The organism is Microbacterium sp. NPDC057659, assembly GCF_042799915.1.
Classification (GTDB): Bacteria; Actinomycetota; Actinomycetes; order Actinomycetales; family Microbacteriaceae; genus Microbacterium.
The window spans coordinates 581,983-637,437 of record NZ_JBHVHU010000001.1; the positions used below are offsets into that span (position 1 = coordinate 581,983).

Here is a 55,455-nt window from a genome sequence, read left to right on the forward strand (position 1 = left end):
GCGACGAGCGCGTCGACGTAGGCGCGTCCCTCGGCGCGCCTGCCCGAGGACCATACCCGCGCCGTAACCTCGGCGAACAGCGGCAGGTTGTCGGCGGCCGTGCCGTCGGCGTGCAGCGCAGGCGCCGTCGGCGTCGCGGTCGACCGAGGCGTGGGCGACGTCACCGGCTCCGAGTCGCTCGGTGTGGGCACCGGGTCCGGTGCGCACGCTGTCGTCAGAAGGAGGCCAGCCGACAGGGTGATCGCGCCCAGGCGGCGTCGCGCGAAGGCTGACGATCGACGATGCACCCTCCGATTCTAGGAGGGGGCGTCTCCGGGTTCGGGTCCCGGAGACGCCCGGCTTCTTCGACCGCGCGCGTCCGGACGCGGATCACGTCGGGATGAGCTCCGGGAACGAGGATTCGGTCTCCTCGGATGTCTCCGTCGCGGGCACCGACCAGGACGCGTCGATGTCAGCTGCTCGGTCATCGGCGCCCGGTGCTTCCTCATCGGACTGCGGCGGAACACGGTCCACCGCATCCTGCGCCGCGGCCCGATGCGGTTTCACGAACGCGCTGGCGCCGTGCTTCAGGTTGTGTCCGATCGCATCCGCCTCGATCTCGACCGAGGTTCCGGACTTGCCGTTCGCCTCCCACCTGCGCACCTTGAGCCGCCCGGTGACGATCACGGGATCGCCCGTGTGCAGAGAGGCCCTCACGTTCTCGGCGAGCTGGCGGAACGCCGAGACGTCGTACCAGTTCGGGTCGCCCTCGTTCCAGGCACCCGTGCTGCGGTCGAGCCAGCGGTGCGGGGAGGCCAGCCGGAACCTGATCACGGCGTCACCGCGATTCGTCGTGTTGCGCAGCGGATCGCTGGCGACGTTGCCGATGATCGTCACTGTGTCGGACATGTCGTTCTCCTTCGTGAGCCCGGGTCGCAGCCCGGATCGCACCAGCGTGCCGGAGCGCACGAAGCGCGGACGCCGGAGTTCCCGTGACTGTGCGGAGTCCGCGGGATCGCGACGCTGTGCAGGACGAGTCGACGCGGCGTCAGTGCACGAACAGCAGGAGCGCAGCGACCGCGATGAACAGGGCGCCGAACACGAGGTTCAAGATGCGCTGACCTCGAGGAGTGGACGTGAAGCGGCGGAACGACTTGGCCGCCGCGGCGAAGAAGAACCACATCACGAGCACATCGACGACGATCACCGTCGCGATCAGGATCAGATACTGCGGCAGCGCGTCCTGCCCTGGGCGGATGAACTGCGGCACGAACGCGATGAAGAAGACGATCGCCTTCGGGTTGAGCAGGTTCACCCAGAAGCCGCGGCGGAACATCGACCAGCCGCCCTCGCGGGAGACCGGTACGACGACCCCCTCCTCCCCTGCCTGCGGCTTCGCGAGCATCAGCCGGATGCCGAGGAAGACCAGGTACGCGGCGCCGAGGTACCGGATCGTCTCGAAGAGGAACGGTGACTTCGCCACCAGCAGTCCGAGGCCGGCGGCGACGATGGCCACGTGCACGATCAGCGCGACCTGCTGACCGGCGACTCCCCAGAGCGAGCGCCGCCAGCCCTGGTTCAGGGCATTGGTCATGGTGTTGATCGCCCCCGCGCCCGGCGTGAGGCTGATCACGGTGCACGCGACCAGCAGAGAGAGCCAGGTCGTCCACGTCACCAGCACAGTGTAGGGAGCGACGGCATCCGTCGCACATCCTTCGTGGCGATGTCGGTGGCCGTCTCTATGTTCGAAGGTGAGAGGAGACGACATCATGATCACCGCCGAACGCCCCACCGGAGCCCCTGCACTCGCCCTGCCCTGGACCGCCCCGACCATCAGACACGGCCGCGAGAGCCTGCAGCGCGCGGGCGACCGGCTCTGGCGCGTGCTCGATGAGCGCGGCAGCATCCGCGGCCATCTCCGCGTCGTCGCCGACCCCCTCGGCATCCGCTATCGGGCCGAGCGTCTGCAGACGTCCACCGGCCTGTTCCTGCTGGTCGGCGAGTTCTGGGACGCTGACGACGCGGTCGCAGCGCTGCGGTTCTGAACGGTGCCCCCTGCAGGATTCGAACCTGCGACCAACGGATTAGAAAGCCGATGCTCTTCCTCTGAGCTAAGGGGGCGGGAACCCTCAGATTACCGTGTCGGGACCCGTCGATAAGATCGACGCATGGTTTCTGCGTCAGAGAACGACCGGCTCGTCTGGATCGACTGCGAGATGACCGGCCTCGACCTCGCTGTCGATGAGCTCGTCGAGATCGCTGTCGTCGTCACGGATTTCACCCTGAAACCCCTCGACCCCGGATTCAGCGTCGTGATCAGGCCCAGCGACGCCGCGCTCGATCACATGAACGACTTCGTGACCGAGATGCACCGGACCTCCGGGCTCATCGAGGAGATCCCGCAGGGAGTCTCTCTCGCCGAGGCGACCGCGCAGACCCTCGCGTACATCCGCCGGTTCGTGCCGCAGGAGCGCAAGGCTCCCCTGGCCGGCAACACGATCGGCACGGACCGCATGTTCCTCGCCAAGTACATGCCCGAGCTCGACCAGTACCTGCACTATCGCAACGTCGACGTGTCGAGCATCAAGGAACTGTCCCGCCGCTGGTACCCGCGGGTGTTCTTCAACGCCCCGGCGAAGGACGGCGGGCATCGCGCCCTCGCCGACATCCTGGAGTCCATCCGCGAGCTGCAGTACTACCGCGAAGCGGTGTTCGTGGACGAGCCCGGACCGTCCACCGACGAGGCTCGAGCCATCTCGGAGCGCACCGTGTCAGAGTTCACCCCGAACATGTAATACACTGGAGCGGTTGCCTGCTCCGGCCGGCACATGGTGGGTATAGCTCAGCTGGTAGAGCACCGCGTTGTGGTCGCGGGGGTCGCGGGTTCAAGCCCCGTTACTCACCCCAACAAGGAGCGGGATGCATATGCATCCCGCTCCTTTCGCATCTCCCGCAGTCATCGCGCCAGCGACACGCCGGATGTGCTGTGTTCGCCTGCATCCAGGCCGATAGGTTCGGTCTCGTGCGCCCGACAACAGCGTCGGGATGCGATTCACATGGGAGAACACAACATGTTCAAGAAGTCGACCTCCTGCGGCCTCGCCGCTGGTCTCGCCGTCGCTCTCGGTCTCAGCTTCGCGCCGGCCGCGATGGCGGACACCGCCAGCGCTGGCACCGGCACCGTCCAGATCGCCTCGGCGTCTCAGTTCGACGCTCTGAAGGCAGAGCTGCCCGCGGACTGGTCCGCGCGCGTCGCCGACGCGCGTGCGCGCTTCGGCCTCGACGACACCGCGTGGGCAGACCGGGCCGAGAGTGTGATCAACCCCGGCGACTACCAGTGCGCAGCCACTCCCATCGACGGATGGCTCACGGGCGAGCTCGCCGGTGTCGACCGGGCGGTCCTGAAGCAGATCGACCAGCTCGCCGGATTCGACCTCGCGACCTATGACGCGCTGATCTTCGGCTCGCAGGACAAGCGGAACGTCTTCGGTCTGGACGGCACCTACACGAACGAGCTCAACCGCACGATGGCCGGCCTGAAGAAGTTCTGGGACTTCGACGGCTCCGACATCCAGCTGATCCCGATGAAGGGCGACACCTACCGCTCGGTCGATCGCATGGTGCGGGTCTACACCGCTCTGTACGGCCTCGACGCCGCAACCGCTCGCGAGATCGCCGAGTACGTCCAGGAACTGATCTACAGCCAGCCCGGCCTGCGACAGGGCGACAACCCCTACTTCACGTTCAACGCGTTCGCATTCGACCCGGCCCCCGAGGACGTCGCGGAGTTCCCCGGCCTGACCAAGCGCATCGTCATGGGTGACGGCGTGCTCGCCGGTCTGCGCGGCGTGGGGCTGCAGGACAAGGCGGCGCCGCTCGGCGTCCTCGCGCACGAGTACGGCCACCAGGTGCAGTACGCCAACAACCTGTTCGAGTCGCCGCTGACCGGACCCGAGGCGACTCGTCGCACCGAGCTGATGGCCGACGCGTACGGCACCTATTACCTGGTGCACGCCCGCGGCGGGGCGCTGAACGCCGCTCGCACGCTCGACGTCGAGGCGTCGTTCTACAACGTCGGCGACTGCGCCTTCACCAACGACGGCCACCACGGCACCCCGAACCAGCGCCTGAAGAGCTCCACCTTCGGCGCCACGGTGGTCGCCGAGGCCGCCAACCAGGGCCACAAGCTCGGCGCCCTTGCCTTCGACGCCAAGTTCGAGGCCGTGCTCCCCGAGATCGTCGCTCCCGACGCTCACTGAGTCGCACCGGAGGCGGGTCGGACGCGCTGAGCGTCCGGCCCGCCTCCGCGTACGGCTCACGTAGAATCCCGCTGTGACCACCAGGGTGCTCGTCGTCGACGACGAACCACAGCTCGCGGACCTCATCGCCCGGCAGCTGTCGCGCGAAGGCTACGAGACGGCGTCGGCCATCGACGGCATCGCGGCCCTGACACTGGCCTCGGACCACGACTTCGACCTCGCGGTCGTCGATGTGAACCTCCCCGGGATGAACGGGTTCGAGCTCTGCCGGCGACTCCGTCAGCAGACCACGGGCCTGGGCATCCTCATGCTGACCGCCCGCGACGCGATCGACGATCGGGTGCGCGGTCTCGATGCCGGCGCCGATGACTACCTCATCAAGCCCTTCGACTTCGCCGAGCTGTACGCCAGGCTGCGCGCGCTCCGACGTCGCGAGAGCCTCGCGACCACCCGGCTGCAGTTCGGCGACCTCACCCTCAGCACCGACCGCGGCATCCTCACGGTCGCCGGACGCGACCACCCGCTCAGCCGACGCGAAGCCGACCTGCTCCGCGTCCTCGCTGAGCACCCTGGCAGCACCGTCTCGCGCCCGGATCTGCTGGCGGAGGTGTGGGGGTCGCCGCACTTCCAGTCCAACGTCGTGGACCAGTACGTGCGCTACGTGCGCAGGAAGCTCACTGCAGCCGGTTCCGCGATGCAGATCGAGACCGAGCGCGGCGTCGGCTTCCGGCTGACGGACCCCCGCCAGGTCGAGGCTCCGTGATGCTCTCGCGGCTGTCGGTGCGGGCGCGCATCACCATCGGCTCGACGCTGGTCGCCGTGCTGCTGCTCATCACCGCATCGATCGCGGTGTACGCGCAGATCACGGTGATCGTGGAGGCACGCGAAAAGGCCGTGCTGCACGCCATCACCGAGGTGTACCGCGGCGTGATCAAGGAGGACCCTCAGGAGCACTTCGAGAAGCCCGGGATCAAGCAGCATGTCGCAGTGGTGGACCCCTCCGGCACCATCCGCATGAACACGCTGCCGAAGAGCCTCCAGCATCGCCTGGACGAGATCATCGCGGACGGCTCCGGGCTGCACAGCATCCGCACGTCCAAGGAGACGTACTACGTCTACGTCGATCCGGTGAAGACCGCGGATGGCACCTGGTACGTGATCGCGACCCGCGACACGGACATCGGCGAGGACGTGCTCGGCGGCGTGGAGAAGCTGCTCCTGACCATCCTCGCCGTCGGCGCGCTGGTCTTCGCCCTCGGCTCCTGGTTCGTGTCCGGCGCCGCGCTGCGTCCCGTCGAGGAGCTCCGCCGCAGTGCGGCGTCCCTGGCGGTGCGCCGGCATGACGACCTGCTCCCGGTGGGTGACGCGAAGGATGAGCTCAACGCTCTCGCGCGGACGATGAACGATCTGCTCGAGCGCATGCGCTCCGCGAGCGAGCGCGAACGGCAGATGGTGTCGGACGCCAGCCATGAGCTGCGCAACCCGCTCGCCGTGCTGCAGTCGCAGCTCGCCCTCGTCGACGGCACGGATCCCGCCGCGGATGCCGCTGTGCTGGACGACGCCCGTGACACGCTGACACGACTCGTGCGCATCGCCGACTCCCTCCTGCAGCTGTCACGGATCGAGGCGGCGGATGCCGGCGGCACCGCCACCGTCGGCGAGCTGGCGACCGAGCTCACCGAGCGCGTCGACGGCATCCGCCTGCGCGCTGCGGAGGACGCGCGCGAGCGTGAGATCGACCTGGACTTCCGCATCGAGACCTCTGATGCGTCCGCGGTCGCACGCATCGCCGCATCCGACTTCGGGCGGGTGATCGACAACCTCGTGGACAACGCGCTCGGCGCAGCCGGCGATCACGACGTCCACGTGCTGCTGACCCTCACGCAGACGACGGATGTCCTGACGCTGCAGGTCGAGGACGACGCCGGCGGAGTCGAGCCCACGATCGCCGACCGCGCCTTCGAGCGCTTCGTGCGCGACCCGTCATCGTCCTACTCGGGCGGCGGGCTGGGGCTCGCGATCGTCGCGCGACTCGCGACGCTCGCCGGCGGCTCCGCCTCGCTCCAGGATCGTCCGGGGCTCGGGGCGACCGCGACGGTGCTGCTCCCCACGGCTTCATCCGGGGACGTGTCGGCGAACACCCACCAGCGATAGGCCGCGAACCGCACGAGGGAGCCGAGGATCAGGCCGATCACGTTGGCGGAGACGTTGTCATCGACGGTCGTGGTCAGCTGCAGTACGTAGTGCGAGAACGCCAGACACACCAGCGAGACTCCGCTGCCGACGAGGCTCGCGATGAGGAACTCGACGCCCTCACGGACGGTGTCGGCACGGCGATGCTCCCGGAAGGTCCACATCCGGTTCCCGACCCAGTTCACGGCGATCGCCGCGACCGTCGAGACGGTCTTCGCAGCGACCGGCCAGGCCGGGATGCCTGCCACCGGATGCAACAGGAGCAGGTTGAACAGCGCGACGTCCACGACGAATCCCACGCCGCCGACCACGCCGAACTTCAGCACCTGCACGGCCAGGCGCGTCAGCCGGGGTGCCGCACCGCGGGACAGCACTCCTTCAGACATGAGAGGGCTCCCTGACCGGAGCCGCCGGGATCCGGTCCCGGCCGAACCTGCGGGCCATCCCCCACCGGGTCACCTGCAGCAGGGCTTCCACGACGATCCGGCCCGACATCTTCGACTCGCCGTGCAGCCGGTCGTCGAACATGATCGGCACCTCGACCACGCGGCATCCGCTGCGCACGGCGCGATCGAGCATCTCGATCTGGAAGCAGTATCCGCGGCTGGTCACCTGTTCCGGGTGGATCGCGCGCAGTGCCTCGGCCCGGAACACACGGTAGCCGCCGGTGAGGTCCTTCTGATGCAGACCGAGCATCGCTCCGGCGTACACGCTGCCCGCGCGGGAGAGCAGGTAGCGGTGCAGAGACCAGCGCTGCACGTCGCCGCCGGCCACCCACCGGGAGCCGATCACCAGGTCGTGGCCGTCGAGTCCGGCGAGCAGCGCCGGCAGATCCTCCGGGCGGTGCGAGCCGTCGGCATCCGACTGCACGATCACCTCGAAGCCGAGCCGCACCGCCTCAGCGAAGCCTGCGATGTAGGCCGGACCGAGCCCCTGCTTCTCGCGGCGGTGCAGCACATGGATCTCCGGAATCCGCGCCGCCAGCAGATCGGCCAGGTCACCGGTGCCGTCGGGGGACGCGTCGTCGACGATGAGGACGTGCGCCTCGGATACCGCCTCGCGCAGGCGGGCGACCACCTCGGGGAGCGATTCGATCTCGTTGTACGTGGGCAGGACCACGATGGTGCTCTCGCTCATGACTGCTTTCCCTTCTGGAACTCGTAGACGACGGTGCGATGGATGTGCGTGCGCGCTGTCCGGGTGAAGCCCGCGGCCTGCAGGGCCGCGAGGTCGGCCTTCGACGACCCTGTGCTGCCGGACTCGAGCAGCCAGACCGTGTCGCTGCTCAGCCCGCGTGCCACGTCGGAGACGGTCGCGAGCCTGTCCCACAGACCGTTCGTGCGGTCATAGGCGGTGATCAGCTGCGGGTCGCGGAGTCCCGCGAAGTCGCCCGGGTACAGCCGGTATGCGAGACGCGGGGCGCGCGAGTTGCGAGAGGTGATGCCGAAGAGCACCGTGTCGCCGGGACGGGCGTGCTCCCCGACCTCCGCGGCGGCGGCGCGGAAGTCGGCACCGCCGTCCTTGGCGAACGGCGTGCGCTGCCGCACGAACTCGGGGACGACGGTCACCGCGGCGACGGCCGTGAGCACGATGACCGCGGCCGCCATGGCGTTCCTCGCCCCGATCCGGCGGGCGGCGTCCAGGACGGCCCAGACCCCCGCCGAGATCAGCAGCGCGACGGCTGCCAGGCTGAACGACAGGTACCTCGGGTTGTAGACCGGCGAGACGAGCAGGTCGAACAGGATCAGCGCGAAGGCGGGCAGCAGCAGCCAGGTCAGGACGGGCAGGAAGCCCTCGGCCCGTGTGTCGCCGCGCCTGGACGCACGAGCCAGCACCAGGGCGCCGAGGATGAGCAGCGGCCACATCACCAGCGCCACGGGCAGATGCCCGAACCAGGGCGTGACCACCACACCGGCCGGCGTGACGTAGCTGCGATGCGCGAGGAATGCGATCTGTCCCTTCTGGAACTGCGACACCACCACGATCGGAACAGAGAGTGGGGCCGCGATCGCGAGGCTTGTCAGCCAGCGCCGCACGACGCGGGCACTCGTCCGCTCCCGCCGGGTGCGCAGCGCGACGAAGTGCACCACAGGCATCATCAGCAGGTAGAGGAAGAACGTCCCCGACACGGCCACGGCGATTCCGTAGCCGATCCAGGCACGCCTCCGGGCGTCCCGGTCGACGAGCTGCACGAACAGGATCGTGAGCCACACGGCCGCCGCGGCGGCGATGGAGTAGCCGCGGGCCTCGATCGCGAGCAGACTCGCCCGCGGGATCACCGCGATCAGCAGACCCGCGAGGATCGCGGTGCGCTGATCGAACCAGCGCCGGCCGAGAACGACCACACCGGCCGCGAGGAACCCGATGCCGATCGTGCTGAGCGCCCTGGTCGACCACTCGCCGGTGCCGAACACGCCCACCCACAGGTGCAGCAGCGCGTAGTACATGCCGTGCACGGCATCCACGGTGGACAGCTCGGACGCGAGGCTCGACCACGGCCGCTGCGCCGACATGACGCTCGCCGCCTCGTCGCCCCAGTACGACGGGATACCGGCGCCGATGTAGGTCATCAGCGCGACACCGAGTCCGATCCACGGGGCGACGACACGCGGTCGCGCACGGGTCGCCCCCGCCGCTCGCTCCGCGGCGGTCGCCGCCGGATGCTCCAGAATCGCCATGCATCGACCATCCCGCTCGCGCTTCTCCGTGAGCAGGGAAACGGGCGCCGCCACCGTGAGAGTCCTCTCATAAGCTTGTTCCGATGGAGATGGATGCCGGTGCCTTCGAGGAGCTCGTCGTGGACGAGCTCGACCTGCTGCCCGACGAGATGGTCGAGGGACTGGACAACATCGTGTTCGTCGTCGAGGACGCGCCCGAGAACGGCGAGGATCTGTTCGGCCTGTACGACGGGCTGGCGCTCACGGAGCGAGGACAGTACGGGCTCGGAGAACTGCCGGATCGCATCATCGTGTACCGCCACGCGCATCTGGAGGCCTGTGAGACCGAGCAGGAGCTGCGCGACGAGGTGCACACCACGCTGGTGCACGAGATCGCGCACTTCTACGGCATCGACGACGAGCAGCTGCATGAGATGGGGTGGGCATGAGCACTCCGATCGCACTGCCCGACCTCGACCTGGATCAGGACCTCGTCGCCGCTCCCCTGGAGCCGTGGGAGCTCGTGGTGTGGGACGATCCGGTCAACCTGATGAGCTACGTCGTACGCGTGTTCCGGCGCTACTTCGGCTACTCCGACGAGCGCGCGACCGCGCTGATGCTCGCCGTGCACCACGAGGGACAGGCCGTCGTCGCGACGGGCCCGCGCGAGACCATGGAGGTGCACGCGCAGGCGATGCACGACTTCGGACTGTGGGCGACGGTACGGAAGGCGTCCCGATGAGCGAGCACACCGTCGTCCTGCCGCTGGCCGTGATCGAGGGACAGCACCTGATCGAGCTGCTCGACCAGTTCCTGCTGCTGGTCGATGCGCCGGAGCGGGATGCGGATGCCGCGCTGCAGAGGCTCACGCCGTCCGCCTACCCCGACGATGAGAAGGCCGCCGCGGACTACGCCGGCCTCACCCGCGGCGACCTGCTCGACCGCCGCGGCGCTGAGGCTGCGCTCGTGCGTGCCGATCTCGCGGCGTTCGAGAGCGAGCGAGGCCTGAGCCCCCGCGACGCGATGCGTCCCCGAGACGCGATCATCCCCGGTGACCACCTGGACGCGTGGCTTCGCACGCTGACCGCGCTGCGCCTGGTGCTCGCGTCCCGGATCGGCGTCGAGGACACCGATGTCCACGACCGGGACGATCCGCGCTACGGCGTGTACGACTGGCTGGGTTACCGGCTCGAGGGTCTCATCCAGGCGGCCGACGAACGGGATGCCCGGTTCTGAGGGCCCGTCCTCAGGGCACGGTCACGACGATCGACGCCAGTGAGGCAGGATCATGCGTGCGGATGTGCGCCTCCTCCTGCGCCGCCCAGCGGTCCCAGTACGGACGGAAACCGTCACCGTCACGTTCGAGTGCACGGTGCTTCCTGCCCTCCGCAGGGCCGTCGGACCAGACCCGCACGTCGGCGACCGCCGCGGCATCCCGCGTCAGCGCTCCGCACCCCTCGACGACGAGCCCGAGCGCCGGATCGACGGTGTGGCCCTCGGCTGTGGCGCCGCGCTCCCAGTCCCACCGCTGCCAGGTGCCGGTCTCGCCGCGCGCGTGCGGATACAGCACATTCTCGAACGCGATCCTTCCGCCCTCTGCGAGACCGTCCCACCCCGGGTAGAACGAATCAAGGGCGACCAGCTGCGCGGGGACCGCCAGCGGCCAGCTCTCGGCCACCCGGCGCGCCAGGGTGGATTTGCCCGCACCGCTGCGTCCGTCGATCACGACGACGGGGTTCGGCGAGCTCACGGCGCGCACGGCCGCGGTGATGCGGACGACGGCCTCGTCGAGGCGCTCCCCGAACGGGTCGCTACTTCTTGAGGGCACGGATGATGCGGGTGAGCGCGCGTCCTGCGATCCAGACGAAGGGGATGCCGACCGCCAGCAGCGTGATCAGGTTCGGCTCGAAGCGAAGCCCCTCCTCGCGGCGCACGTAGACGCCGAGCGGGATGGCGGTGCCACCGCCCGATCCACCCTCGATGCCTTCGCCGCTGCCACCGGCGAAGCCGGTCACTGCCAGAGCGACCGGCGTGATGCTCACACCGTCGACGTCGACGGGTTCTCCGTAGGCGCTCTTGACCCCGAATGAGGCGGCCTGCTTACCGAGTTCCACTGCGATGTTGGGCATGCCACCACGCTACTGGAAGCGCGGCCCGGTGTCGCGGGTCATTCCCGGCCGAAGGAACGCGGATTCGCTCCGTCGCGCATGTCGCCTCGGCCGACGTGGCGGGCGCGCGTGATCGTGCTGCTTCCGAACCGTGCGCGGGCGTCGTCCAGCGCATTCTCCAGCCGGCGTCGCTCGGCGTCGTCATCCCAGAGCGCGATTCCGGCGGATCCGGCACTCTGCAGCTTCTCGGCGCGCACACCGAGAAGCCGGATCGGATCACGGCGTTCGAGGGCGTCGAACAGTGCCACGGCGGTCTCGCCGATGCGCTGACCGACGTCCGTCGGCTCGGACAGCGACTGCGCACGGGTGATCGTGGTGAAATCCGCGAAGCGCACCTTGATCGCCACTGTGCGGGCCTCCCAGGACGCGGCGCGCAGGCGCACACCGACCCGGTCGGCGAGTCGCAGCAGTTCCGCACGCAGCACGTCGGCGTCGATGACGTCGACGTCGAAGGTCTCTTCGTGGCCGATGCTCTTCTCTACGCGCTCGGTCTCGACCTCACGGGCATCCTCTCCCCTGGCCAGCTGCCGCAGGCGGCCGCCGGCCGCGGGGCCCAGCGCGCGCTCCAGCATGCCGGGCGCGGCCTCGCGCACATCACGGATCGTGTGGATGCCGCGACGCTCCAGCGCCTCGGCGGCCTTCGGTCCGACGCCCCACATGGCTCCCGCAGGACGAGGGTCGAGGAACTCCTGGGTGCGCGCACCGGGAACGATGAGCAGGCCATCGGGCTTGGACAGCGTCGAGGCCATCTTCGCCACGTGCTTGGTCGCGGCGACCCCCACGCTGCAGTTGATGCCGACCTCATCTGCGACCCGACGCCGGATGAGGGTGGCGATCTCGCCTGGACTCCCCCACAGCCTGCGTACGCCGCGCACGTCGAGGAACGCCTCGTCGATCGACAGCGGCTCGACCAGGGGCGTGAACGACTCGAAGATCGCCATCACCTGCGCCGAGACCTCCTGATAGCGGCGGAAGTCCGGCATGACGATGCGCGCGGAGGGACAGAGCCGCAGCGCCTGCGACACCGGCATCGCCGAGCGGACCCCGAACCGGCGCGCCTCGTACGAAGCGCTGGAGACCACCGAGCGGCCGTCCGGCGCTCCGATGATCAGCGGCAGACCACGCAGCGACGGGTCGTCCAGCGTCGCGACGGACGCGTAGAACGCGTCCATGTCGACGTGCAGGATCCCGGTGCCGCTGTCGTCGGCCCCTGCGGGCGAGACGATGCGCCCCGATCCGTCACCCCGTCCCATGCATCCATTCTCGCGGAGCCCACGGACATCGACTTCCAAAATCTTGACCGATCGGTCAAACAGCGGCGTAGAGTGAGCCTCGACCCCCGATTCGGGAGCCATCTGACCTTGAGGAGGATGAGTTCAATGAAGAGGTGGACTCGCTGGCAGGACTGGGTGGCCGTGGCCGCCGGACTGTACGCGGCCCTGGCGAGCATCTGGACGACCCCGCGCACGGCGGCGTCGATGTCCATGATGATCGTGCTGGGCGTGCTGATGATCGCCGCAGGACTGTGGAGCATGGCGGCGCCGGGGATGGTGTCGATGGAATGGATCATCGCCGCCATCGGAGCGCTGCTGTTCATCTCCCCGTGGATCGGCGGCTTCGCCGGCGACGCGGGGCCGGCATGGACCTCGTGGATCTGCGGCTTCGTCGGTGCGGCGGCGGGCCTGTGGGCGCTCGTGCCCGCCGAGAAGGCGCACAAGGCGTCGCACGGTGGACATCGAGCAGCACACGCGTGACCTGCAGGGCGAACAGGACGGGGCGGCGGGCGACCACCGCCCCGCTCCCGTGGAAGGGGCGACCATGACCGACGACGGCGACCAGGCGACAGCGCGAACACGCATCCTCGATGCGGCGGAGTCGCTCTTCGCCCGTCACGGCTTCGACGGCTCCTCGACCGCACGGATCGCACGCGCCGCGGGAGTTCCGAAGGGGCTGCTGTTCTACTACTTCCCGACCAAGCAGGACGTGCTCGGGGCGCTTCTCGAGGAGCGGCTCGGTACGGACGCGCTCGATCCGGGGCCGCTCACGGTGCGGGGCGACCCCGTGCAGACGCTGCTGAACGTCGGCGACCATGTGATGCACGCTCGCGCGGCATCCGAGGTCCTGCGAGAGATCATCTGGCACGAGTCCCACACCCGACCCGAGGTCAGTGCAGCACTCTCCCGCTACCGGCATGCACTGCACGAACTGGTCGAGCGCGCGCTGCGCGCCAGCCTCCCCGGCAGAGCGGACGAGCATGCCCTGCGGGCGGCAGCGGATGCCTGGGCCGCAACCATCACGGCCCGGCCCCTGGAGGCGCGACCGGGCTCACGCCCGCATCTTCACGAGCCCGCGAGCCTGCGCGCGATCGCCCGGCTGCTCACGGCGGGCCTGCTGCTCACGCCGCCGCCCCCGGCGACGACATGACAGTGCCCGGAGCGTTCGACGCCCCGGGCACCATCGAGTCACTGCGCTCGCCGGGTCACTGAGCGGCGCGCTCCAGCACCAGCTCGCGCACGCGGGCAGCATCCGCCTGGCCCTTCATCGCCTTCATGACCGCACCGATGATCGCGCCGGCGGCCTGCACCTTGCCGTCCTTGATCTTCGCCATCACGTCGGGCTGCGCGGCCAGAGCGTCGTCGATCGCGGCGATCAGCGCGCCGTCGTCGGAGACGACGGCCAGGCCACGGGCATCCACGACCTCCTGCGGAGAACCCTCACCGGCGATGACGCCCTCGAGCACCTGACGCGCGAGCTTGTCGGTCAGCGTGCCGGCGTCGACCAGCTGCTGCAGCGCCGCGACGTTCTCGGGACTGACCAGCTCCGTGGCATCCTTCTCCTGCGCGTTCGCGAGGCGCGTGATCTCACCGGTCCACCACTTGCGGGCGGATGCCGGTGAGGCGCCTGCCGCGATGGTCGCCTCGACGACCTCGACCAGACCGCTGTTGCGCACGTCCTGGAACTCCAGGTCGGTGAAGCCCCACTCGGCCTTCAGCCGGCGCCGCCGCGCGACCGGCTGCTCGGGCAGAGCCGCACGCAGCTCCTCGACCAGCTCGCGGGGCGGGACGACGGGCAGCAGGTCCGGCTCCGGGAAGTAGCGGTAGTCGTCGGCGTCCGACTTCGGACGACCAGGCGAGGTGGTGCCGGTGTCCTCGTGCCAGTGCCGGGTCTCCTGCGTGATCGTGCCGCCGTCGGCGAGGATCGCCGCCTGACGCTGGATCTCGTACCGGACCGCGCGCTCCACCGAGCGCATCGAGTTGACGTTCTTCGTCTCGGTGCGCGTGCCGAGCTTCTCCTGGCCGCGCGGGCGCAGCGAGACGTTCGCGTCGCAGCGCAGGTTGCCTCGCTCGAGACGCGCCTCGGAGATGCCGAGGGCACGGACGATGTCGCGGATCGCCGAGATGTACGCCTTCGCATACTCGGGAGCACGGTGCTCCGCGCCGAAGATCGGCTTCGTGACGATCTCGACCAGCGGGACGCCGGCGCGGTTGTAGTCGACCAGCGAGTACTCGGCGCCCTGGATGCGGCCGGTGGAGCCCATGTGGGTGAGCTTGCCGGCGTCCTCCTCCATGTGTGCGCGCTCGACGGGGATCGTCACGAGCGTGCCGTCCTCGAGCTCGACCTCGACCGAGCCCTCGAAGGCGATCGGCTCGTCGTACTGCGAGATCTGATAGTTCTTGCCCAGGTCCGGGTAGAAGTAGTTCTTCCGCGCGAAACGGCTGGACTCGGCGATCGAGCAGCCCAGCGCCAGACCGAGGCTGATCGACGAGCGCACCGCGGTGGCGTTGACGACCGGCAGCGACCCGGGCAGCCCGAGGTCGACCGGGGCGATGAGCGTGTTCGGCTCTGCGCCGTGGAACTCCTCGTTGGCGGGGTTCGGGGCGTCCGAGAACATCTTCGTGCGCGTGTTCAGCTCGACGTGCACCTCGAAGCCGAGCACCGGCTCGAAGAGCTCGAGGGCCTTGTCGTAATCCATGAGCTTGACGGTGGCCATCAGCGGGCTCCTCCGAGAATCGGTGCCTTGTCGAGAAGGGGGGCGCCCCACGTATCCAGCAGCGCGGCCTCGAGGGCGGCGCCGACGCGGTAGAGCCGGGCATCCTCGTGAGCGGGCGCGAGGAACTGGATGCCGACCGGCAGGCCGTCCTCGGCGGCGAGACCGGAGGGGATCGAGATGCCGGGCACGCCGGCGAGGTTCGCCGGGATCGTCGTCAGGTCGTTGAGGTACATCTGCAGCGGGTCGTCGATCTTCTCGCCGAGCTTGAACGCCGTGGTCGGCGCCGACGGCGTCGCGATGACGTCGACCTGCGAGAACGCCTGGTCGAAGTCGCGCTGGATCAGCGTGCGCACCTTCTGCGCACTGCCGTAGTAGGCGTCGTAGTAGCCGGCCGAGAGAGCGTAGGTGCCCAGGATGATACGGCGCTTGACCTCGGGGCCGAAACCTGCCTCGCGGGTGGCCGACATGACGTCCTCGACGGTCGCTCCGCCCTCAGGGGTGACCCGCAGGCCGAACCGCACCGAGTCGAACTTCGCCAGGTTGCTGGATGCCTCTGCGGGGAGGATCAGGTAATAGGCGGCGACGCCGTACTCGAAGTGCGGGGCCGAGATCTCGACGATCTCCGCGCCCTGCGCCTCCATCAGCGCCAGCGACTCGCGGAACGACGCGGCGACACCGGACTGGAACCCGGAGTCGGGCAGTTCCTTGATGACGCCGACCCTCAGGCCCTTGAGCACCTCGCCGGTGGCGCCCTCACGGGCGGCGGCGGCGAACGACGGCCACTCCTGCGGCAGCGAGGTCGAATCCTTCGGGTCGTGGCCGCCGATAACGTCGTGCAGCAGACCCGCGTCGAGCACGGTGCGCGTGACAGGCCCGACCTGGTCGAGGCTGGAGGCCAGCGCGATCGAGCCGTAGCGGCTCACGCCGCCGTAGGTGGGCTTGGTGCCGACCGTGCCGGTCACGTGCGCCGGCTGGCGGATCGAGCCACCGGTGTCGGAGCCCAGCGCCAGCGGCGCCTCGAATGCCGCCACGGCTGCAGCGGAGCCGCCGCCGGAACCACCGGGGATCCGTTCCAGGTCCCAGGGGTTGTGAGTCGGTCCGAACGCGGAGTGCTCGGTGGAGGAGCCCATCGCGAACTCGTCCATGTTCGTCTTGCCGAGCGGGATGAGGCCTGCGGCGCGTGAGCGCGCCACGACCGTCGCGTCGAAGGGCGACATGTAGCCCTCGAGGATCCTCGACCCGCTGGTGGAGGGCATGTCGGTGGTGACCAGCACGTCCTTGACGGCCAGCGGCACGCCCGCGATCGGGCCGAGCTGCTCACCCGCGGCACGGCGGGCGTCGATCTCGGCGGCGGCCGAGAGGGCGTTCTCGTTGACGTGCAGGAAGGCGTGCACGTCGCCGTCGACGGCGGCGATGCGGTCGAGGTGGGCCTGCGTGGCCTCGACGCTCGAGATCTCGCCGGCGGAGAGCTTCTCGCCCAGCTCGGCTGCGGTAAGGCGGACGATGTCGCTCACTGCTCTTCTCCCAGAATGGCGGTCACACGGAAGCGGCCGTCTGCAGCATCCGGGGCGTTCTGCAGCGCCTGCTCGTGCGTCAGCGTCTGCCCGACCTCGTCGGGTCGGAAGACGTTGCTCATCGCGATCGGGTGGCTGGTCGCGATGACGTCAGGCGTCGCCACCTCGGACACCTTCGCGATGTTGTCGACGATGGCGTCGAGCTGACCGGTCAGCTGCGTCACCTCGTCGTCGGAGAGCTGGATGCGCGCGAGCACGCCGAGATGGCGCACGAGATCAGGGGTGATTTCAGACACGTCCTCAGTCTACGAGACTGCTCCTCGCTCGTTGAGCGGGCGGCAACGGGATCAGACTCATCGGAATAGGGTGGTCTGGTGACGACGTTCGTACCCCCTCGCCCGTGGACCGCCAGCTACGCAGACGGTGTTCCCGAGGACCTCTCCCCCGTCTCCGGCTCGCTGATCGACATCGTGGCGGCATCCGCTCGCGACTATCCGGATGCCCCGGCACTGCAGTTCTTCGGCCGCGAGACCAGCTACCGCCAGTTGCAGGAGCAGATCGATCGCGCGGCCGCCGGCCTGCGCGACCTCGGCGTCGGCGCGGGCGACCCGGTCGCCATCGTCCTGCCGAACTCGCCGCAGCACATCGTCGCGTTCTACGCGGTGCTCCGTCTGGGCGCTGTCGTCGTCGAGCACAACCCGCTGTACACGCCGCGCGAGCTGCGCAAGCAGTTCGAGGACCACGGCGCGAAGCACGCGATCGTGTGGAACAAGGTCGTGAAGTCGGTGCAGGAGTTCCCCGCCGACCTCGCCGTGCAGAACCTCATCTCGGTGGATGTCGTGAACGGCATGCCGTTCGGCATGCGCCTGGCGCTGAAGCTGCCGGTGCAGAAGGCCCGCGAGTCGCGCGAGGCACTGACCGAGAAGGTGCGCGGCACCATTCCGTGGGAGCACGTGCTGAGGGCCGAGCCGATCCCGGCTTCTCACCCGAAGCCGGAGACCGACGACCTGGCCATCATCCAGTACACCTCCGGAACCACCGGCACGCCCAAGGGTGCGGCGCTGACGCACCGGAACCTGCTGGCCAACGCCGCTCAGGCGCAGGCCTGGGTGCCGCAGATCCAGCGAGGAAAGGGATGCGTGGTCTACGCGGTGCTCCCGATGTTCCACGCCTACGGCCTGACACTGTGCCTCACCTTCGCGATGTCGATGGGCGCGCGCCTCGTGCTGTTCCCGAAGTTCGACCCTGACCTCGTGCTGGATGTCGCGAAGAAGCATCCCGCGACCTTCCTGCCGCTCGTGCCGCCGATCGCCGAGCGCCTGCTCAAGGCCGCGCAGGAGAAGGGCGTATCACTGGTCGGCACCGAGGTCGCGATCTCGGGCGCCATGGCGCTGCCGCACGAGCTCGTCGTCCCCTTCGAGAAGGCGAGCGGCGGCTACCTCGTGGAGGGCTACGGACTGAGCGAGTGCTCCCCCGTGCTGATGGCCAACCCCGTCGCCGACAACCGCGTGCCCGGCACCGTCGGCCTGCCGCTGCCGGGCACCGAGTGCCGTGTGGTCGACCCCGACGAGCCCACCCGCGACGTCGAGCCCGGTTCGGCCGGTGAGCTGGTCGTGCGCGGCCCGCAGGTGTTCCAGGGCTACTACGGCAAGCCCGAGGAGACCGAGGCGGTCTTCGTGGACGGCTGGTTCCGCACCGGTGACATCGTCACGATCGACGAGGGCGGGTTCGTCCGCATCGTCGACCGCATCAAGGAGCTCATCATCACCGGCGGCTTCAACGTCGCGCCGACGGAGGTCGAGGGCGTGCTGCGCCAGCATCCGGATGTGCTGGATGCCGCCGTCGTCGGGTTGCCCAGCAGCCACTCCGGCGAGGAAGTCGTCGCGGCGATCGTCGTCGACGGCGGCACGGACATCGATGTGGAGGCCGTGCGCGAGTTCGCCCGCAGCATCCTCACGCCGTACAAGGTGCCCCGCCGTCTGTTCGTCGTCGACGAGCTGCCGAAGTCGCTGATCGGCAAGGTGCTGCGACGCCAGGTCAAGGAGCGGCTGCTCGAACTGAACTCGGCCGGTTGACGGGGACAGGGGCGTCTGAGGGGGCGTTCTCCCAGCGCTGAGGGGCCTCCGCGCTGTACGGTTGGGAAGTGACTTCCCCTGAGACTGCCGAGGCCGAGACGCCCGCCACCCCCGGATTCGACGAGATCGGCATCACCGGGCCGGTGCTGAAGGCCATCCACGACCTCGGCTACGAGACGCCCTCGCCGATCCAGGCGGCGACGATCCCGCTGCTTCTCCAGGGCCGCGACGTGCTGGGCACCGCGCAGACCGGAACAGGGAAGACCGCGGCGTTCGCGCTGCCGGTGCTGGAGAACCTCGACCTCACGCAGAAGACGCCGCAGGTGCTCGTGCTGGCCCCGACCCGCGAGCTCGCCCTGCAGGTATGCGAGGCGTTCGAGTCCTACTCGGCGCGGATGAAGGACGTCCGAGTGCTCCCGGTCTACGGCGGCCAGGCCTACGGCGTGCAGCTGTCGGCGCTCCGCCGCGGCGTGCACATCGTGGTCGGCACCCCCGGCCGCATCATGGACCACCAGGCGAAGGGCACCCTCGACCTCTCCGAGCTGAAGTACCTCGTGCTCGATGAGGCCGACGAGATGCTGAAGATGGGCTTCGCCGAGGACGTCGAGCAGATCCTGGCTCAGACGCCGGAGGAGAAGCAGGTCGCGCTGTTCTCGGCGACGATGCCCGCCACCATCCGCCGTCTGGCGCAGCATTACCTGCGCGACCCGGAAGAGGTCGCGATCAAGGGCAAGACGACGACCAACCAGAACATCACCCAGCGCTATCTGGTCGTGTCCTACGCGCAGAAGGTCGACGCGCTCACCCGCATCCTCGAGGTGGAGAACTTCGACGGGATGATCGTCTTCGTCCGCACGAAGAACGAGACCGAGACGCTCGCAGAGAAGCTGCGCGCCCGCGGCTACTCGGCCGCCGCGATCAACGGTGACGTGCCGCAGGCCCAGCGCGAGCGGTCCGTGAATCAGCTGAAGGACGGCAAGCTCGACATCCTCGTGGCGACGGACGTGGCGGCCCGCGGTCTCGACGTCGAGCGCATCAGCCACGTCGTCAACTTCGACATCCCCACCGACACCGAGTCGTACGTGCACCGTATCGGCCGCACCGGCCGCGCGGGTCGCTCGGGCGACGCGATCAGCTTCATCACCCCGCGCGAGCGCTACCTGCTCAAGCACATCGAGAAGGCCACGCGTCAGCAGCCCACCCAGATGCAGCTGCCCACCCTCGAGGATGTCAACACCACGCGCCTCACGCGCTTCGACGACGCGATCACCGCCGCGCTCGAGGAGACCAGTCGCATCGAGGGCTTCCGCGACATCATCGCGCACTACGTGCGCAACCATGACGTGCCAGAGTCGGATGTCGCCGCTGCCCTCGCCGTCGTCGCCCAGGGCGACACTCCCCTGCTGCTGGATCCCGAGAACGACGCTCTCTCGCGCGCCGTCGAGCGCGACAACCGCCCGCCGCGCGAGCGCGGTGAGCGGGCCGACCGCGGGGATCGCACGCCGCGCGAGCGTCGTGGTCGCGGGGACTACGCCGCCTACCGCATCGAGGTCGGCCGTCTTCAGCGCGTCGAGCCGCGCCAGATCGTCGGAGCGCTGGCGAACGAGGGCGGTCTCGGCCGCGACGACTTCGGTGCGATCTCGATCAAGCCGGACTTCTCGATCGTCGAGCTCCCCGTGAATCTCGACCCGTCGGTCCTCGAGCGGCTGCGCGACACCCGGATCTCCGGCCAGTTGATCGAGATCAAGCCGGATCGCGGCGTTCCGAACCGCCGGACCTCGCGCGACGGCGGCTACAAGGGCAACCGCGACTCGCGCGGCGACCGCGGCGACCGCGGCTCGTACGGCGATCGAGACTCGCGCCCCGCACGCAAGCCACGCCACAAGGGCTGACCCGCACGCTGCACGCTGCCTTCGCTGTCGGCTGTCCGGTGATCGGGTCGGCTGCTGCGCAGTTGCGGCCGCGCTCACGGCCCTGACGCGGCTCGGGTCTCCTCGTCTCCGTGCCTGTGCACGACCTTCCAGCCGCCGTCCTCGCGGCGGTACACCTGTGTCACCCGCAGGATGTAGTCGCGGGAGACCCCGTCGACGACCGTCGACGTGATCTCACGGTGCACGGTGTACGCGAGGTCGCCGCTCACATCCGCGGCGACCAGCTCGACCTCGCTCGACACCGCTCCGGAGAACGATTCAGCCAGCCGCAGGAACGCCTCCCGCACCTCGCTGTATCCGGACGCGCTCATCCACGCGCCGAACAGCGTCACCGGCTCCCGCCGCGACCAGATCTCGAGGCGCGGACCGGCATCGCCGCGATGCAGCGCGCGCTCGGCCTCCCGCCAGGTCGTGCCGAACCAATCCAGGAATGCTCCACGCTCATCCATGGCGACATTCAACTCCGCGATGAGGCTGTTCGGTAGCGCCTGCGCAGGCCGAACGCTGCCCCCCTCGCGCGACGTCAGGCGCCGGCCGCGGGGCGCACAGTGACAGCTCCCTGCCAGGTGGCGACGAGCACCGCGGTCACGGCGCCGGCCGCCATGATCGCGGCGAGCACGATGATCTGGAATCGGCCCGCCTCCAGAGGGGACAGCCCGCCGAAGATCGCGCCGACGAAGGCGCCCGGAAGCACCACGAGACCCGTCGTCCTGGTCTGATCGATCGACGGGATGAGCGCCTCGCGCACCGCCCGTCGGGCCAGGTGGATCGTGGACTGTCGCGCGGTCGCGCCGAGCGCGAGCCACCCCTCGACCTCGTCCCAGTGATCAGCGACGGATGCTCCGAAGATGCGCCCGGTGAGGGTGGCGATGTTCATGGTGTTGCCGATGACGATCGCCCCGATGGCCAGGGCATAGCGGGGCGTCGGTTCGAGCGCTCCGGACCCGAAGACCGCGGTCGCGGCCACAGCGATCCCCGCCGTGATCGAACTGGACATCACCAGAGCTGAATGCGCGCTCCAGCCGATGCGACGGGTCGCCACCGACACGGCGACGGCGAGCATGACGAGCAGAGCGAGCGCGATCCAGAGCGGGCTCGTGATGATCCCGCCGAGGATCAGGCTGATGATCGCCAGCTGCACCACGCCGCGCGCGATCGCAGCGGCCGGTGCCCACGGGGCGCGGACCCTGAAGAGCAACAGCGCCGCGGTCGCAACGGCGACCAGGATTCCCACCCCGACAAGGGTCGGAATCAGGTTCTGCGGCGGCTCCACGCTCGTGAGCCTAGCCCCGGCCGTTGAGCTGCTGCCGGAGCACTGCAGCTAGCGCGGCCACATCGACGGGCGAGCGTGTGTCCACGTGCAGCACGGGGAAGCCGGTTATCGGCCGGGCGGTCTCCGCCGCAGCGTCCCACTCATCGACGCGCCCTTGATCGTCATGCACACCATGGCGCGGCCGGGTGAGGTACCGCTCGCGCATGACCTCACGCGGCGCCTCGCACCACACCTCGAGACCGATCGGAGAGCCGACCGACTCCCAGCCGCGGCGGAACCACTCCTCGTCGCGCCCGGCGAGCCAGACCGACTCGATCAGAACCGTCCCCTCCAGCATCCCGACGATCCGCCACAGCGCGTCGGCCGCCAGTGCGCCGACAGCACGCGTCGGCAGCGGCGCGTCGACGGCATCGCCGAGGGCTTCTTTGATGGCGTCCTTGGAGACGAGCGGCACGCCCAGCTCGGCGGCGAGCGGCCGCGCGAGAGTCGTCTTGCCCGCTCCGGCCATCCCATTCAGGACGATGAGCCGGTCAGGCATCCAGCGCGGCCGGCCCCTCGGTGACGAGCACGTGGAACTGCGCGGCATCCAGAACCCGGATGCCGAGATCCTCGGCCTTCGCCAGCTTCGAGCCCGCGCCAGGACCTGCTGCGACGAAGTCGGTCTTCTTCGACACCGAGGACGCCGCCTTGCCGCCGGCCTTGATGATCGCCTCCTGCGCGCCCTCGCGGGTGTAGCCGTCGAGAGATCCGGTCGCGACCACCGTCAGTCCGTCGAGCACGCCGCCCTCGGCGACGGCCGCCCCGGGGCCGGGGTGGCCCGGCGTCGACCACTGCACGCCGGCATCCGCCCACTGCCGCACGATGTCCTGATGCCAGTCGACCTCGAACCAGCTGAGCAGCGAGTCGGCGATGATGCCTCCGACGCCCTCGACGGCGGCCAGTTCGTCGCGGCTGGCGGCCCGGATCGCGTCGAGCGAGCCGAACCACTGCGCGAGAGCTCGTGCCGCGACAGGACCCACGTGGCGGATGTTCAGCGACACCAGCAGTCGCCACAGCTCCTTGGTCTTGGCCTTCTCGAGCTCGGCGATCAGCTTGATCGCCTGCGAGGACGGTTGGGGCCCCTCGATGCCGGCCTTCTTCTCGTCGGCGGTGGGATTGCGGCTGAACGGCGACCGGGTCTTCACGATGCCGTCGTCGTCCTCCTTGGGCAGTCCCGTCTCCGAGTCGCGCACGACCACGGAGATCGGCACGAGGTCTTCGAGCACCAGCGAGAACAGCCCGGCCTCGGTGTCGAGCGGCGGCGCCGCAGGGTGACTGGGCTGCGTGAGCGCTGCTGCCGTCACCTCGCCGAGCGCCTCGACATCGAGCGCACCGCGCGACCCGATGTGCTCCACCCGCCCGCGGACCTGCGCCGGGCAGGAACGGGTGTTCGGGCAACGCAGATCGATGTCGCCCTCCTTGGCCGGGGCGAGGATCGACCCGCATTCGGGGCACCTCTCCGGCATGACGAACTCGCGCTCGGTGCCATCGCGCTTCTCGACCACCGGCCCCAGGACCTCGGGGATCACGTCGCCGGCCTTGCGGAGCACGACGGTGTCGCCGATCAGCACGCCTTTGGCCTTCACGACGTCCTTGTTGTGCAGGGTTGCCTGCCGCACGACCGATCCCGCCACGTGCGCGGGCGCCATCACCGCGAACGGTGTGGCGCGGCCGGTGCGTCCGACCGAGACGACGATGTCGAGCAGCGTGGTCTGCACCTCCTCCGGCGGGTACTTGTAGGCGATCGCCCAGCGCGGAGCGCGACTGGTCTGGCCGAGTTCTGCGTGCAGCTCGAGCTCGTCGACCTTGACGACGATGCCGTCCAGCTCGTGCTCGATGTCGTGCCGGTGCTCACCGAAGTAGGCGACGAAGCCGGCGACCTCGTCGATGCTGTGGCACACCTTCGTGTGCGGGCTCGTCGGCAGACCCCACTCGGCGAGCAGGTCATAGACCTCGCTCTGCGCGGCGACCGGCGGGTTCTCCCACGCGCCGATGCCGTGCACGTACAGGGACAGCGACTCGGTGCGCAGGAGCCCCGCCTCGAGCTCGAGACCGTCCTTCTTGTCGAGCTGCTGGCGCAGGCCACCGCTCGCGGCGTTGCGCGGGTTCGCGAAGGACGGGAAGCGCCGGGCGGCCGCGGCACGCGCCTTCTCCTCGTCGAACGGCTTCTTCGCTCCGGAGCGCGCCTCCCAGCGGGCGAGCGCGTCCGCGTACGCGCGGTCGCGGAAAGACGCCTGGGCCGCGTTGAGGCGCTCGAATGCGGCGACAGGGATGAACACCTCTCCGCGCACCTCGACGATCGAAGGATGCCCTGTGCCACTCAGCCGCGGCGGGATGTCGGCGAGACGTAGAGCGTTCTCGGTGACGATCTCGCCCACGCGCCCGTCGCCGCGGGTGGCGGCAGAGGTGAGCACGCCGTTCTCATAGCGCAGGTTGATGGCGAGGCCGTCGATCTTCAGCTCGGTGAGCCAGGCCACATCGCGGCCGGCGGCGGCCTTGGTCTTGATCTCCCAGTCGCGCAGCTCGTCCAGCGAGAAGACGTTGTCGAGACTCAGCATCCGCTCGGCGTGCTCGATAGTGGCGAGCCCGGCCGCCTCTGCCGCGCCGACCATCTGCGTCGGCGAGTCCTGCCCCTGCAGTTCGGGATGAAGGCGCTCGAGCTCTTCGAGCCGCCGCATCCATCCGTCGTAGGTGGCGTCGTCGACGATCGAGGTGTCGCGACCGTAATACGCGTCCTTCGCATCGAGGATGCGGGTGGTCAGCTCTTCGGCCTCATTGCGGGCGTCTTCCAGCGAGATGTTCTCCGGCACGGATCGAGTCTACGAGCGCCCGCCGACATCCGCCGGGCGCGTCGCGGGACCGGTCTCGGTCGTCGTGGGCGGTGCCCGCTCCGCACAGCACCTACGGTGGAGGCGTGATCACCCATACACACGATCTGACGCTCACCGGGACCGAGGTGCGGAAGCGATTCACCAGCTGGGAGGATGGCGAGCCCGATCGGGAGTGGACCTGCCTCACGCTTCTCGCGATGCACTGCCCTGGCCTGGCACCGCGGCCGGTGCGGATGCAGACAGTGGACGGCGCCCCGGAGATCGTGATGGAGCGTATCCCCGGCCTCCCGCTCGGTGGCATGCCGGCGACCGCGGAGCAGCTCGCGGCATTGGGCGCGGCGCTGCGCAGGCTCTACGGTGTGCCGCTCACCGGGGCCGCGGCGACAGGAATCGGCGAGCGGCGCCTCGGGCCCTCGACGCTGAGGACGCACCTCGCGGAATACGCCACGGAGTCGTATGACCTGAGCGCTACGAGAGCCCCACGCCTCGTCGAGCGCGCGCTCAGCGCCACGCGCGAGTTCCTCGTGGCGGCGGCTGCGCCCCCGTTCGACCTCTCCGTTCTCGGCATCGCCGATCTCAATCCGGCCAACGTGCTGTGGGACGGTCGCGTGTGCAGGCTCGTCGACTTCGAGGACGGCGGACTCTCCGACCCGGCGTTCGAGCTCGCCGATCACCTGGAGCATCTCGCCGGCCGCAAGGTCTATGAGCCCGAGGCCCTGGTACGCGCCGTCGGGCTGTCCGGGACGCAGCGCGAGCGTCTTTCCGAGTGGCGCACGCACTGGGCCATGTTCTGGCTGATCATGCTGCTGCCGGGCAACGGCGGGTTCCTCCGCAATCCCCCGGGTACCACCGAGGCTCAGGCCGATCGCGTGCTGCGGATGCTGGCGAACTGAGCGCTGCCGACATCTCCGGCCTCCTGTCCGACCGCGAAGCGCCTCGGGTCAAGCGTCGACAGGCACGGCCGACACGGTCGTGTCGATCGTGAACTGGCCGAGCACACGGGTGCCGACGTAGAGCACGGCGCTCTGCCCTGGAGCGACGCCGTCGAGCGGCTCGTCGGGGACGACGCGCACGCCGGCATCCGTCACGAACGCGCGCGCCGGCACCGGCTCGGCGTGGGCGCGGATCTGAACCTCGCAGTCGAACTCGGAGGCCGCGGGCGCGGCGCCCGCCCAGGAGAACCGCTCCCCCGAGATCTCGGCGATCGCGAGGGCCTCCTTCGGACCCACCACGACGGTGTTCGACACGGGTCGAACTTCGAGCACGAACCGCGGCTTGCCGTCTGCGGCGGGCACGCCGAGGCGCAGCCCCTTGCGCTGACCGACCGTGAACGCGTGAGCGCCGTCGTGTGTGCCGACGACCTCGCCGTCGCGGTCGAGGATCTCGCCCTGCTCGGCGCCGACCTTCTCGGCCAGCCAACCACGGGTGTCGCCGTCGGGGATGAAGCAGATGTCGTGACTGTCAGGCTTCTGAGCGACGCTCAGGCCGCGCTCGGCAGCCTCTGCGCGCACCAGCGCCTTCGACGGTGTCGACCCCAGCGGGAAGTACGTGTGTGCGATCTGCTCGGCGTTCAGCACACCCAGCACGTAGGACTGATCCTTCGCGCTGTCCGAGGCGCGGTGCAGCTCGAGACCGTCCGCACCATCGACGAGTGTCGCGTAGTGCCCGGTGCAGACCGCGTCGAAGCCGAGTTCGATCGCGCGCTCCAACAGGGCGGCGAACTTGATCTTCTCGTTGCAGCGCAGACACGGGTTCGGGGTGCGGCCGGCCTTGTACTCCGAGATGAAGTCCTCGATGACGTCGTCGCGGAAGCGCTCCGAGAAGTCCCAGACGTAGAAGGGGATGCCGAGCAGGTCGGCGGCCCGACGGGCATCCATCGCGTCCTCGATCGTGCAGCATCCGCGGCTGCCGGTGCGCAGCGTGCCACCGGCGCGCGACAGCGCCAGGTGCACGCCGACCACGTCGTGGCCGGCCTCCACCGCACGGGCCGCCGCCACCGCGGAGTCGACCCCTCCGCTCATCGCCGCCAGAATACGCATGGGTTCCAGTCTACGAGCGGGCGGCTGGAGAGGCACCGGATGCCCGCGCGTAGGCATCGCCGATCGCTGCGAGCACTGCGTCGACGTCCGCGTCGGTGGACGTTCTCCCCAGCGTGAACCGCAGCACACTGCGCGCATCCTGCTCGCTGCGACCGAGCGCCATGACCACGTGCGAGGGCTCCGCGACGCCGGCCTGGCAGGCCGATCCGGTGGATGCCGCGACGCCCGCCATGTCCAGAAGGAACAGCAGGCTCTCCCCCACCGCGCCAGGGAACAGCACGTGCGCATTGCCCGGCAGGCGATCCACGGGATCGCCGAGCAGCTCCGCCTGCGGCACGGCGGCGCGGATGCCGGAGATCAGCCGGTCACGAAGGACTGTCAGCCGCGCGGACTCGGCGAGCCGCTCCTCCTCGGCGAGCTCCAGCGCGACGGCGAACGCCGCAGCGCCCGCGACGTCCTGCGTCCCCGCACGCAGCCCGCGCTGCTGGGCCCCGCCGTGCAGCAGCGCGGAGATGCGCGCCGTGCGCGCGACGACCAGCGCGCCGATGCCCACCGGCGCACCGAGCTTGTGCCCCGCCACGGTCATCGCGACGAGACCTGCGCCCGGCGCGGCATCCCCGCGCAGCGAGCGGAACGACAACGGCACGTGCCCCCATGCCGCCACCGCGTCCAGATGCAGCGGCACGCCGGCATCCGCCGCGGCCCGCGCGAGTGCGGCGCTGTCGTTGATCGTGCCGACCTCGTTGTTCGCTGCCAGTGCCGTGGCGAGAGCGGCCGCGGGCAGGGCCGCGGAAAACGCATCGCCGGCGATCCGCCCCGCCGCGTCCAGCGCGACCGCGCGGACATCCGCGCCGACGGCGGCCAGCGCGGCGACCGTGTCCATCGTCGCGTGATGCTCGCCGTCGGGCAGCACGATCGCCGTGGTCCCCGGTGCACGCGAGGACCACAGCCCGTGCAGCGCAGTGTTGATCGACTCCGTGCCGCCCGAGGTGAACACCACCTCGATCGGGTCGCAGCCCAGCACGGCGGCGGCGCGTTCGCGGGACTCCTCCAGGAGCCGGCGGGCCTCCTGCCCCGCGCCGTGCGTGGATGACGCGTTGCCCACGACCGAGGATGCCTCGAGCCAGGCATCCCGCGCCTCAGCGCGCAGCGGCGCGGTGGCGGCGTGGTCGAGGTAGAAGCGCATGACTCCATCCTCCCAGCCGTGAGCCGCGCGCGGGCGGCATCCAGGTTCATCCGGTCCGGTATCCGGATTCATGCCGCAAGCGCCCTGGCATCTAGGCTGTCCCCATGCTCCCGACGTCCCGAACGCCCCTCGGTGGCGCCGCGCTCGACGACCTGGGGGTCCGGCTCCACGACGGCGTGGGCACCCTCCGGATCTGGTCGCAGAACGCCTCGTCCATCGAGCTCGTCATCTTCGACGCCACCGACCTGGATTGGGAGACTGCGCAGCTCCCGCTCGAGCGCCGGCCAGGCGGCGTCTGGGAGGTCACCACCGACCTGCTTCAGCCGGGCGTCCGCTACGCGCTGCGCGTCGACGGGCCGCACGGCCCCGGCAACACCTTCAACTCGGAGACGCTGCTGCTCGACCCGTACGCTCGCGGCCTCGCCCAGGGCGACGGCTACGAGGAGTGGCGCTCGGTCGTGATCGCCGACGGTTTCGACTGGAGCGGCGTCGCGAAGCCGAACACCCCGCTGGACCGCACCGTGATCTATGAGGGGCACCTCAAGGGCATGACCAAGCGTCACCCCGACGTGCCCCCCGCCCTGCACGGCACCTACGCCGGTCTCGCGCACCCCGCGATGATCGAGTACTTCCACTCGCTCGGCGTCACCGCGATCGAGCTGCTGCCCGTGCACGCCTTCGTGCCGGAGCCGCGACTGCTCGAGAAGGGCCTCACCAACTACTGGGGCTACAACACACTCAGCTTCTTCACCCCGCACACCGCCTACGCCACCGAGGAGGCGCGCAAGGACGGACCCGAGGCGGTCCTCGCCGAGTTCAAGGGCATGGTGCGGCTGCTGCACGAGGCAGGCCTCGAGGTGATCCTCGACGTCGTGTACAACCACACCTGCGAGGAGGGCCTCGGCGGCCCGCGCTCCAGCTTCCGCGGCATCGACAACGCGCTGTACTACCGGCAGACCGCGGACGGCGCGTACATCGACACCACCGGCGTCGGCAACACGGTCAACACCGCCACGGATGCCGCCGCGCGCCTCGTCCTGGACTCGCTGCGCTACTGGGCCCGGGAGATGCAGATCGACGGTTTCCGATTCGACCTCGCCGCCGCGCTCGGGCGTGACGCCGACCATGAGTTCACGCGCGAGCACCCGCTGCTGCAGGCGATCGCCGATGACCCGGCCATGCAGGACGTCAAGCTCATCGCAGAGCCGTGGGATGTCGGGATGGGCGGCTGGCAGACCGGCAACTTCCCCACCGGCTGGAGCGAGTGGAACGACCGGTATCGCGATCGTGCCCGCAACTTCTGGCTCAGCGACATCGATTACGCCCGCCGCGCCTCGGCGCCCGTGGGCATCGGCGGCTTCGCCAACCGGCTCGCAGGCTCCGCGAACACCTACAGCGAGGAGCGCGGACCGCTCGCGAGCATCAACTTCGTCACGGCGCACGACGGGTTCACCCTGCACGATCTGGTGTCCTACGACGTCAAGCACAACGAGGCCAACGGAGAGAACAACCACGACGGCGCCGATATGAACCGCTCGTTCAATCACGGCGCCGAGGGTCCGACGGACGATCCATCCATCCTGGCCGCGCGTCGCAAGGCCATGCGCAACCTGATGGGGACGCTGCTGCTCTCCGCCGGCATCCCGATGATCACGGCCGGAGACGAGTTCGGCCGCACCCAGCGCGGCAACAACAACGCCTACTGCCAGGACTCCGCTCTGACCTGGCTGAGCTGGGACCACGAGCCGTGGCAGCAGGACCTGCGCGAGCACGTCGCACTGCTCACCAGGCTCCGCGCCGAGAACCCCGCCCTGCGTCCGGCGCGATACGCGCGACTGGGCGAACACGTCCCCGAGGCCTCGGTCATGGACTGGTTCGACCAGCACGGCGAGACCATGGAGGTCGAGCAGTGGAACGATCCCCGCAACCGCACTCTGCAGTATGTGGCGGCCACCGGTGGGGGCAGTGACGAGGCCAACCGCATCCTGCTGATCGTGCACGGCACGGAAGCCCCGATCGATGTGCGCCTGCCCGACTCGATCGAGGGTGCGACCGCGTTCGTGTCGCTCTGGTCGAGCGCGGATGAGCGACCGGACGGCGGCCTGCGCCGGTATTCCCCCGGCGAGGTCCTTCCGCTCTCCGGAACGTCGATGCAACTGTTCCGGATCGAGTGATCGGGCGTTCCAGACGCCCGCCGTCATGCGGAATCCGAAAGCTACCCGCTGAGCACAGCGGCCTGTACATTCAAGGTGTGGCTGCTCGTTCTGTCTCGATTCCGGCGGTGCTGCGAAGCCCCGCACAGATCCCCGTGCGGCCCGCCGCCGAGCAGGAGGACGCCGCACCGGGCACCCTGGTCGGGCGCATACCGCTCTCCGACCCGTCTCCTGCTGCGCCGGGTGGCTTCGCGCCCAAGGCCTTCGCAGGCGAGGTGGTGCCTTTCCGCGTCGTCGCATTCCGTGAGGGGCATGATCTCATCGGCGCCCATGTCAGGCTGCGCGCGCCCGACGGCGCCGAGACCCTGCACCGGCTGAGCCCGCAGGGCGACGGCACCGACGGATGGCAGACGCGGATCGCCCTGGACGCGTCCGGCGCCTGGTCGTTCCGCTTCGAGGCGTTCTCCGACGACTTCGCCACCTGGGCCCACGCCGCGGAGGTCAAGGCCGAGGCCGATGTCGACCTCGAGGTCATGGGCATCGCCGGGGCACAGCTGCTCGCGCGTGCTGCCGCCGAGCAGGATCGCCCCGCCGCGGAGCGCCGCGCGATCACGGCTGCGGCGAAGCGGCTGAAGGACGCGGATGCCGGGACGCTGGCGTCGGTCGCGACGGATCCCGTGCTCGCGGGCTTCTTCGCCGCACGACCTGTCACGACCCTGGCATCCGCGACCGAGTGGAGCAGCCTGCTGGTGGAGCGGACCGCCGCCGGCGTCGGCGCCTGGTACGAGTTCTTCCCGCGCTCCGAGGGTGCGAGGCGCCGCAAGGACGGCAGCGTCGTCAGCGGCACGTTCCGCACTGCGGCCAAGCGTCTGCCCGCCATCGCGGACATGGGCTTCGACGTGCTGTATCTTCCGCCCATCCACCCGATCGGCCGCACGCATCGCAAGGGGCCGAACAACACCCTGGTCGCGGGACCGGAAGACCCCGGCTCGCCCTGGGCGATCGGCGCAGCCGAGGGCGGTCATGACGCCGTGCATCCCGATCTCGGCTCCCTCGCCGACTTCCGCGCCTTCGTGCGCGCGGCGAACAAGGTCGGAATCGAGGTCGCGCTCGACCTCGCACTGCAGGCCTCCCCCGACCATCCCTGGATGCAGACGCATCCGGAGTGGTTCACGACGCTGCCGGACGGCACGATCGCCTATGCTGAGAACCCGCCGAAGAAGTACCAGGACATCTATCCACTGAACTTCGACAACGACCCAGAGGGCCTCTACGCCGAGGTGCTGCGCGTCGTCGAGCACTGGATCGCCCAGGGTGTGCGCATCTTCCGCGTCGACAACCCGCACACCAAGCCGCTGAGGTTCTGGGAGTGGCTGATCCGCACGGTGAACGCCGCACACCCGGACGTCGTCTTCCTCGCCGAGGCGTTCACCCGGCCCGCCCCGATGCGGGGACTCGCCGCAGCAGGGTTCCAGCAGAGCTACTCGTACTTCACCTGGCGCAACACCAAGGCGGAGCTCGAGGAGTTCCTCACCTCGGTGTCCACCGCGACGACGGACTACATGCGTCCGAACCTGTTCGTGAACACGCCCGACATCCTCACCGAGTACCTGCAGTACGGCGGGCGCGCGGCCTACCGCATCCGAGCCTGCATCGCCGCGACGGCGGCGCCCCTGTACGGCGTGTACGCGGGCTACGAACTGTTCGAGAACGTGGCCCGCCCCGGCTCCGAGGAGAACATCGACAACGAGAAGTACGAGTACAAGCTGCGCGACTGGGCGGGCGCCGAGGAGCGCGGCGATTCACTGGCGCCGCTGCTGCGCCGCCTGAACGGCATCCGCCGCGAGCATCCGGCCCTGCACCAACTGCGCAACATCTCGTTCCACTGGAGCGACGACGACGCCATCCTCGTCTACTCGAAGCATCTCGACGCCGCCTTCACCGGGACTGGCGACGACGACACGATCATCGTCGTCGCCAACGTCGACCCGCACTCCGTGCGGGAGACCACCGTGCACCTCGACACCACGCTCTGGGGTGTCACCCCTGGCGACCCCTTCGAGGTCGAGGATCTGTTGACAGGGGCGGTCTGGACCTGGACCGACCACGATTACGTGCGGCTCGACGCCTTCGCCGAGCCGGTGCACATCCTGAGGGTGAGGGAGCGATCATGAGCCGTATCGAGGAGGTCTCCGTCTCCGCGGACTGGGAGAGCACGGCGCACGGCGCGCATCACGACCCGCACGCGCTGCTCGGCGCGCATCCGATGACCGGCGCCGCGGGCCATCCCGCCACCGTCATCCGGGTGCGCCGTCCGCTGGCGGAGTCCGTCGCGGCGGTCTTCGCCGACGGTGACCGCGTCCCGCTCGCGCATGTCGCGCACGGCATCTGGGAGGGCACGCACGGCGGTCCGCCGGCGCCCTACCGCGTGGTCACGATCTACGAGGGCCAGGACGAGGTCGTCAGCGGTGATCCGTACCGGCACGTGCCGACGCTCGGCGAGGTCGACCTGCATCTGATCGGCGAGGGGCGCCACGAACGGCTCTGGGAGGCGCTCGGCGCGCACCCCCGCATGCTCGACGGCGAGACCGGCGTCGCCTTCGCCGTCTGGGCCCCGAACGCGCGGGCCGTGCGCGTGGCAGGCGACTTCAACGGCTGGTACGGCGAGGGCCACGCGATGCGCTCGATGGGCTCCAGCGGCGTCTGGGAGCTGTTCATCCCCGACGTCATGATCGGCACCACGTACAAGTACCAGCTGCTCACCCCGGACGGCAGATGGATCCTCAAGGCCGACCCTATGGCGCAGGCGGCCGAGGTGCCGCCGGCCACAGCCTCAGTGGTCACCCTCGGCGCCTACGCCTGGGCCGACGGAGCCTGGATGACCCGACGCGCGGCCACGCACGCCGTGGCGCAGCCGATGTCGGTCTACGAGGTGCATCTGGGCTCCTGGCGCGGCGGGATGAGCTACCGCGACATCGCCCAGCCGCTCATCGAGCACGTCACCTCCACCGGTTTCACGCACGTCGAGCTGATGCCGGTCGCGGAGCATCCGTTCGGCGGCTCGTGGGGCTACCAGGTCACGGGCTACTACGCGCCGACGAGCCGCTACGGCACTCCTGACGACCTCCGGTTCTTGATCGACCAACTGCACCAGGCGGGCATCGGCGTGATCCTGGACTGGGTGCCGGGGCACTTCCCCAAGGACGACTTCGCACTGGCCCGGTTCGATGGCAGGCCGCTCTACGAGCATCCGGATCCGCGCCGCGGCGAGCACCAGGACTGGGGAACCCTGATCTTCGACTACGGCCGGAACGAGGTGCGCGGGTTCCTCGTCGCGAACGCCCTGTACTGGCTCAGCGAATTCCACATCGACGGCCTGCGCGTCGACGCCGTGGCATCCATGCTGTACCTGGACTACTCCCGGCGCGACGGCGAGTGGGAGCCGAACGTGCACGGCGGGCGCGAGAACCTCGAGGCGATCCGCTTCCTGCAGGAGGTCAACGCCACCGCCTACCGCAGCTTTCCCGGCATCGTCATGATCGCCGAGGAATCCACAGCCTTCCCCGGCGTCACCGCGCCGACCACTGCGGCGGGACTCGGGTTCGGATTCAAGTGGAACATGGGCTGGATGAACGACTCCCTGGAGTACATGAAGCGGGACCCGATCCACCGGGCCCACCACGAGGGCGAGATGACGTTCTCATTCGTGTACGCGTTCGGTGAGAACTACGTGCTGCCGATCAGCCACGACGAGGTCGTGCACGGCAAGGGCACGCTGGTGTCGCGGATGCCCGGTGACCACGCCCACAAGCTGGCGAACGTCCGCGCCTACCTGGCCTACATGTGGGGTCACCCGGGCAAGAAACTGCTGTTCATGGGTCAGGAGTTCGGGCAGATCGGCGAGTGGTCACCGGATCGGGAGCTGGACTGGTGGCTGCTCGACCAGCCCTCCCACCGGCAGCTGCTGGACTTCGTCGGCGCCGTCAACCGTACCTATCGCGCACAGGCGCCGCTCTGGGAGCGCGACAACGACGGGTCGTCGTTCTCACGCCTCGGTGCGCCGACCTGGGACCCGAGTGTCGTCGCGTTCGAGCGACGCGACGCGCACGGCGGTCGCGTGGTCGTGGTGAGCAACTTCGCCGGTGTGCAGCGCACCGGCCACCGCCTCGACCTCCCGCTCGCCGGCGTCTGGCAGGAGGTGCTGAACACGGATGCGACGGAGTTCGGCGGCACCGGTGTCGGGAATCTCGGACTCGTCACCGCCCACCCCGTCGGAGAGGACTCCGTGCCGGTGGCGAGCATCACCCTGCCGGCGTTGTCGACGATCTGGCTGCGCTACCAGGGCGAACCGCACGTGCCGTCGGCGACGTTCGACTGAGACGACGATGGCCGAGGACGCGAGTCCCCGGCCATCCGTCCGAGTTCGTCAGAACAGCAGCGACGCCAGTCGCGTGCGCGCCGCGCCCACGCGCGGGTCGGCGGAGCCGATGAGGTCGAACAGCTCCACGAGACGCTCGCGCACCGGCATCCGCTCGTCGGCGGGCAGTGCGGCGAACAGGTCGAGCAGGCGCCCGAAGGCGTCGTCGACGTGACCGCCCGCGATGTCGAGATCGGCGACGGCGAACTGCGCCTCGGGGTCGAGCGGCGCCTCGGCCGCAGCCGCGCGGGCGGCCTGCAGATCGAGGTGCTGCACGCGGGCGAGCAGTTTCACCTGGCCGAGACCGGCCTTCGCGTCCTCATCACGCGGGTTCTCTGCGAGAGCCTTCTCATAGGCGGCGATCGCTCGTTGGTAATCGCCGGCCTCGATCGCGTCGAAGGCCTCTGCATGAAGCGGGGGCAGCGGGGCCTCCTCCGGCTCAGCGGGCGCCTCGCCGGGCTCTCCTGCCGCCACCGAGCCGCTCACGCCGTTCTGCGCGGCGAGCTCCAGCAGCCGTCCGAAGACCTCGCGCACCTGCTCCTCCGGCACGGCTCCGGTGAACATCGGCACCGGCTGCCCGCCGATCAGAGCGACGACCATCGGGATCGACTGGGCGCGGAAGCCCTGCGCGATCTGCGGGTTGGCGTCGACGTCGACCTTCGCCAGCACGACGCGACCGCCCTGCTCACGGGTGACCTTCTCGATGATGGGGCTGAGCTGCTTGCACGGTCCGCACCACTCGGCCCACAGGTCGACCACGACGGGCACCGTCTTGGACAGCTCGAGGATCTGACCGAATGTCTCGTCGGTGACGTCGACGACGACGTCGGGAACGCCCGCCTGAGCCGGCGCCGCACCGGATGCCGGGGTCTGCGGCCGATCCCGCAGCGTGGACAGGTCGACGGCGCCGCGCAGGGCGGCTGCGGAGATGTCACTCATTTGATGATCTCGACCTTCAGGATGTTCTGGTGGAACGACAGCAGCTGGATCTGCGCGTTCGCGCCCTGGGCGGGAACCGCGAAGAACAGCTGCATGCCGTAGGTCGTGCGCACGCCCTTCGCCGCCTCCTTCGCGCCGGTGAGCGCGACCGCCTCCGCATTGTTCTCGAACTTGATCACGGCATCGGCCGTCGTCGGAGTGACGGTCTGCGTGTCGACGACCGAGACCGAAACGATCGCACCGCTGTCGAGGGTCGCCATGGAGACCGGATCGAACGCGGACGGCGTCATGTCGAACGCGACCTTGGACGTCTTGTCGGCGCCTGTCTTCTTCAACTCCGCCAGCAGAGCCGCCCGGCTCGCGACGATCTCGGTGGCCTGCTTCTTGGCCGCCGCGTCGAAGTCGCCGGTGTACGGGCTCTTCTCGCCCAGGTCGACAAGTGATGAGAAGGCGTCCGCCACCTCGTTCGGCGGCATCATCAGGAAGGTGGACTCCGGGGGTACCAGGGTCGTGCCCAGCCATGCCGGGGCCAGCTTGGGCAGCTTCGCGGATGCGAGCATGTCGGCCATCGTGTTCACGCGATAGTTCGACCACGGATCCGCCTGCGTCATGGTGAAGATCACCGGCGGCGTCTTCGCCTCCGACGACTTCGTCAGCATCATGACCGTGCGGGGCCAGCTGTCGGTCGCCTGCGGCAGCACCACCTCGACGTTGTCGGCGGGAAGTGCGGCGGGGACGCCGAGCTTCGGGTTCTTGGCGCCCAGGGCGTAGTCGGTCGCACGGGCCTGCAGCACGGCACCGTCCAGGCGCGTGGTCGCGAGCTTGAGATCGCGCGCGGCGTCAGCATCGGTCACCGTCTTCGAGATGTCCTTGAGGATGCGCGAGGCCTGCGCCTCGGTCACTGCCGGCGGCTTCTGGTTGTCGGGGGCGACGACCGTCGGCGTGGGCGTGGGACTCGTCGACGCGTCGAACTGCGGCCAGGAGTCCGCGCTGCAGCCGGTCGCGAGCACGGCGGTGAGACCGACCGCGGGAATCACAACCGCCAGGCGACGACGCATCCGGTGTGCGGTGCGGCGCGCACGACCGTCATCGTCCGTGGGCTCGTCCGCGCTCTCCGGCGTCGTCACAGGGCCGGTTCCGATCGATTCGTGCTCGGGCAGCCTGTCGACCGCGAGATCGATCGGCTGCGTGGGCGGCAGCGGCCCCGGTCCCTTGCGGCGGGGGCCCTTGCCACGACGCTGGTGACGGATGCCGAGGATGTAGAGCACGAGACCGATGAGCAGTGCCAGGCCGCCGCCGACGAACAGGGGGCCGACCCACGGAGTCGTCGTCTTCAGCGGCCAGGTGACCATGATGTCGGAGGGCGCATCCTCCACGCCGTCGCGCGCGACGAGCACGCTCATCCCCTCTGGCAGCTGCAGGTTCGCGATCAGCGAGTCCTTGTCGGTGTAGGAGTCCAGCCACAGATCCGACCCGGCGGGGTTGCGACCGGTCTCGCTGGTCGACTCCACCTCGGCCTTCACGACCTTGGTGCGCGGCTCACCCTTCTTGTCGAGCGTGACGCTGTCGTACTCGGCGTCGGACAGCCAGGCCTTCATGTCGGCGGTACGGCCGTAGGCGACGAACAGATCGCCCTTGCCGCGCACCATGAGGGTCTGCTGGCCGGGGTGGGCGCGCAGCACATCGCTGGAGATCAGCACAAAGGGCTCGGGGTCGCCCGCGGGCATCTCCATCTGCACCTCTGAGGGGCCCATGAAGACGGTACGCTGAGCGACGCCGGCTCCGATCATGACCGCGGCCAGAATGAAGGCCACGACGGCCCATACGAATCGCACGAGAAGACTCCTTACGTGACCCCGGCATCCGCCAGAGGTCTCCGCTCGACATTCCAGGGTAGCGGGAAGCGCCTGTGCGTTTTCCACACGAGACCCGAATACAGTCGGATGCCGCGACTCCCCCGGCGCGTTCAGGCTCGGCTGCCGCGAGAGAATAAGCTGGCGTTCACCCTCGTCAGGAGAATCGATGAAGATCGTCAGTCCGTTCCGCACCGCGCTCGTCGCGACGCTCGGCGTGGGACTGGGGATCGTGCTCATCGGCAGCGTGCAGACTCTCTCCACCGTGCTGCTCTACATCGGCACCGCGCTGTTCATCAGCCTGGGACTCGATCCGCTGGTCACCTTCCTCGAGCGCTGGCTGCCGCGGTGGGCCGCTGTGCTCGCGACGATCATCGCCGTGCTCGCGGTGCTCACCGGCGTGATCCTGATCGTGCTGCCCGTGTTCGTGCAGCAGATCGGACAGTTGGTGCAGCAGATCACGACGCTGCTGCAGCGGCCCGAGCCGTTCGAGGACTTCAAGGACTGGCTCAAGCAGACCTTCCCGATGCTGAAGGTCGACGACGTCTTCCTCTACGTCGAGGACTGGCTCAACACCAACGTCACCGAGATCGGCAGCAAGATCGGCCAGGGCGTGCTCGTCTTCGGCGGCGCGGTCGCCGCGGGCCTCTTCGGCACCTTCATCGTCCTGGTTCTCACCATCTACATGACCGCCTCGACCCCCTCGCTGAAGCGCTCCGTGTACCAGCTCGTGCCCGCGTCCAAGCGCGAGCGCTTCATCGATCTGGCGGATCAGATCACCGACTCCGTGGGCTATTACGTCATGGGACAGGTGTCGCTCGGCGTGATCAACGGAATCCTGAGCATGATCTTCCTGTCGATCATCAACGCGCCGTTCCCCGCAGTGCTGGCCGTGATCGCGTTCTTCTTCTCACTGATCCCGCTGGTGGGGACGCTGACGGGCTCGACCATCATCGTGCTCACGTGCCTGATACCTGGGCTGGCCTCGCCGACGACCGCGATCGCAGCGGCGGTCTGGTACCTGATCTACATGCAGATCGAGGCGTACTTCATCTCGCCGCGCATCATGAGCCGTGCGGTGTCCGTCCCCGGCGCCGTCGTCGTGATCGCGGCGTTGGCGGGTGGCTCCCTGCTCGGCCTGCTCGGAGCCCTGATCGCGATTCCGGTCGCGGCCAGCATCCTGATCATCTACCGCCAGGTGGTCATCCCGAAGATGAACGAACGCTGACCCGGGCGCTGCCTCAGGCGATGTTCCAGCAGTGCGAGTGCCAGTGCCGACGCGCCGCCAGGTCCGCAGCATCGCCGAGGACGCCGTCGGCCCGCCACACGACGAGGTGCGCGGTTCCCGGTGAGATCGTTCCTCGGCATCCCGGGCAGGTGTAGTCCTTCTGCGCCTGAGCGGCGTTCACCGGCTGCACGGTCCACTCCTGACCACGACGGGTCTCGGTGCGCTTCCAGCCTGCGATCAGACGGTCGAGCGAGTCATCGGCGGCGCGAGGATCCGGTCGCCGTCTGCGGGAGCGAGCCATGCCGGCCGCTCACCACCAGTGGTTGCGCGACCAGAATGCGTAGGCGCCCGCCCAGCCGCCGTAACGGCCGGAGGCGTACCCCGTGCCCCAGCGGAGATTGTCGACCGGGTTGTACCCGTTGCCGGGAACCTTGCTGCACGGCAGAGCCTGCACCAGGCCGCACGCACCGGAGGACTTGTTGGTGGCGTTCGGGTTCCAGCCACTCTCTCGCGAGACGATGTAGTCGACATAGGGCCAGTCGCTCTTCGCGATCCCGGCCGCCGTCATCCACTGCTCTTTCGAGCCGCCACCGGTGTACTTCGGCGTGCCGGCGGAACCGCCGCCGCTGCCGGAGGAGGACTTGCCCGACTTCTCGGTGCTCGTCACGACCGGCTTCGGCTTGGGCTTCGGCTTGACGTAGACCTCGAAAGTGCCGCGCGCGGCCGGGGCGACATCCGCGCCGGCGACCGTCACGGTCAGGTTCTGGCCCTCCTGCTCCGCGAGGGAGTACGCGGTGACGGCATCCTCAGCGCTCGAAGAGGGGTCTGCCACGGCCATCCCGGTCGGCGCCAGCAGCGCAGCGGAGAAGCCGACCACGGCCATGCTCGCCACGACGGCGGCGATCGGTCGACGGGCCTTGCTGCGGCGGCCGCGCGGGTTCGCGGAGGCCACGCTCGCAGGGCGCAGTTCAGGCGTAATCGATTCGTTATCGGGAGTCACGATGCCGGTCAGTCTATGCGATCCCGCCTGAAACGTCCATGAGAACGCGCGGTCCTGCGTCAACGGACGGCCAGGATGACCTCGACGGTCGCGTCCAGGAGCGCATCCACCTGCTCCTCGCGATAGCCGCCGCGCTGCATCCGGAACGCCGCATTGCGCACCTGCTCGGCACTGAGCTCGTCTCCGTCACGGAGAAAACCGGTGATCCGCTCTGCGACGTGATCGACCTCGTCGATCCGGTAGCCGAACGTCAGCACACCGGTGCGAGCGAAACGATGCTTCGGCTCGCGCGCGAGGTGATCCAGGATCACCTGCGCGTCGGCGCGGGCGTCCGCGACCCAGGCCTCGACACCCTTCGCCCGCACCATGCGCTCGCGCGCACGCGCGGCGAACGCGTCCTCGATGCGTCCGAGCGCCGAGTCCACCTCTGCGACGTCGTAGCCTTCCTTCACGAGCGGGAAGGACGCGACGCGCACATCCTCGGACGTCAGGTCGTCCTGTCCGCTCTCGAAGGCGCGGCGCGCGGAGTCGAGGAACGTGTCCACCGCGGCACGGTGATAGCCCTTCTGGCGCCCGGTCGTCAGCGAGAACGCGGGAGGAGCGGACTCGTCGTCGTCGAACTGTGCGGCGAAATCAGCGGTCATCAGGACACCATCCAGGGTTGCAGCAGGACGTACAGGGCATAGGCCGGCACCGTCGAGGGCAGAATGCTGTCGAGCCGATCCAGCAGGCCGCCGTGTCCCGGCAGCCAGGAGCTCATGTCCTTGATGCCGAGATCACGCTTGAGCATCGACTCCCCCAGGTCGCCGAGTGTGGCGGATGCGAGGATCGCGGCGCCGAGGATGAGGCCACCCCAGAGCGGGATCCCGAGCAGGAAGACGCCGAGCAGCGCGCCCGCGAGCAGCGATCCCACGACCGCACCCGCGAAGCCCTCCCAGGTCTTCTTCGGGCTGATCCGCGGCGCCATCGGATGCTTGCCGAAGGAGAGCCCGGACGCGTATGCCGCCGTGTCGGCGACAACGGCGACGACGATGAAGGAGAGGACCCACCATTCACCGTGATCCTGCCGAAGCAGCATCAGCGCGAAGGCGGTGAGCAGCGGGACATACACCTGCACGAGACCGCTCACGAGCACATCGGCCAGCACGTCGCCATACGTCCTGCCGTCGGCGACGACCATCTGGGCGACCATGCGCCACACGCAGACGAAGGTCACCGAGACGAACAGCATCACCCAGCTCAGCCAGGACGACTCCAGGTACCCGGTGGGGATCAGGAGTGCAGCGGCAATCAGCTGGGGAACGATGTCGATCCGGCGCCCGCCGCCCTTGAGAGCGCGAGACAGCTCATAGGTGCCCAGAAGGCCGGCGGCCAGCGCGATCGGCACGAACAGCCATTTCACGAACAGCAGCGACACCAGCAGCACTGCACCGAAGGCGACTCCGATGAGGATGGCGACGATCAGATCCCGGCCCGTGCGCTCCTTGATGCGCTCGTTCGCCTGGTCGAACTGGTCACGGGCATTGGAGACGTGGGAGCCCAGCTCGTCGCGTGCTGCGCGCCACTGCTCGCGGATCGCGCTGTGGTCCGCGGTGTCGAAAGGGCTCTTCTCGACCGGGGGCTGCGCGGGCTCCACTGCGGGCGGCGTCGACTGCGGGGCCCGCGGCGCCGGCGCAGGCCCGTCCGCCGGCGGCACCGGCTCGGGCGTGGGCTGCAGCGGAGCGGCCGGGGCAGGCGGGATGCCCGGCTGAACGGGCTGCGCGGGCGGCTCGGTGTGCTCCGGTGCCGCGGCGGTCTGAGCCTGGGCAGGCCGCTCCGGCGGGGCGCCCACGACGGGCACTCCGCGCACCGGGGTCACGGCATCCGCGGCATCCGCCTGCGGAGTGTCCTGAGCCGGTGTCGCCGCCGCAGCCCGAGCCTCTCGTCGGGTGAGCGGACGATCCTGCGAGGAAGAATCGTCAGACATCCCTGTCACACCTCGAGGAGCTCGGCCTCTTTGCGCTTGAGAGCGTCGTCGATGAGGTCGACGTGCTGGCGGGTGAGAGCATCGAGCTCCTTCTCGCCGCGGGCGACCTCGTCCTCGCCGACCTCGGCCTTGAGTGCGTCCAGGCCGTCCTTCGCCTTGCGGCGAATGCCACGGATCTGGACCTTGGCGTCCTCGCCCTTGGTGCGGACGAGCTTGACGTACTCCTTGCGCCGCTCGGCGGTCAGCTCGGGCATGGTGACCCGCACGATGTTGCCGTCGTTGGTCGGGTTGACACCGAGGTTCGGCATGTCCCGGATGGCCTGCTCGATCGCCTTGAGCGCGGACTTGTCGTAGGGCGTGATGATGAGCGAGCGCGCCTCGGGGTTGGCCAGCGAGGCCAGCTGGGCCAGGGGCGTCGGCGAGCCGTAGTAGTCGACCATCACCTTCTGGAACATCTGCGGGTTCGCGCGCCCGGTACGGACCGTGGCGAAGTCCTCCTTGGCGGCTTCGACCGCCCGCGTCATGCGAGAGGTGGTATCTGCGAGGACATCCGCGATCACGGGTTCTCCATTCGTCGAGTGGGTTCTGGCAATTCTACCGGCGGGCCGCTGAACGCCGCGCCGAGCGGGGCGGGTCAGGAGGTGACGAGGGTGCCGATCGGGTCTCCGAGAAGAGCCTTGGTCACGTTTCCGGCAGGCTCCATGCCGAACACGCGCATGTCCATGTTGTTGTCCATGCACAGGCTGAACGCGGTGGAGTCGACGACCTTGAGGCCGCGCTGCAGAGCGTCGCGATAGGTCACGCGCTCGATCTTCTCGGCGTCGGCGTGCTTGTTCGGGTCTGCGGTGTAGATCGCGTCGACGCCGTTCTTGGCGACGAGCACCTCCTGCGCGCCGATCTCGAGGGCGCGCTGTGCGGCCACGGTGTCGGTGGAGAAGTACGGCAGGCCGGCGCCGGCGCCGAAGATCACGACGCGCCCCTTCTCCATGTGGCGCTCCGCACGCAGCGGGATGTAGGGCTCGGCGACCTGCGTCATCGAGATGGCGGACTGCACGCGCGTGGGTGCGCCGGCCTGCTCGAGGAAGTCCTGCAGGGCGAGGGCGTTCATGACGGTGCCCAGCATGCCCATGTAGTCGGCACGGCCGCGATCCATGCCGCGCTGGCTGAGCTCGGCTCCGCGGAAGAAGTTGCCGCCGCCGACGACGATCGCGACCTCGACGCGGTCGATGGCTGCCGCGATGTCGCGAGCGATCCCGCTGACGACGTCGGGATTGACGCCCAGCTGGCCGCCGCCGAAGGCCTCTCCGGAGAGCTTGAGGAGGACGCGACGGCGTCCGGTGCGTTCGGTCATTGGGAGAGTCCTCTCATCGGTATCACGATAGTGGCAATGCCCTGCGGGCATGAAGAAGGGGTTCGGACCCTGTGCGGATCCGAACCCCTTCTCGTGGCTTACGCGCCGACCTTGAAACGCGCGAAGTCGGTCACCGTGATGCCGGCGTCCTTCGCGACCTGGCCGACGGACAGCTTGTTGTCCTTGGCGTAGTCCTGGTCGAGCAGTGCGACCTGCTTGAAGAACGCGGACACGCGGCCCTCGACGATCTTCGGCAGGGCGGCCTCGGGCTTGCCCTCGTTGCGGGAGATCTCGGTGACGATCTCGCGCTCCTTCTCGACCACGTCCGCGGGGACGTCCTCACGGGTGAGGTAGATCGGGTCGGCGAACGAGATGTGCTGCGCGATGCTGCGAGCGGTCTCGGCGTCGGTGCCGCTGTACGCGACGACGACACCGATCTGCGGCGGCAGGTCCTTGCTGGTGCGGTGCAGGTAGACCTCGACGGCGTCGCCCTCGATGCGGCGGACGCGGCGGAGCTCGACCTTCTCGCCGAGGATCGCGGCCTCGTCCGAGATGAGCTGCTCGACGGTCTGGTCGCCGGCAGCGGCGGCCAGCACCGACTCGACCGAGTCGGCGGACGCTGCTGCGGCGGCGTCGGCGACCTTCTCGGCGAGGGCGATGAACTTCTCGTTCTTCGCGACGAAGTCGGTCTCGCAGGTGAGCTCGATCAGCGTCACCGCGCCGTCCTGCTCGCGAGCGACGACGAGGCCCTCGCTGGTCGAACGGTCAGCGCGCTTGGCGTTGCCCTTGGCGCCCTTGAGACGCAGGATCTCGGTCGCCTTCGCGACGTCGCCGTCCGCCTCCTCGAGCGCCTTCTTGGTGTCGACCATTCCGGTGCCGAGCTGCTCACGCAGCGCCTTGATGTCGGCGATGGTGAAGTTGGCCATGTGTGGTGGCTCCTTGCTTCGTTATGTGTGCGTGGGGGTGCTTACTTGGAGTCGCCCTCGGCGACCTCGGCGGCGGCCTCGGCGACGACGGCCTCCTCGACGGCGACCTCGGCCTCGACGGCCGCCTCAGCGGCGACCTCGGCTGCCTCAGCGGCGACCTCGACAGCGACCTCGGCTTCAGCGGATGCCTCGGTGGCGTTCGCCTCGAGAAGCTCCTTCTCCCACTCGGCCAGCGGCTCGGCGTCGCCCGACTCCGGGTTGTGCTTCTGCTGCAGGCCCTCGGCCGCGGCGTCGGCGATGATGCGGGTCAGCAGCGAGACGGAGCGGATCGCGTCGTCGTTGCCGGGGATCGGGTACTGGAAGTCGTCCGGGTCGGCGTTGGTGTCGAGGATGCCGATCACCGGGATGCCCAGCTTCTTGGCCTCGTCGATCGCGAGGTGCTCACGCTTGGCGTCGACGACCCACAGGGCCGACGGGGTCTTGGTGAGGTTGCGGATGCCGCCCAGCGACTTGTGCAGCTTGTCGAGCTCGCGCTTCTTGAGCAGCAGCTCCTTCTTGGTGAAGCCCGAGGCAGCCGGGTTCTCGTAGTCGAGCTCCTCGAGCTCCTTCATGCGGGCCAGGCGCTTCGCGATGGTCTGGAAGTTGGTCAGCAGACCACCCAGCCAGCGCTGGTTGACGTAGGGCTGGCCGACGCGGGTCGCCTGCTCGGCGAGCACCTCCTGCGCCTGCTTCTTGGTGCCGACGAAGAGGATGGTGCCGCCGCGGGCGACGGTCTCCTTGACGAAGTCGTAGGCGCTGTCGATGTAGCCCAGCGACTGCTGCAGGTCGATGATGTGGATGCCGCTGCGCTCGGTGAGGATGAAGCGCTTCACCTTCGGGTTCCACCGACGGGTCTGGTGTCCGAAGTGAACGCCGCTGTCGAGCAGCTGGCGGATGGTGACCACAGCCATGGTCGTCTCCTGGTTCTGACGCTCTCGCGTCGTTGAGGTTGTCCTCCGGCCGGACGGCCGGATGCCTGGTGCCCGGCGCACATCCCACCCGCCTCGCGAGAGGCAGGACCTGTGGGAGTGGATGCCGCGACCGAAGTCGCTCTGGGCACGCGTAGTCATCCCCGAGGGGGGATGCGGGATCAAGTGTACAGGATGCCGGGGCGGCGAACCGTCCTCCACAGGCGCGGTTCCGGTGCGCGTTCTGCCCCGACCCGAGGCCGTCGTATCGTCGGCGGGACGCACGGGATCAGGCTGGCTGCATGGAGATCGTACATAGTCGTTCGAATGCCGGACGTCGGCGCCGTGCGCGCCGCGTGCCCTTCCTCGCCCTGATCGGCACGCTGCTGGCCTGCTCGGTCCTCTGGTCGCCGGCGCCGCCACCGGTCGCCGCCGGCGCGGCACGCCCCGCAGCGGATGCCGCGCTCCCCTCCGACGCCCCGTGGACCTGGCCCGTGGAAGGTGCCCACGAGATCACCGAGCCCTTCCGAGCTCCGGCGCATCGCTACGGACCAGGACATCGCGGCATGGACATCGCGGCGATCGGGCCGCTGCGCTCCCCTGCCTCCGGCGTCGTCGCCTTCCGCGGCACCGTGGTCGATCGCGGAGTGCTCACCATCGATCACGGTGACGGCTACGTGATCACGCTGGAGCCCGTCGTGTCCGCGCTCGGACCGGGCGACATCGTCGAGGCAGGGCAGATCATGGCAGAGGCATCCGTCGGCGGCCACGCGGCGCCGGGGACGGTGCACGTGGGTGTGCGTCTGCACGACGAGTACGTGAACCCTCGACCGCTGTTCGGGGACGTCCCGCGGGCGATCCTCTATCCGTGCTGCGATGGCGGATAGCCGGGTCAGGCCCGCGGATGCGCCAGACGGTACGCCGCCGTGAGCCGCTCGGCGGAGACGTGCGTGTAGATCTGGGTGGTGCCCAGACTCGCGTGACCGAGGATCTCCTGCACCGCGCGCAGATCCGCGCCGCCGTCGAGCAGGTGGGTGGCAGCGGTGTGCCGCAGCGCGTGCGGCCCGACGGTCTCGGCCCCGACGATGGGCGCCAGCACGCGGGCGACGAGCGCGTACACGGTGCGCGGCCCGATCCGGCCCCCTCGGCTGCCGAGCAGGAGCGCCGGCGTGGGGGTCTCCGTGCGCGCCAGGAGCGCCGGGCGCGCCCGCGTCAGATACGCCGCGGCCGCATCCCGCGCAGGAGCGCCGTACGGCACCACCCGCTCCTTCGCGCCCTTGCCGAGTACGCGTGCCGTACCGCGCTCCATATCGAGGTCGTCCACGTCGAGACCGCACAGTTCGGACACCCGCATGCCCGAGCCGTAGAGCAGCTCGAGGATCGCATGATCGCGCAGTGCGACGGGATCGCCCTGCGCCGCGGCATCCTTCTCCGCATCCAGCAGTTCGCGCATGCCGTCCTTCGAGGCGACGACAGGAAGCGTCCTGGCCAGCTTGGGCGTCACGAGTCGCAGACTCGGGTCGGCGGCGATGCGGTCCTCGTCCTTCGCCCAGCGGAAGAACGAGCGCGCGGCGGCAGCCCGTCTGGCCAGCGTCGTGCGCGCGTCACCGCGTTGCGTCGCGCGCCAGAGCCACTCGCGAAGCAGCTCGAGATCGATGTCCGCCAGTTCCCGATCGCCGGCGATTCCACCGAGGTCGCCGAGATCGGAGCGGTACGCGCGCACGGTCGCCGGCGAGAGCCGACGCACCCGTTCCAGATGCACGACGAACGCCTCGACCGCCTCCGCGTACCGCACCCCTCCAGTCTGGCCCGGGCGGCCGGCCCGGTCAGTACGCCATGCCCATCGCCGATCGCACGTCTTCCAGCGTGGCGGCGGCAATCTGCCTGGCACGCGCGTTGCCGGCGCTGAGCACGTCGGACACCGTCCTTGTGTCGATCGCCGCGCGCCGCTCACGGAGCGGGGCGAGGAATTCGTTGACCGCGGCAGCGGTGAGGCTCTTCAGTGCGCCGCTCCCCGCGACTCCGATCTCGTCGGCGATCTCGGCCGGGCTCGTGCCGAGGCAGGCGGCGGCGGTGTCCAGCAGCGCGGAGACGCCTGGCCGCCGCTCCGGGTCGTAGGTGATCCGCCGCTCGGAATCAGTCCGCGCCCTCCGGATGACCGCCGTCGTCTCGTCCGCGGTCATGCCGAGCGCGATCGCGTTGCCGTAGCTCTTCGACATCTTGCGCCCGTCCAGGCCGGGCAGCTCCGGCGCAGCAGTGATCAGCCCCTCGGGTTCCGGAAACACGGAGCCGTACCGTTCATTGAACCGGCGGGCGATCTGCCGGGCGATCTCCACGTGAGGCAGGTTGTCCTTGCCCACCGGCACCAACGTGCCCTTGCAGAACAGGATGTCGGCCGCCTGATGCACGGGGTAGGTCAGGAGGAGGCCGCTGAGCGCGCGTCCTGCGGCCGCGGCTTCGGCCTTCACCGTCGGGTTGCGGTGCAGTTCGGCCTCGGACACCAGGCTGAGGAACGGCAGCATGAGCTGGTTCAGCTCAGGAACGGCAGAGTGCGTGAAGATCGTCGTCCGCTCCGGGTCGAGACCGGCGGCGAGGTTGTCCTTGATCACACCGTGGACATTCGAGACGATGTCGCCCATCGAATCACGGTCTGTGATCACCTGGTAGTCGGCGACCACGACGAGCGTCTCGACGCCCGCCTGCTGCAGGCGGACCCTTTCGAGGATCGTGCCGAGCAGATGGCCGAGATGAAGTCGGCCGGTCGGCCGTTCACCGGTGAGGATGCGATGTCGTTGCGGGTGTGCGCTGATCTCGGCGCGGAGGGCCGGCATCCGCGCTGCGGTGGCGGAGAAGGAATCCATGTGTTGCTCCTGGGTCAGGGCTGCACGGATGGATCGGTCCGCGATCGCGCGGGCTGCCGTGCAGCGCGCGCGAGTGAATGCGTCCGACTGCTAGTGCAGCCACCACCACGAGAGGGAGGACGAGGAGCGCATGGAACCACCATACGCTCCCCGGCCTCAGCCCCAGGATCACGGGGTGCGGATCCACCCCGTCTGCCGTCGTGCCGCTCCGCCCTCGAGGTCCATCAGACCGAGGATGCTGCGAACCCGCTCCGCGTCCATCCCGCTGCGACGCGCCAGCTCCTGCACATCCCTCGGCGAGCGGGTGCTCAGCGCGTCCAGCAGACGCACTCGGTGCGGATCGGTCGTCGAAGTGCTCGGCAGCGCAGGCGCCGCCTCGGCCCACAGCTCGCGCACTTCCGCGGCGGAGGTGACACAGATGGCATTGAACTCCCTGAGCAGACGGTGGCAGCCTGCGGATGCCGCCGAGCTGATCGGGCCAGGAACAACTCCCAGCGGCCGCCCCAGCTCCGAGGCATGCCCGGCGGTGTTCAGAGTTCCACTGCGCCGCCCGGCTTCGACGACGACCGTCGCGAGGCCGGCGGCCGCGATGAGTCTGTTTCTCTGGAGGAATCTCCACTTCGTGGGGGCGGCCCCGCAGGGGACCTCACTCACCACCGCCCCGCCCGCACGGATCCGCTCGAAGAGCTGCTGATGCCCGGCGGGGTAGCTGCGATCCACTCCCCCGGCCAGGAACGCGACCGTGGTCCCGCCGACACCGAGGGCAGCCCTGTGGGCGGTGCCGTCGATGCCGTAGGCGCCGCCGGACACGACGCACACGCCCGTGGCGGCGAGGTCGCCGGCGAACTCCGCGGCGATGCTCTCGCCGTATCCCGTCGATGCCCGCGCTCCGACGATCGACACCGCTTCTTCCGCGACCAGGGCCGCGCTCGATCCGCGCACCCAGAGCACCAGGGGCGCATGCGGGCCGAGATCCTCGAGCCCCGCGGGCCATTCCGGGTCTTCCGGAAGAAGCATCCGTGCGCCGACCGCGTCCGCATCGCGAAGCGCGTTCACCACCGCACGGGTGTCGGCCCGTGGCATCCAGCGCGCCACCGCGTCGTTCATCGCCGTCGAACCGACCAGTTCGATGGGGGTCCGCAACACGGCATCCGAGAGCGCCTGATCGAGCGCTCCCTGCGGGCCGAGCGCCGCCACAAGAACACCCGCGACACCGTCGCCGGGTTCTGTCAGCACCGACCAGGCTGCGCGGGCCGCGACCTCCACCGGGTCGACGTCGGGTCGCAGCCGTTCCGCCGCTCGCAGCACCTGCTCATCGGCGACCAGGCTCGCCGTGGTCATCGTCCTCATGCCAGAAGTCCTCTCTTCAGAAACAGTGCGCGGCCCACATCGTCGGAGTCCGGGGAGCCACGCCCGGCGAGATCGGCCATCGACCACGCCAAGCGCAGGGTCCGGTCATATCCGCGCAGCGTCAGCCCGCCGCGTTCGAGAGCGCGGTCCAGCGGCATGCGGACGGCGGATGGCAGGCGCAGTGCGCCCTGCCGCATCCGCTCCCCCGGCACCTCGGCGTTGCGCCGCCACGGCGTACCCGCCCACCGCGACGATGCCGCGGCCCGCGCCTGCACGACGCGCTCACGTGCCTGCGCCGTGGTGATCATCGAGCGTTCCGTGGCGGTGACTCGGGAGGCTGCGACCCTCGCGACCTGCAGCTCGATGTCGATCCGGTCGCGCAGCGGCCCTGACAGCTTCGACGAGTACCGTCTGATCGCCATCGGCGGGCAGATGCACTCGGCGCCGCGCACCCCGTAGTTGCCGCACGGGCACGGATTCATCGCCATGATCAGCTGGAACCGCGCCGGGAAGCTCGCGGTGAAGCCGGCGCGGTGCACCTCGATGCGCCCTGACTCCAGCGGCTGCCGCAGCGCGTCCAACGCGGCTCGCTGGAACTCCGGAGCCTCGTCCAGGAACAGTCCGCCCCGGTGAGCGCGCACGATCGCGCCGGGCCGCGCCTGCCGAGATCCGCCGCCCACCAACGAAGCCATGGAAGCCGAGTGATGCGGTGCCTCGAGAGGAGGCGTGCGGTCCAGGGTCAGGACCGGGTCGCCGCACAGCGATCGGATCGCGGCCACCTCGAGCGCCTCCTCGTCGGAGAGCTGCGGGAGGATGCCGGGCAGCCGGCGTGCGAGCATCGTCTTGCCCGCGCCCGGTGGTCCGCTGAGCAGCAGGTGGTGACCGCCCGCCGCCGCGACGATCAGCGCTTCGACGGCGTCATCCTGACCGATCACGTCGGCAAGGTCGAGCAGCTCGGCGTGCACGGCATCCGCCGCATCGACGGTCACCGGTTCGACCACCGGAACCTCGATGTCCGCTCCGTGCATGACCGCCACCTCGGCGAGGGAAGCGGCTCCGTGCACCTCGATGCCGGGCACCAGCCGCGCTTCCTCGGCGTTCGCCACCGGCACGACGACGTGCGAGAAGCCCGCCTGCACCGCGGAGTACACCGCCGGCAGGACACCCGCGACCGGGCGCAGTCGTCCGTCCAGGCCGAGCTCGCCGATGTGCACCACCTGCCTGATCGCGCGTCCTGGCAGCGACCTGCTGGCCGCGAGCGTCGCGACGGCGATGCTCAGATCGAACCCGGATCCGTGCTTGGGCAGGCTCGCCGGCGACAGGTTCACCGTCATCCGGCGCCTCGGCAGATCCAGGCCGACGTTCGCGCAGGCGTTGTGCACGCGCTGGACGGCCTCTCCGAGCGCCTTGTCCGGCAGACCGATGATCTTGAACTCGGGAGTCTGGTTCGAGACGTCGGCCTCCACCTCGACGAGATGGCCGTCCACGCCGGTGAGCGCCACGGCCCAGGTGCGCGCGGTGCTCACAACAGGTCCGTCAGATGCTCGAGCGATGCCGTCGCGGCATCCGCGCCGATGAGGCCGATGGCGTCGAGTCGGATCGTGCGGCGGCGAGCGATCTCGGGGTGCGCCTGCGCCCAGGCGAACGCCAGGCGCCACAGCCGACGACGCTTGCGGTCGTCGATCGCCTCGAACGGATGCCCGTAGCGATCGCTGCGGCGCGTCTTGACCTCGACGACGATCACGCGATCGCCGCGGAGTGCGACGATGTCGACCTCGCCCTGGTCGCACCGCCAGTTGCGGTCCACGACGTCGTAGCCGTTGCTGCGGAGGTACGCCGCTGCTCGCTCTTCACCCGCTCTGCCGAGCTCATCCTTCGCTGCCATGGAGGACAGCATCCTGAAGACGCCGTACGTCCTGGAGGACGGAATCCGCGTCGCCTACGGCGGATCAGGAGAACCTCGAGTCGAGTCGCTCCTGTGGATGACTACTTGCCGTCGAGCGACAGCTCCTCGGGCAGCTCGAACTCGCGACGCTGCAGCTCCTCGACGTTGACGTCCTTGAACGTCAGCACCCGTACCGCCTTCACGAACCGGTCGGCACGGTAGATGTCCCAGACCCAGACATCCGTCATCGAGATCTCGAAGTAGAAGTCGTGCTCGGTGTCGCGACGGACCACGCTGACCTCGTTGGCGAGGTAGAACCGGCGCTCGGTCTCGACGACGTACTGGAACTGCGAGACGACATCGCGGTACTCGCGGAACAGTGCGACCTCTAGCTCGCGGTCGTAGTCGTCGAATGCATCGTCATCCATGATGCTTCCATCCTATGAGGCCTTCGCCGCCGCTGCGGCCCAGGGCCGCTCAGAACAGCGTGGGGGCGTCCGAGATCGCCCAGGACGCCCGATGCCACGACGAGAGCCCGAGCTCGCGGATCGCCGCACGATGCTCGGCGCTCGCGTAGCCCTTGTTGCGCTCCCACTGATAGGCAGGATGCTCCTCGTGCAGCTCGACCATCAGCGTGTCCCTCGCGACCTTCGCGATGACGGACGCGGCGGAGACCGAGGCGCAGTCGCGGTCGGCCTTGATCACGGGCCGGACCTGCAGCCGGGAGGGATGCACAGCCGACACGTAGTCGTGGTTCCCGTCCAGGATCACCAGGGTGCGCTCGCTCACGGCGTCCGTGCCGAGCACCCCGGTGATCGCACGCGAGGCGGCGAGCCCCAGCGCACGCATGATGCCGATCTCGTCGATCTCTGCGGCGCTGGACCATCCCACGTCCGAGGCGACCACCCACGCGGCCGCGCGGGACGCGACATCGGGGCGTCGACGCTCCGTGACCAGCTTCGAGTCGCGCAGCCCCTCCGGCACCCGGCGCCGCGCGCCGGCGGCATCCATCACGGCTGCGCCGACGGCGACGGGCCCGGCCAGCGCTCCGCGGCCCACCTCGTCGAGCGCGATGATGAGGTCGTACTCCTTGAGCAGCGACCTCTCCAGCGTGAGCCGAGGTGCGACGACGGTCATTTCTTCGGCTCTGGCACTCCGGCGTACACGTCGTCCTGCGTGTCGATCAGGCCGAAGCGGTCCAGCGGCCAGGTGAGCAGGAAGGCACGGCCCACGACGTTGTCGAGCGGCACGAACCCGCCACCGGGAAGCTCCTGGTGCGCGCGCGAGTCCTGCGAGCGGGTGCGGTTGTCCCCCATCACCCACAGCGAGTCCTCCGGCACAGTGACATCGAAGGGCGTGTCCGAGGCGCTCTTGTCGCCCGTCGGAAGGTTCAGGTACGACGACTCATCGATCGGGGCGCCGTTGATCGTGATCTGCCCCACCGCGTTGCAGCACACCACGTGGTCGCCGGGCAGTCCGATCAGCCGCTTCACGAGGTGGTCCTGCGAGTCCGACGCGGACAGACCGATGAAGGTCAGGACACCGTCGATCGCCTTGATCAGCGGCGGCTGAGGCGGCTCAGCCGGCATCGGCGGGAGCCAGCCGCCCGGGTCCTTGAACACCACGACGTCGCCGTGGTCGTAGCCGGTCCAGCGGGGCGTGAGTTCGTCGACCAGGATGCGGTCGTTGATCAGCAGCGTGCGCTCCATCGACCCGGAGGGGATGTAGAACGAGCGCACCACGAACGACTTGACGACGAACGACACGAGCGCGGCGATGACGATGATCACCAGCAGATCGCGCAGGAAGACGAGGACGCCGCGACGCCGCTTCGAAGTGGCGGCAGCAGGAGCGGCTTCAGTCGTCATTTCCATCCTTCGCGTCGGGTGCACCGTACGCAGACGGCACTAACAAGGGTCGCACATCCTGACAGGACGAAAGCACCCCGGGACGCGTGTCCCGGGGTGCTTTCAGAAGAGCTGCGATCAGTTGTCGCGCTTCTCCTTGATCTTGGCCTTCTTGCCGCGCAGGTTGCGCAGGTAGTACAGCTTCGCGCGGCGCACGTCACCGCGGGTGACGACCTCGATGTGGTCGATCACCGGCGAGTGCACCGGGAAGGTGCGCTCGACGCCCACCTGGAAGCTGATCTTGCGGACCGTGAAGGTCTCGCGCACGCCGTCGCCCTGGCGGCCGATGACGACGCCCTTGAAGACCTGGACGCGGGAGCGGGTGCCCTCGGTGATGTTCACGTGCACGTTGACCGTGTCACCGGGGAAGAATTCGGGAATGTCGCTACGGAGCGAAGCCGCGTCGACGGCGTCGAGGATCTGCATGATCGTCTCTCTCTGCACTCGCCACAGGTCGGATGCATCTAGGAAGGAATACGTTGATGTGTGTCGAACGGCGCACAAGGCGTCCGCGGGCTCCCCTGAGGCAGAGCCGGGTCACGGCACGAGAATCTATTCTGCCATGGATCGCCGAACCGGCAAAAACGAGTCAGTCCCTGTGGTCGTTCTCCTGCACGATGATCACGTCGGGCTCGCTCGCGCTGCGCGCGCCCGGCGTGACGGTCGACCAGGTCGCCGTCTCGCGGATGCTGAAGCCGCTGCCCTTCGCCTCGCTCCAGAGCTGCCAGAGCTGAAGCCAGAACAGCGCGAGCCATGCGGCGATCGCGCCGGTCAGCAGCCATCCGAAGCCGCCGTCGGGGAAGAACCCGACCGCGATCGTGAGCGCATGCCAGACGCCGAAGCCCAGCACATCCCACCACGAGACGGCCCGCTCCGCCCGCACCGACGGACGCGCGCGGGTGAGCAGGGTGAGCACGATCTCGCCGACGAGCACCGAAGGCGCCGCGATGAGGATCACCCAGAGGAAGGCCCATCCCCCGGACTGGAAGACGCCCCAGCCGATCAGCAGCCACAGCGGCAGCACGATCGCCGCCGGGAAGAGCCACCGGAAGAACGCGCTGCGAAGCCACATACTCCGATGGTACGGCCGCGAAAGGTCGCGCGGCGCTCCGTTCGCTGTGAGCATCGTGACATATGAATCGGGGAGAATGGATGCCGGGCATCCTGACGATGTCCGGAGAAGGGACACCCCGATGATCGAACTGCGCACCCCCGCCGAGATCGATGAGATGCGCGCCGCCGGCCGTTTCGTGGCCGAGACGCTCGCGACGCTGCGCGACGAGACCAAGGTCGGCACCAATCTGCTGGCCATCGACCGCCGCGCCCACGACCTCATCCGCAAGGCCGGTGCGGAGTCCTGCTACATCGACTACGCGCCGTCGTTCGGAAACGGCCCGTTCGGCAAGGTCATCTGCACGTCCATCAACGACGCCGTCCTGCACGGCCTCCCGCACGACTACGTCCTCCGCGACGGCGACCTCGTCTCCCTCGATTTCGCCGTGTCCGTCGACGGCTGGGTCGCCGACTCCGCGGTTTCCTTCGTCGTGGGCACCGCGCGCGAGGAGGACCTGCGCCTGATCGACACCACCGAGCGCGCACTGGACGCTGCGATAGCCGCGGCCACCGTCGGCAACCGGATCGGCGACATCTCCGCGTCGATCGCCGAGGTCGCGTACGGCGAGGGCTACTCGATCAACACCGACTTCGGGGGCCATGGGGTCGGCCGCATCATGCACGGCGACCCGCACGTGCCCAACGACGGCCGCGCCGGACGCGGCTTCCCGCTGCGCGACGGTCTGGTCATGGCGCTCGAGCCGTGGTTCCTCGCGACCACCGACGAGCTCGTCACCGACCCGGACGGATGGACGCTGCGCAGCGCGGACGGCTCGCGCGGTGCGCACTCCGAGCACACCGTCGCGATCACCTCCGACGGTCCGATCATCCTCACCGACCGCAGCTTCCTCGGCGTCGACTGACTCCTGCGGCACGTCGGCAGCCGGGAATGCAGCGGCTGAAGACGCAGCCGCCGCTCAGCGCGCGCGTTCCCAGTCCGCGATGCCGCCGGGGACCGCGGTGAAGAGCGGATGCGGCTCCGGTGTGCCCACGGACGACCACCGCACCTGCAGCTCCGGGCTGCGCTGAGCGAACTTGCCCATCAGATGGCGCCACTCGGCGTCCAGCTGACCCGAGGTCACCTCGATGCTGCCGTCGCTCCCGCCGGGCAGGTCGATGCGCGCGCGGTCGAAGCGGTAGCCGCGCGCATCCGCCTCGTCGGCGACCGCGGACAGGAACATCCCGATAGCGGCGAGGGGCTCCGGTCGGTCTCGGAATCGGTCCAGCTGCGGGTGATTCCGGTAGCCCGCGGTTCTCCCCGCGAGCACCGCCTGTGCAAGCAGCGCCTCACGCCAGCACGCCACAAGCGCCTGGCGGTCCAGATATCGCGGATGCGGCGACCAGAGCCTCATGAGGTCCGCCCGAGGAATCCACTGCGAGCCTGCTTCGCCGACGTCTGAAGTGCCATGCTCCCGACGTTATCA

57 protein-coding genes, 2 tRNA genes and 1 pseudogene (1 of these 60 only partly in view) are annotated in these 55,455 nt (G+C 69.3%); 20 read left to right on the forward strand and 40 right to left on the reverse strand.

Annotated features, from left to right (window positions below):
• The 3 genes from ACFVAE_RS02835 to ACFVAE_RS02845 all read right to left on the reverse strand — a co-directional run.
• Positions 1-287, reverse strand: the 5' portion of a protein-coding gene (locus ACFVAE_RS02835; protein ID WP_378887670.1) for a DUF6993 domain-containing protein. 214 nt of this gene lie to the left of the window's left edge; only the first 287 of its 501 coding nucleotides appear in the window; its start codon is at positions 285-287; its stop codon lies off the left edge, out of view.
• A gap of 82 nt (positions 288-369) precedes the next feature.
• Entirely contained in the window at positions 370-888 is a 519-nt protein-coding gene (locus tag ACFVAE_RS02840; RefSeq protein ID WP_378887672.1) for a single-stranded DNA-binding protein, read from the reverse strand.
• A gap of 139 nt (positions 889-1,027) precedes the next feature.
• Entirely contained in the window at positions 1,028-1,654 is a 627-nt protein-coding gene (locus ACFVAE_RS02845) for a LysE family transporter (RefSeq protein WP_378887674.1), read from the reverse strand.
• A 94-nt stretch (positions 1,655-1,748) separates the two neighbouring features.
• Here ACFVAE_RS02845 and ACFVAE_RS02850 point away from each other — a divergent pair, with 94 nt between their 5' ends.
• A complete protein-coding gene (locus tag ACFVAE_RS02850; RefSeq protein WP_378887676.1) occupies positions 1,749-2,024 on the forward strand; it encodes a hypothetical protein in 276 nt (91 codons plus the stop codon).
• 4 nt (positions 2,025-2,028) lie between these two features.
• On the opposite strand, the gene ACFVAE_RS02855 is transcribed toward ACFVAE_RS02850, so the two are convergent.
• Positions 2,029-2,100, reverse strand: a tRNA-Arg gene (locus ACFVAE_RS02855).
• A 47-nt stretch (positions 2,101-2,147) separates the two neighbouring features.
• On the opposite strand from ACFVAE_RS02855, the gene orn reads away from it, so the two are divergent.
• From orn to ACFVAE_RS02880, 5 genes and pseudogenes are all read left to right on the forward strand, one after another.
• Positions 2,148-2,774, forward strand: a complete 627-nt coding sequence (gene orn, locus ACFVAE_RS02860) for an oligoribonuclease (RefSeq protein WP_378887678.1) — start codon at positions 2,148-2,150, stop codon at positions 2,772-2,774.
• Between the two features lie 36 nt (positions 2,775-2,810).
• Positions 2,811-2,886 (forward strand) — tRNA-His (locus tag ACFVAE_RS02865).
• A 149-nt stretch (positions 2,887-3,035) separates the two neighbouring features.
• Complete coding sequence (locus ACFVAE_RS02870) at positions 3,036-4,238, forward strand: hypothetical protein (protein WP_378887680.1); 1,203 nt, start codon at positions 3,036-3,038, stop codon at positions 4,236-4,238.
• Positions 4,239-4,311: 73 nt separating this feature from the next.
• Positions 4,312-5,001 (forward strand): response regulator transcription factor, encoded by a 690-nt coding sequence (locus ACFVAE_RS02875; protein WP_378887682.1) that lies wholly within the window; start codon positions 4,312-4,314, stop codon positions 4,999-5,001.
• Between the two features lie 251 nt (positions 5,002-5,252).
• Positions 5,253-6,290: pseudogene (locus ACFVAE_RS02880) on the forward strand (sensor histidine kinase); the annotation flags it as partial.
• Here ACFVAE_RS02880 and ACFVAE_RS02885 read toward each other — a convergent pair.
• From ACFVAE_RS02885 to ACFVAE_RS02895, 3 genes are read right to left on the reverse strand one after another with little or no spacing between them, the layout of a single operon-like run.
• Positions 6,230-6,817, reverse strand: a complete 588-nt coding sequence (locus tag ACFVAE_RS02885; RefSeq protein WP_378887684.1) for a GtrA family protein — start codon at positions 6,815-6,817, stop codon at positions 6,230-6,232. The pseudogene ACFVAE_RS02880 and the gene ACFVAE_RS02885 overlap by 61 nt on opposite strands.
• Entirely contained in the window at positions 6,810-7,568 is a 759-nt protein-coding gene (locus tag ACFVAE_RS02890; RefSeq protein WP_378887686.1) for a polyprenol monophosphomannose synthase, read from the reverse strand. The genes ACFVAE_RS02885 and ACFVAE_RS02890 overlap by 8 nt, the downstream gene beginning before the upstream one ends.
• On the reverse strand, positions 7,565-9,109 hold the full coding sequence (locus ACFVAE_RS02895; protein ID WP_378887688.1) for a glycosyltransferase family 39 protein: 1,545 nt from the start codon (positions 9,107-9,109) through the stop codon (positions 7,565-7,567). The genes ACFVAE_RS02890 and ACFVAE_RS02895 overlap by 4 nt, the downstream gene beginning before the upstream one ends.
• Positions 9,110-9,192: 83 nt before the next feature.
• On the opposite strand from ACFVAE_RS02895, the gene ACFVAE_RS02900 reads away from it, so the two are divergent.
• From ACFVAE_RS02900 to ACFVAE_RS02910, 3 genes are read left to right on the forward strand one after another with little or no spacing between them, the layout of a single operon-like run.
• Positions 9,193-9,537: a metallopeptidase family protein gene (locus ACFVAE_RS02900; protein ID WP_378887690.1), complete on the forward strand. Its 345-nt coding sequence runs from the start codon at positions 9,193-9,195 to the stop codon at positions 9,535-9,537.
• On the forward strand, positions 9,534-9,830 hold the full coding sequence (gene clpS / locus ACFVAE_RS02905; protein ID WP_378887692.1) for an ATP-dependent Clp protease adapter ClpS: 297 nt from the start codon (positions 9,534-9,536) through the stop codon (positions 9,828-9,830). Before ACFVAE_RS02900 ends, clpS begins: the two co-directional genes overlap by 4 nt.
• Positions 9,827-10,324 carry a DUF2017 family protein gene (locus tag ACFVAE_RS02910; protein WP_378887694.1) on the forward strand — a complete coding sequence of 166 codons (498 nt, stop codon included), beginning with the start codon at positions 9,827-9,829 and terminating at the stop codon, positions 10,322-10,324. The genes clpS and ACFVAE_RS02910 overlap by 4 nt, the downstream gene beginning before the upstream one ends.
• Positions 10,325-10,334: 10 nt before the next feature.
• On the opposite strand, the gene ACFVAE_RS02915 is transcribed toward ACFVAE_RS02910, so the two are convergent.
• Genes ACFVAE_RS02915 through dinB form a run of 3 tightly spaced genes read right to left on the reverse strand, consistent with a single transcriptional unit; the run spans position 10,335 to position 12,509 of the window.
• Entirely contained in the window at positions 10,335-10,916 is a 582-nt protein-coding gene (locus ACFVAE_RS02915; protein ID WP_378887696.1) for a hypothetical protein, read from the reverse strand.
• The gene (locus tag ACFVAE_RS02920; protein ID WP_378887698.1) at positions 10,900-11,217 is read right to left on the reverse strand and encodes a hypothetical protein; all 318 of its coding nucleotides are present in this window, start codon (positions 11,215-11,217) and stop codon (positions 10,900-10,902) included. The genes ACFVAE_RS02915 and ACFVAE_RS02920 overlap by 17 nt, the downstream gene beginning before the upstream one ends.
• 38 nt (positions 11,218-11,255) lie before the next feature.
• Positions 11,256-12,509, reverse strand: a complete 1,254-nt coding sequence (gene dinB / locus ACFVAE_RS02925) for a DNA polymerase IV (RefSeq protein WP_378887700.1) — start codon at positions 12,507-12,509, stop codon at positions 11,256-11,258.
• A 126-nt stretch (positions 12,510-12,635) separates the two neighbouring features.
• Between dinB and ACFVAE_RS02930 the strand changes: the two genes are divergently transcribed.
• Together ACFVAE_RS02930 and ACFVAE_RS02935 are read left to right on the forward strand one after the other, a co-directional pair.
• Positions 12,636-13,010, forward strand: a complete 375-nt coding sequence (locus ACFVAE_RS02930; RefSeq protein WP_378887702.1) for an SPW repeat protein — start codon at positions 12,636-12,638, stop codon at positions 13,008-13,010.
• Positions 12,985-13,680 carry a TetR/AcrR family transcriptional regulator gene (locus ACFVAE_RS02935; RefSeq protein ID WP_378887704.1) on the forward strand — a complete coding sequence of 232 codons (696 nt, stop codon included), beginning with the start codon at positions 12,985-12,987 and terminating at the stop codon, positions 13,678-13,680. Before ACFVAE_RS02930 ends, ACFVAE_RS02935 begins: the two co-directional genes overlap by 26 nt.
• Before the next feature lie 55 nt (positions 13,681-13,735).
• Here the strand turns inward: ACFVAE_RS02935 and gatB are convergent, their stop codons facing one another.
• Genes gatB through gatC form a run of 3 tightly spaced genes read right to left on the reverse strand, consistent with a single transcriptional unit; the run spans position 13,736 to position 17,057 of the window.
• Positions 13,736-15,247 (reverse strand): Asp-tRNA(Asn)/Glu-tRNA(Gln) amidotransferase subunit GatB, encoded by a 1,512-nt coding sequence (gene gatB, locus ACFVAE_RS02940; protein ID WP_378887706.1) that lies wholly within the window; start codon positions 15,245-15,247, stop codon positions 13,736-13,738.
• Entirely contained in the window at positions 15,247-16,761 is a 1,515-nt protein-coding gene (gene gatA, locus ACFVAE_RS02945) for an Asp-tRNA(Asn)/Glu-tRNA(Gln) amidotransferase subunit GatA (protein ID WP_378887708.1), read from the reverse strand. Before gatA ends, gatB begins: the two co-directional genes overlap by 1 nt.
• Positions 16,758-17,057 carry an Asp-tRNA(Asn)/Glu-tRNA(Gln) amidotransferase subunit GatC gene (gene gatC, locus ACFVAE_RS02950; RefSeq protein ID WP_378887710.1) on the reverse strand — a complete coding sequence of 100 codons (300 nt, stop codon included), beginning with the start codon at positions 17,055-17,057 and terminating at the stop codon, positions 16,758-16,760. Before gatC ends, gatA begins: the two co-directional genes overlap by 4 nt.
• 78 nt (positions 17,058-17,135) lie before the next feature.
• Between gatC and ACFVAE_RS02955 the strand changes: the two genes are divergently transcribed.
• Entirely contained in the window at positions 17,136-18,836 is a 1,701-nt protein-coding gene (locus tag ACFVAE_RS02955) for a long-chain-fatty-acid--CoA ligase (protein ID WP_378887712.1), read from the forward strand.
• 68 nt (positions 18,837-18,904) lie between these two features.
• Complete coding sequence (locus tag ACFVAE_RS02960; RefSeq protein WP_378887714.1) at positions 18,905-20,728, forward strand: DEAD/DEAH box helicase; 1,824 nt, start codon at positions 18,905-18,907, stop codon at positions 20,726-20,728.
• 74 nt (positions 20,729-20,802) lie between these two features.
• Here ACFVAE_RS02960 and ACFVAE_RS02965 read toward each other — a convergent pair whose 3' ends face one another.
• The 4 genes from ACFVAE_RS02965 to ligA form a co-directional block, all read right to left on the reverse strand.
• The gene (locus ACFVAE_RS02965; RefSeq protein ID WP_378887716.1) at positions 20,803-21,216 is read right to left on the reverse strand and encodes a YybH family protein; all 414 of its coding nucleotides are present in this window, start codon (positions 21,214-21,216) and stop codon (positions 20,803-20,805) included.
• Between the two features lie 74 nt (positions 21,217-21,290).
• Positions 21,291-22,040: an ABC transporter permease gene (locus ACFVAE_RS02970; protein ID WP_378887718.1), complete on the reverse strand. Its 750-nt coding sequence runs from the start codon at positions 22,038-22,040 to the stop codon at positions 21,291-21,293.
• 10 nt (positions 22,041-22,050) lie between these two features.
• Positions 22,051-22,578: an AAA family ATPase gene (locus ACFVAE_RS02975; RefSeq protein WP_378887720.1), complete on the reverse strand. Its 528-nt coding sequence runs from the start codon at positions 22,576-22,578 to the stop codon at positions 22,051-22,053.
• A complete protein-coding gene (ligA, locus tag ACFVAE_RS02980) occupies positions 22,571-24,889 on the reverse strand; it encodes an NAD-dependent DNA ligase LigA (protein ID WP_378887722.1) in 2,319 nt (772 codons plus the stop codon). The genes ACFVAE_RS02975 and ligA overlap by 8 nt, the downstream gene beginning before the upstream one ends.
• Before the next feature lie 104 nt (positions 24,890-24,993).
• Between ligA and ACFVAE_RS02985 the strand changes: the two genes are divergently transcribed.
• On the forward strand, positions 24,994-25,803 hold the full coding sequence (locus tag ACFVAE_RS02985) for an aminoglycoside phosphotransferase family protein (protein ID WP_378887724.1): 810 nt from the start codon (positions 24,994-24,996) through the stop codon (positions 25,801-25,803).
• 48 nt (positions 25,804-25,851) lie between these two features.
• Here the strand turns inward: ACFVAE_RS02985 and mnmA are convergent, their stop codons facing one another.
• Complete coding sequence (gene mnmA, locus ACFVAE_RS02990) at positions 25,852-26,949, reverse strand: tRNA 2-thiouridine(34) synthase MnmA (protein WP_378887726.1); 1,098 nt, start codon at positions 26,947-26,949, stop codon at positions 25,852-25,854.
• A 10-nt stretch (positions 26,950-26,959) separates the two neighbouring features.
• On the reverse strand, positions 26,960-28,135 hold the full coding sequence (locus tag ACFVAE_RS02995; protein ID WP_378887728.1) for a cysteine desulfurase family protein: 1,176 nt from the start codon (positions 28,133-28,135) through the stop codon (positions 26,960-26,962).
• 104 nt (positions 28,136-28,239) lie between these two features.
• On the opposite strand from ACFVAE_RS02995, the gene glgX reads away from it, so the two are divergent.
• The 3 genes from glgX (at position 28,240) to glgB (ending at position 34,666) form a co-directional block, all read left to right on the forward strand.
• Positions 28,240-30,309, forward strand: coding sequence for a glycogen debranching protein GlgX (glgX, locus tag ACFVAE_RS03000; protein ID WP_378887729.1), 2,070 nt, complete (start codon positions 28,240-28,242; stop codon positions 30,307-30,309).
• Between the two features lie 77 nt (positions 30,310-30,386).
• Positions 30,387-32,462 (forward strand): maltotransferase domain-containing protein, encoded by a 2,076-nt coding sequence (locus ACFVAE_RS03005; RefSeq protein ID WP_378887731.1) that lies wholly within the window; start codon positions 30,387-30,389, stop codon positions 32,460-32,462.
• Positions 32,459-34,666, forward strand: a complete 2,208-nt coding sequence (gene glgB / locus ACFVAE_RS03010; RefSeq protein ID WP_378887733.1) for a 1,4-alpha-glucan branching protein GlgB — start codon at positions 32,459-32,461, stop codon at positions 34,664-34,666. Before ACFVAE_RS03005 ends, glgB begins: the two co-directional genes overlap by 4 nt.
• A 48-nt stretch (positions 34,667-34,714) precedes the next feature.
• Here the strand turns inward: glgB and ACFVAE_RS03015 are convergent, their stop codons facing one another.
• Together ACFVAE_RS03015 and ACFVAE_RS03020 are read right to left on the reverse strand one after the other, a co-directional pair.
• On the reverse strand, positions 34,715-35,644 hold the full coding sequence (locus ACFVAE_RS03015) for a tetratricopeptide repeat protein (protein ID WP_378887735.1): 930 nt from the start codon (positions 35,642-35,644) through the stop codon (positions 34,715-34,717).
• Positions 35,641-37,479, reverse strand: a complete 1,839-nt coding sequence (locus tag ACFVAE_RS03020; RefSeq protein ID WP_378887737.1) for a glycosyl transferase — start codon at positions 37,477-37,479, stop codon at positions 35,641-35,643. The genes ACFVAE_RS03015 and ACFVAE_RS03020 overlap by 4 nt, the downstream gene beginning before the upstream one ends.
• Positions 37,480-37,666: 187 nt before the next feature.
• Here ACFVAE_RS03020 and ACFVAE_RS03025 point away from each other — a divergent pair, with 187 nt between their 5' ends.
• Entirely contained in the window at positions 37,667-38,725 is a 1,059-nt protein-coding gene (locus tag ACFVAE_RS03025) for an AI-2E family transporter (RefSeq protein WP_378887739.1), read from the forward strand.
• A 13-nt stretch (positions 38,726-38,738) separates the two neighbouring features.
• Here ACFVAE_RS03025 and ACFVAE_RS03030 read toward each other — a convergent pair whose 3' ends face one another.
• The 8 genes from ACFVAE_RS03030 to rpsB all read right to left on the reverse strand — a co-directional run bounded on the left by ACFVAE_RS03030 (position 38,739) and on the right by rpsB (position 44,918).
• Complete coding sequence (locus tag ACFVAE_RS03030) at positions 38,739-39,026, reverse strand: hypothetical protein (protein WP_378887740.1); 288 nt, start codon at positions 39,024-39,026, stop codon at positions 38,739-38,741.
• A gap of 9 nt (positions 39,027-39,035) precedes the next feature.
• Positions 39,036-39,677 carry a transglycosylase SLT domain-containing protein gene (locus ACFVAE_RS03035; protein ID WP_378887742.1) on the reverse strand — a complete coding sequence of 214 codons (642 nt, stop codon included), beginning with the start codon at positions 39,675-39,677 and terminating at the stop codon, positions 39,036-39,038.
• A gap of 107 nt (positions 39,678-39,784) precedes the next feature.
• Positions 39,785-40,369 (reverse strand): DivIVA domain-containing protein, encoded by a 585-nt coding sequence (locus ACFVAE_RS03040; protein WP_378887743.1) that lies wholly within the window; start codon positions 40,367-40,369, stop codon positions 39,785-39,787.
• Positions 40,369-41,691, reverse strand: a complete 1,323-nt coding sequence (locus tag ACFVAE_RS03045; protein WP_378887745.1) for a phosphatidate cytidylyltransferase — start codon at positions 41,689-41,691, stop codon at positions 40,369-40,371. Before ACFVAE_RS03045 ends, ACFVAE_RS03040 begins: the two co-directional genes overlap by 1 nt.
• Positions 41,692-41,696: 5 nt before the next feature.
• The gene (gene frr / locus ACFVAE_RS03050; RefSeq protein ID WP_378887747.1) at positions 41,697-42,251 is read right to left on the reverse strand and encodes a ribosome recycling factor; all 555 of its coding nucleotides are present in this window, start codon (positions 42,249-42,251) and stop codon (positions 41,697-41,699) included.
• 74 nt (positions 42,252-42,325) lie between these two features.
• A complete protein-coding gene (gene pyrH / locus ACFVAE_RS03055) occupies positions 42,326-43,042 on the reverse strand; it encodes a UMP kinase (RefSeq protein WP_378887749.1) in 717 nt (238 codons plus the stop codon).
• A 98-nt stretch (positions 43,043-43,140) separates the two neighbouring features.
• Positions 43,141-43,968, reverse strand: coding sequence for a translation elongation factor Ts (gene tsf, locus ACFVAE_RS03060; protein WP_378887751.1), 828 nt, complete (start codon positions 43,966-43,968; stop codon positions 43,141-43,143).
• 41 nt (positions 43,969-44,009) lie between these two features.
• On the reverse strand, positions 44,010-44,918 hold the full coding sequence (gene rpsB / locus ACFVAE_RS03065) for a 30S ribosomal protein S2 (protein WP_378887753.1): 909 nt from the start codon (positions 44,916-44,918) through the stop codon (positions 44,010-44,012).
• A gap of 299 nt (positions 44,919-45,217) precedes the next feature.
• On the opposite strand from rpsB, the gene ACFVAE_RS03070 reads away from it, so the two are divergent.
• Positions 45,218-45,802 (forward strand): murein hydrolase activator EnvC family protein, encoded by a 585-nt coding sequence (locus tag ACFVAE_RS03070; RefSeq protein ID WP_378887755.1) that lies wholly within the window; start codon positions 45,218-45,220, stop codon positions 45,800-45,802.
• A 5-nt stretch (positions 45,803-45,807) separates the two neighbouring features.
• On the opposite strand, the gene ACFVAE_RS03075 is transcribed toward ACFVAE_RS03070, so the two are convergent.
• The 10 genes from ACFVAE_RS03075 to ACFVAE_RS03120 all read right to left on the reverse strand — a co-directional run bounded on the left by ACFVAE_RS03075 (position 45,808) and on the right by ACFVAE_RS03120 (position 53,990).
• Positions 45,808-46,710, reverse strand: a complete 903-nt coding sequence (locus ACFVAE_RS03075) for a tyrosine-type recombinase/integrase (RefSeq protein WP_378887757.1) — start codon at positions 46,708-46,710, stop codon at positions 45,808-45,810.
• A 31-nt stretch (positions 46,711-46,741) separates the two neighbouring features.
• Positions 46,742-47,776 carry a tryptophan--tRNA ligase gene (gene trpS, locus ACFVAE_RS03080; protein ID WP_378887759.1) on the reverse strand — a complete coding sequence of 345 codons (1,035 nt, stop codon included), beginning with the start codon at positions 47,774-47,776 and terminating at the stop codon, positions 46,742-46,744.
• Between the two features lie 168 nt (positions 47,777-47,944).
• Positions 47,945-49,126, reverse strand: coding sequence for a DNA-processing protein DprA (gene dprA, locus ACFVAE_RS03085; protein ID WP_378887761.1), 1,182 nt, complete (start codon positions 49,124-49,126; stop codon positions 47,945-47,947).
• Positions 49,123-50,652, reverse strand: a complete 1,530-nt coding sequence (locus ACFVAE_RS03090; RefSeq protein ID WP_378887763.1) for a YifB family Mg chelatase-like AAA ATPase — start codon at positions 50,650-50,652, stop codon at positions 49,123-49,125. The genes dprA and ACFVAE_RS03090 overlap by 4 nt, the downstream gene beginning before the upstream one ends.
• Complete coding sequence (locus tag ACFVAE_RS03095; RefSeq protein WP_378887765.1) at positions 50,649-51,011, reverse strand: YraN family protein; 363 nt, start codon at positions 51,009-51,011, stop codon at positions 50,649-50,651. Before ACFVAE_RS03095 ends, ACFVAE_RS03090 begins: the two co-directional genes overlap by 4 nt.
• A gap of 101 nt (positions 51,012-51,112) precedes the next feature.
• Positions 51,113-51,439 (reverse strand): DUF2469 family protein, encoded by a 327-nt coding sequence (locus ACFVAE_RS03100; protein ID WP_378857602.1) that lies wholly within the window; start codon positions 51,437-51,439, stop codon positions 51,113-51,115.
• Positions 51,440-51,488: 49 nt separating this feature from the next.
• On the reverse strand, positions 51,489-52,148 hold the full coding sequence (locus ACFVAE_RS03105; RefSeq protein ID WP_378887767.1) for a ribonuclease HII: 660 nt from the start codon (positions 52,146-52,148) through the stop codon (positions 51,489-51,491).
• The gene (lepB, locus tag ACFVAE_RS03110) at positions 52,145-52,879 is read right to left on the reverse strand and encodes a signal peptidase I (RefSeq protein WP_378887769.1); all 735 of its coding nucleotides are present in this window, start codon (positions 52,877-52,879) and stop codon (positions 52,145-52,147) included. The genes ACFVAE_RS03105 and lepB overlap by 4 nt, the downstream gene beginning before the upstream one ends.
• A gap of 117 nt (positions 52,880-52,996) precedes the next feature.
• Positions 52,997-53,344 (reverse strand): 50S ribosomal protein L19, encoded by a 348-nt coding sequence (gene rplS, locus ACFVAE_RS03115; protein ID WP_378887771.1) that lies wholly within the window; start codon positions 53,342-53,344, stop codon positions 52,997-52,999.
• A 163-nt stretch (positions 53,345-53,507) separates the two neighbouring features.
• Positions 53,508-53,990: an MFS transporter permease gene (locus tag ACFVAE_RS03120; RefSeq protein ID WP_378887773.1), complete on the reverse strand. Its 483-nt coding sequence runs from the start codon at positions 53,988-53,990 to the stop codon at positions 53,508-53,510.
• Positions 53,991-54,111: 121 nt separating this feature from the next.
• On the opposite strand from ACFVAE_RS03120, the gene map reads away from it, so the two are divergent.
• The gene (gene map, locus ACFVAE_RS03125) at positions 54,112-54,894 is read left to right on the forward strand and encodes a type I methionyl aminopeptidase (protein WP_378887775.1); all 783 of its coding nucleotides are present in this window, start codon (positions 54,112-54,114) and stop codon (positions 54,892-54,894) included.
• Between the two features lie 54 nt (positions 54,895-54,948).
• On the opposite strand, the gene ACFVAE_RS03130 is transcribed toward map, so the two are convergent.
• Positions 54,949-55,383 carry a pyrimidine dimer DNA glycosylase/endonuclease V gene (locus ACFVAE_RS03130; RefSeq protein WP_378887777.1) on the reverse strand — a complete coding sequence of 145 codons (435 nt, stop codon included), beginning with the start codon at positions 55,381-55,383 and terminating at the stop codon, positions 54,949-54,951.
• Between the last annotated feature and the right edge of the window lie 72 nt (positions 55,384-55,455).

Coding starts and splice junctions, on each gene's coding strand:
- ACFVAE_RS02840 (WP_378887672.1), bottom strand. CDS start 888: ATGTCCGACACAGTGACGATCATCGGCAACGTCGCCAGCGATCCGCTG.
- ACFVAE_RS02850 (WP_378887676.1), top strand. CDS start 1,749: ATGATCACCGCCGAACGCCCCACCGGAGCCCCTGCACTCGCCCTGCCC.
- orn (WP_378887678.1), top strand. CDS start 2,148: ATGGTTTCTGCGTCAGAGAACGACCGGCTCGTCTGGATCGACTGCGAG.
- ACFVAE_RS02870 (WP_378887680.1), top strand. CDS start 3,036: ATGGGAGAACACAACATGTTCAAGAAGTCGACCTCCTGCGGCCTCGCC.
- ACFVAE_RS02885 (WP_378887684.1), bottom strand. CDS start 6,817: ATGTCTGAAGGAGTGCTGTCCCGCGGTGCGGCACCCCGGCTGACGCGC.
- ACFVAE_RS02890 (WP_378887686.1), bottom strand. CDS start 7,568: ATGAGCGAGAGCACCATCGTGGTCCTGCCCACGTACAACGAGATCGAA.
- ACFVAE_RS02895 (WP_378887688.1), bottom strand. CDS start 9,109: ATGGCGATTCTGGAGCATCCGGCGGCGACCGCCGCGGAGCGAGCGGCG.
- ACFVAE_RS02900 (WP_378887690.1), top strand. CDS start 9,193: ATGGAGATGGATGCCGGTGCCTTCGAGGAGCTCGTCGTGGACGAGCTC.
- clpS (WP_378887692.1), top strand. CDS start 9,534: ATGAGCACTCCGATCGCACTGCCCGACCTCGACCTGGATCAGGACCTC.
- ACFVAE_RS02910 (WP_378887694.1), top strand. CDS start 9,827: ATGAGCGAGCACACCGTCGTCCTGCCGCTGGCCGTGATCGAGGGACAG.
- ACFVAE_RS02920 (WP_378887698.1), bottom strand. CDS start 11,217: ATGCCCAACATCGCAGTGGAACTCGGTAAGCAGGCCGCCTCATTCGGG.
- dinB (WP_378887700.1), bottom strand. CDS start 12,509: ATGGGACGGGGTGACGGATCGGGGCGCATCGTCTCGCCCGCAGGGGCC.
- ACFVAE_RS02930 (WP_378887702.1), top strand. CDS start 12,636: ATGAAGAGGTGGACTCGCTGGCAGGACTGGGTGGCCGTGGCCGCCGGA.
- gatB (WP_378887706.1), bottom strand. CDS start 15,247: ATGGCCACCGTCAAGCTCATGGATTACGACAAGGCCCTCGAGCTCTTC.
- ACFVAE_RS02965 (WP_378887716.1), bottom strand. CDS start 21,216: ATGGATGAGCGTGGAGCATTCCTGGATTGGTTCGGCACGACCTGGCGG.
- ACFVAE_RS02975 (WP_378887720.1), bottom strand. CDS start 22,578: ATGCCTGACCGGCTCATCGTCCTGAATGGGATGGCCGGAGCGGGCAAG.
- mnmA (WP_378887726.1), bottom strand. CDS start 26,949: ATGCGTATTCTGGCGGCGATGAGCGGAGGGGTCGACTCCGCGGTGGCG.
- ACFVAE_RS02995 (WP_378887728.1), bottom strand. CDS start 28,135: ATGCGCTTCTACCTCGACCACGCCGCCACCGCGCCGCTGCGCGCTGAG.
- glgX (WP_378887729.1), top strand. CDS start 28,240: ATGCTCCCGACGTCCCGAACGCCCCTCGGTGGCGCCGCGCTCGACGAC.
- glgB (WP_378887733.1), top strand. CDS start 32,459: ATGAGCCGTATCGAGGAGGTCTCCGTCTCCGCGGACTGGGAGAGCACG.
- ACFVAE_RS03015 (WP_378887735.1), bottom strand. CDS start 35,644: ATGAGTGACATCTCCGCAGCCGCCCTGCGCGGCGCCGTCGACCTGTCC.
- ACFVAE_RS03025 (WP_378887739.1), top strand. CDS start 37,667: ATGAAGATCGTCAGTCCGTTCCGCACCGCGCTCGTCGCGACGCTCGGC.
- ACFVAE_RS03030 (WP_378887740.1), bottom strand. CDS start 39,026: ATGGCTCGCTCCCGCAGACGGCGACCGGATCCTCGCGCCGCCGATGAC.
- ACFVAE_RS03040 (WP_378887743.1), bottom strand. CDS start 40,369: ATGACCGCTGATTTCGCCGCACAGTTCGACGACGACGAGTCCGCTCCT.
- ACFVAE_RS03045 (WP_378887745.1), bottom strand. CDS start 41,691: ATGTCTGACGATTCTTCCTCGCAGGATCGTCCGCTCACCCGACGAGAG.
- pyrH (WP_378887749.1), bottom strand. CDS start 43,042: ATGACCGAACGCACCGGACGCCGTCGCGTCCTCCTCAAGCTCTCCGGA.
- tsf (WP_378887751.1), bottom strand. CDS start 43,968: ATGGCCAACTTCACCATCGCCGACATCAAGGCGCTGCGTGAGCAGCTC.
- rpsB (WP_378887753.1), bottom strand. CDS start 44,918: ATGGCTGTGGTCACCATCCGCCAGCTGCTCGACAGCGGCGTTCACTTC.
- ACFVAE_RS03070 (WP_378887755.1), top strand. CDS start 45,218: ATGGAGATCGTACATAGTCGTTCGAATGCCGGACGTCGGCGCCGTGCG.
- trpS (WP_378887759.1), bottom strand. CDS start 47,776: ATGGATTCCTTCTCCGCCACCGCAGCGCGGATGCCGGCCCTCCGCGCC.
- dprA (WP_378887761.1), bottom strand. CDS start 49,126: ATGAGGACGATGACCACGGCGAGCCTGGTCGCCGATGAGCAGGTGCTG.
- ACFVAE_RS03095 (WP_378887765.1), bottom strand. CDS start 51,011: ATGGCAGCGAAGGATGAGCTCGGCAGAGCGGGTGAAGAGCGAGCAGCG.
- ACFVAE_RS03100 (WP_378857602.1), bottom strand. CDS start 51,439: ATGGATGACGATGCATTCGACGACTACGACCGCGAGCTAGAGGTCGCA.
- ACFVAE_RS03105 (WP_378887767.1), bottom strand. CDS start 52,148: ATGACCGTCGTCGCACCTCGGCTCACGCTGGAGAGGTCGCTGCTCAAG.
- lepB (WP_378887769.1), bottom strand. CDS start 52,879: ATGACGACTGAAGCCGCTCCTGCTGCCGCCACTTCGAAGCGGCGTCGC.
- rplS (WP_378887771.1), bottom strand. CDS start 53,344: ATGCAGATCCTCGACGCCGTCGACGCGGCTTCGCTCCGTAGCGACATT.
- ACFVAE_RS03120 (WP_378887773.1), bottom strand. CDS start 53,990: ATGTGGCTTCGCAGCGCGTTCTTCCGGTGGCTCTTCCCGGCGGCGATC.
- map (WP_378887775.1), top strand. CDS start 54,112: ATGATCGAACTGCGCACCCCCGCCGAGATCGATGAGATGCGCGCCGCC.
- ACFVAE_RS03130 (WP_378887777.1), bottom strand. CDS start 55,383: ATGAGGCTCTGGTCGCCGCATCCGCGATATCTGGACCGCCAGGCGCTT.